Consider the following 40,856-nt stretch of genomic DNA (forward strand, 5'->3'; position numbering starts at 1 on the left):
TCCAGCACCGGGGCGAAACTCAGGTCCAAGCCCACCGCCAGCACCTCGGTGGCCATCAACCAGCCGCAATGCTCGGCCAGGGTCTCGGCATTGTCGTTGTCGGCGATGGCGCGCATCGCCGGCAGACGCAAAAAGCCCTGGCGCAGACGCTGCACCCGACCGCCTTCCTGATCCACCGCCAGCAGCAGATCCGGACGCAGGGCGCGGATGCTCTGGCACAGCTCGCGCACCTGGCGCGGCGATTCGATATTGCGGGCGAAGATGATCAGCCCGCCCACCTCGGGCTGGCGCAGCAGCTGGCGATCCTCGGCGGTCAGCCAGGTGCCGGCGATATCCAGCATCAAAGAGCCTTGCATGCGTGTCGTCACAAAAAATCCTTAGCGAAGATCCGCCCCGGCCCACTGCGGGCAGGGCGCCTCGTCGATCCTGACCGGGCAGTGCGGTGCTACCCGATCGAACAGGGCCAGCATGTCGGCGTTGCGCAGGCGCACGCAGCCATGCGAGAGCGGCACGCCCATGAGTTCGCTATCGGGCGTGCCATGCAGGTAAATATAGCGGCGAAAACTGTCCACCTGGCCAGAACGATTGCGTCCCGGCTCCAGGCCGCTGAGCCAGAGAATGCGGGTGAGAATCCAGTCGCGCCCGGGAAACTGCTCGTGCAGCGCCGGCGACCAGATCTCGCCGGTCCAGCGCCGGCCGCGCAACACCGCGCCCAGCGGCAGGCCGGCGCCGATCTTAGCCCGCACCTGGTGCAGGCCGCGCGGCGTACAGCCGGAACCGTTGCGCTCCCCCGCCCCGTTCAGCGCGGTGGAAACCGGCAGGCGCAGCACCAACTGCCCCGCACGGAAACCGTACAGAGCCTGATCAGCGATGGAGATATGCAGCAGATCGAGATCGAACATGGGCGGCTAGCTTAGCCGAAGGCCAACGCCGCGCCCACCCGCAGACGTCAAACCTTTGCCGGCGCGCTCGCGCTCTTGCTGCGTGGCTTGAGCTGCGCGGCGGCCAGCGCCGGGTCGTTGACCCCGGTCTCGGAGCGCATGCCGGCGGCGAGGAACGGTACCATCATGCGCATCACCTGCTCGATCGAGGTGTTGACGCCGAAATCGGTCTCGGCCATAGCGCGCAGCGCCTTGATTCCGGACATGCTGAAGGCCGCCGCGCCGAGCATGAAATGCACGCGCCAGAACAGCTCCAGCGGCGGGATGCGCGGCGCCGCCTCATGCACCAGCAGCATGTAACGGCGGAACACCTTGCCGTACACCTCTTCCAGGTACTTGCGCAGGTGGCCCTGGCTCTGGCTGAAGGCCAGGCCGAGCAGACGCATGAAGATCGACAGGTCGTTGCCGCTGCGCGGCTTGACCGCCAGCGCCTGCTCGACCAGCAGTTCGAGCAGTTCTTCGAGGCTGGCCGGGGTATCGGCCTTGGCCTGACGCCGATCCAGCTCCTTCTCCAGGCTGGCGCAGAAAGGCCCGAGGAAGCGCGAGAAGACCGCCTGGATCAGCGCCTTCTTCGAGCCGAAGTGATAGTTGACCGCCGCCAGATTGACCCCGGCCTTGCTGGTAATCAGACGCAACGAGGTTTCGGCGAAGCCTTTTTCCGCGAACAGCTGTTCCGCAGCATCGAGAATGCGTTCAACGGTTTCCGACTGAGCCATGAGCTATCACCTGACAAACACTTGTTTGAAACATACGTTTCAGCCCACTGCATTGTCAAGCCGCACGAGCCGTCTTTTGGCCAGCCGGTCACAGCTTACAACAAGCACAGACGCAGATTGCCCGTCGCAGGTTACAGGGCGGCCGGCGGGTAGGCGAAATTGTGCGTTGCCAAGCCGGCCTTACTGTATATAATCCCAGTCACTGTATAAAAAGACAGAGCGCCGCCATGCTGAAACTGACGCCACGCCAAGCCGAGATTCTCGCCTTCATCAAACGCTGCCTGGAAGACAACGGCTACCCGCCCACCCGCGCGGAAATCGCCCAGGAACTCGGTTTCAAATCGCCCAACGCCGCCGAGGAACACCTCAAGGCCCTGGCCCGCAAGGGCGCCATCGAAATGACTCCGGGCGCCTCGCGCGGCATCCGCATCCCCGGCTTCGAGCCGAGCAACGAGGACGAAGGCCTGCCGGTCATCGGCCGGGTCGCCGCCGGCGCGCCGATTCTCGCCCAGCAGCATGTCGAGGAATCCTGCCAGATCAACCCGGCCTTCTTCCAACCCAAGGCCGACTACCTGCTGCGCGTGCGCGGCATGAGCATGAAGGACATCGGCATCTTCGACGGCGACCTGCTGGCGGTGCACACCACCCGCGAGGCGCGCAACGGCCAGATCGTGGTGGCGCGGCTGGACGACGAAGTCACGGTCAAGCGCTTCAAGCGCGAAGGCAACAAGGTCTGGCTGATCGCCGAGAACCCCGAGTTCGCGCCGATCGAAGTGGATCTGGAACACCAGGATCTGGTCATCGAAGGTTTGAGCGTCGGCGTGATCCGTCGCTAGAGGAGGCTCTATGCAGTTCCCGCACCCACTCGATCGCCCGCAAATGGCGCTGTTCGATGCCTTTCTCGGCCAACCGACAGAAGTCCTGCTGGAGCCAGGACTCGCCGCCACGCTACTCGACGAGTCCGAAGCCTTCAGCGAACTGTCGCTGCGCGGCGCGGCCGGACACTGCCTGCACCTGCTGGCGCCGATCCTGCGCGAACTGAGCGAGAACCTCGATGCTCGCTGGCTGACCCTGGTGGCGCCGCCGGCCAGCCTGACCCAGTCCTGGCTGCGCGAAGCCGGTTTGAACCGCGAACGCATCCTGCTGTTGCAACCACGCCGCGGCCAGAGTGCCGTGGAGCTGGCCGAGGAGGCGCTCAAGCTGGGCCGCAGCCATACAGTGGTGAGCTGGCTGCACCCGCTCGAACGCGGCACGCGCCGCCGTCTGGCTCAAGCCGCCGAGATCGGCGCTGCGCAGAGCCTGAATATCAGCCTGGGCTAGATCGCAGGGCACCTTCCCTGCCGCCTCGCCCCCAGGCCATCGCGTGGCCCGGATGCCGCCCGGACCACGTCCGGCTACGGCTACAGCCAGCAAGGTATCCGACCAACGAAAACGGGGCTCCCCTGGAGCCCCGTTTTGCTTGCCGCGCCGCGGAAAATTCAGTGCAGCACCCGCGGCCCTTCGTCCTCGGCACTGTAGTCGCCCTCGGCCAGGCGTCCGGCCATCTGCACCCCGACATTGAGCATGGCCTTGGCCACCTCGACGTGCTGGCCCTGCAGGAAGGCCTTGGCATCGGCGGAGAAATCCAGGGTCACCAGGGCCTCCTCGTCTTCCGCACGACGCAGGGCGATACGCCCATCGGGCAGTTCGACGATTTCCAGAAAGGATGTAGGCATGGTTCAGGTTCTCCACGAAAGGCCGGCATTGTACCAGCCGACCAGGCATGACCCCAGCCCGCCGATCCAGATGACGACGGATGAGCTCCAGGCGGAGCCGGCGCGGCTCAGCACTCGCTGAGCGATTCGCGAAAGCGCAGCACCAGTTCCTTGAGCTGCTGACGCCAGGCCTCGAGGGTTTCCGGCGCCAGTTCGGCCGCCTCGTCCTCGACGCTGAGTGCGGTGATCAACGGCAAGCCAGGATCGACCTTGGCCTTCTTCTCGCCCTGCGGCGGCCGGAACAGCTCGGCATAGGCCGCCAGCAGCTGTGCCAGCCAGGTTTCCGGCTGCTGCGCCAGCTCCACCAGCTCGGCCAGTTCCGGGCTCGGCGCGCTGTCGAGCACCGCGCGGGTGAGCAGGAGCTCGACGCGCGGCTGGGCGGCATCGGCCATGCGGTAATAGCCCGCAATCTCGTGGCACAGCCCGAGCAGCCCGCCATAGAGGTGGAACAGGGCCGCCTCGCGCTCGGCCTGCACCAGCGCCTGGGTGTTGAACGCACCCTCCGCCTGCGCCTTGCGCCAGGCGTCCAGGGCCAGGCCGGCGAAGAAGATCTTCTGGTTGGTGCGGGTATAGAGCTCTTTGGCCATTGGGGCGATCTCCACTGCGGATCGAGCCATGATACGCGCGCCGGCCTCGACCGGCGCGCACCTCGTCAGGACAGGCTCAGCGCTTGTCTTCGACCTTCCACTTGCCGCCGTCGAAGAAGGCGCGCCAGCCGGTGGGCTTGCCGTCCACCTCGGACTGCACGTACTGCTCCTTGGTCTTGCGGCTGTAGCGGATCACCGCTGGACGGCCGTCCGGATCCTTGGCCGGAGCGGCCAGCAGGAAGTGGTACTTGGGATCGATCTCGCTCTTGTGCGGAATCAGCTCCAGCACCAGCGGCGCGCGGGTCTCGCGATTCTTGGGGAAACCGCTGGCGGCGAGGAACAGGCCGGAGGCACCGTCGCGCAGCACGTAGGTGTCGTCCACCTTCTCGCACTTGAGCTCGGGCATCTTCACCGGGTCCATCTTCGGCGGCGCCGCCTCGCCGTTCTTCAACAGCTTGCGGGTGTTCTTGCAGCTGGCGTTGGTGCAGCCGAAGAACTTGCCGAAACGGCCGGTCTTGAGCTGCATCTGGCTGCCGCACTTGTCGCACTCCAGGCTCGGCCCTTCGTAGCCCTTGATGCGGTACTGGCCCTGCTCGATCTCGTAGCCGGCGCAATCGGGGTTGTTGCCGCAGATATGCAGCTTGCGCGTCTCGTCCAGCAGGTAGGCGTCCATCGCCGTGCTGCAGATCGGGCAGCGGTGCTTGCCGAGCAGCACCAGGGATTCGGATTCGCCCTCGTCGTCCGCGGCGATTTCGTCGCCCGGCACCAGGTTGATGGTGGCCTTGCAGCGCTCCTTCGGCGGCAGGCTGTAGCCGGAGCAGCCGAGGAACACGCCGGTGGAGGCGGTGCGAATCATCATCGGCCGGCCGCATTCGCGGCAGGGGATGTCGGTGGTGGTCGGCTGGTTGGCGCGCATGCCGCCCTCGCCCGCCTCGGCCACTTCGAGCTTCTTCTTGAAGTCGCCATAGAACTCGTCGAGCAGGTGCTTCCACTCGCGCTCGCCCTGGGCCACGTCGTCGAGGTGCTCTTCCATGGCGGCGGTGAAACCGTAGTCCATCAGGTTGGCAAAGCTCTCGTCGAGACGCTCGGTGACGATATCGCCCATCTTCTCGGCATAGAAGCGGCGGTTATGCACCGTGACGTAGCCACGCTCCTGGATGGTGGAGATGATCGCCGCGTAGGTGGACGGGCGGCCGATGCCGCGCTTCTCCAGCTCCTTGACCAGGCTGGCTTCGGAGTAGCGCGCCGGCGGCTTGGTGAAGTGCTGGCTGGGGTCGAGCTGGATCAGCTTGAGGCCTTCGCCTTCCTTCATTTCCGGCAGCACGTCGTCCTCGCCCGGCTTGCTCTGCTGGGGCAGCACGCGGGTGTAACCATCGAACTTGAGGATGCGACCCTTGGCACGCAGCTCGAAGTCGCCGGCAGCCACGGTGACGCTGGTGGACAGGTACTCAGCCGGTGGCATCTGGCAGGCCACGAACTGGCGCCAGATCAGGTCGTACAGGCGCTCGGCGTCGCGTTCCATGCCGGACAGCTGGGTCGGGCGCAGGTTGACGTCGGACGGACGAATCGCTTCGTGCGCCTCCTGAGCGCCTTCCTTGCTCGAATAGAGGTTGGGCTTGCCCGGCAGGTACTTGTCGCCGTACTCGCTGCCGATAAAGCCCCTGACCATTTCAACGGCATCGTTCGACAGATTGGTCGAATCGGTACGCATATAGGTGATGTAGCCGGCCTCGTAGAGGCGCTGGGCCATCATCATGGTCTTCTTCACCCCGAAGCCGAGACGGTTGCTCGCCGCCTGCTGCAGGGTGGAGGTGATGAAGGGTGCCGACGGCTTGCTGCTGGTCGGGCGGTCTTCGCGCTTGACCACGCTGTAGCTGGAAGCCTTGAGCTTGTCCAGCGCGGCCATGGCCTGCGCTTCGTTGACCGGTTTGAAGGCAGTGCCGTTCTCGCGCACCACTTCGAAACGCACCTTGGCGTTCTTCGCCGTGCCGAGGTCGGCGTGCACTTCCCAGTATTCTTCCGGGACGAAGGCGCGGATTTCCTTCTCGCGCTCGACCACCAGCTTCACCGCCACCGACTGCACGCGGCCGGCAGACAGGCCGCGGGCAATCTTGGCCCACAGCAGCGGCGAGACCATGTAGCCCACCACGCGGTCGAGGAAGCGGCGCGCCTGCTGGGCGTTGACGCGATTGATGTCCAGCTCGCCGGGCTTGGAGAAGGCTTCCTGAATCGCCTTCTTGGTGATCTCGTTGAACACCACGCGCTTGTAGCGAGCGTCGTCGCCACCGATGGACTCGCGCAGGTGCCAGGCGATGGCCTCCCCTTCGCGGTCCAAGTCGGTTGCGAGATAGATGGTGTCGGCATCCTTGGCCAGGCGGCGCAGTTCCTCGATCACCTTTTCCTTGCCAGGCAGGATCTCGTACTTGGCCTTCCAACCGTGCTCGGGGTCGACGCCCATGCGCGCGAACAGCTGGCGCTTGGCCTTTTCCTTGGGCGACAGCGCAGGCGCTTCGCCGGCGGCCTTGCCGCGCTTGGCCGGCTCCTTGGTGGCGCTTGCCGAACCGCTGGTAGGCAGGTCACGGATATGGCCGATGCTCGACTTCACCACGTACTGGCTGCCCAGGTACTTGTTGATGGTCTTGGCCTTGGCCGGGGATTCCACGATGACCAGCGATTTGCCCATGGATCAGAAAATTCCTGAATTGCGAAATATAGAAGGCAGGGAGCCTTGAGGCCCCGCTATATATAGTGGCGACCGAGCGAAGGTCAAGCGCAGGGGCTGCGCACTCAGACTTGCGAAGTGCCGATAGGGCTGACTTCGGCCTGAATCAAAGCAAAGCGTGGAACGCGCTTGCCGTCCACCTCGACCTCTTCGCAGAACATGCTCAGCGGCCGCACCCACAGGCCGAATTCACCGTACAAGGCCTGGTACACCACCACTTCTTCCTCGTTCTCGGAATGGCGCGCCACACCGAATACGCGGTACTGCGGGCCCTTGTAGTGGCGATAGAGTCCTGGCTGCAACTGCATGAGAAGTTCCCGAAATAAAAGCCGTAAAAAGCAAAACCGGGGCACTGGGCCCCGGTTTCTGTCCGCTAGCGCTTAAACGCGCTCGAAGACGGTGGTGATGCCTTGGCCAAGGCCCACGCACATGGTGGAGACACCGAAGGTGCCGCCGTTCTGCTTCATGACGTTGAGCAGGGTACCGGAGATACGGGCACCGGAACAACCGAAGGGGTGACCCAGGGCGATGGCGCCGCCGTGCAGGTTGACCTTCTCTTCCATCTTGTCGAGCAGCTTGAGGTCCTTCAGCACCGGCAGGGCCTGGGCGGCGAAGGCTTCGTTGAGTTCGACGAAGTCGATGTCCGCCATGGTCAGGCCAGCGCGCTTGAGCGCCTTCTGGGTGGACGGCACCGGGCCGTAACCCATGATCGCCGGATCGACGCCGGCCACAGCCATGGCGCGTACCACGGCCATCGGCTGGATACCGAGGTCCTGAGCACGCTGGGCGCTCATGACGATCATGCAGGAAGCGCCGTCGGTGATCTGCGAGGAAGTACCCGCGGTCACGGTGCCGCCTTTCGGGTTGAACGCCGGTTTCAGCGCGGCCAGGCTCTCCAGGGTGGTTTCCGGACGAATGGTTTCGTCGAAGTCGTACACCTTGAGGAAGCCGTTCTCGTCGTAGCCCTGCATCGGGATGATTTCATCCTTGAACTTGCCTTCGACGGTGGCCTTGTGCGCTAGACGGTGCGAACGCTCACCGAAGGCATCCTGCTGCTCGCGGCTGATGCCGTGCATCTTGCCCAGCATTTCGGCGGTCAGGCCCATCATGCCCGAGGCCTTGGCGGCGTACAGCGACAGGTGCGGGTTCGGGTCGACGCCATGCATCATGCCGACGTGGCCCATGTGCTCCACGCCACCGACGACGAACACGTCGCCGTTGCCGGTCTGGATCGCCTGCACGGCGGTGTGCAGGGCGCTCATGGACGAACCGCACAGACGGCTGACGGTCTGGCCGGCGCTGGTGTGCGGGATCTGGGTCATCAGCGACGCCATGCGCGCGATGTTCCAGCCCTGCTCCAGGGTCTGGTTGACGCAGCCCCAGATCACGTCCTCGACTTCTGCCGGGTCCAGCTTGGTGTTGCGTGCCAGCACGCCGCTGATCAGGTGCGCCGACATGGTCTCGGCACGGGTGTTGCGGTGCATGCCGCCCTTGGAACGACCCATCGGGGTACGACCGAAGTCGACGATCACTGCATCTCTAGGATTCAGGCTCATAAATTCACTCTCGCTCTAGTCGTTGCGCGCTTAACCGAAGAACTTCTGGCCTTTGGCAGCCATTTCGCGAAGCTTGGCGGTCGGGTGGTACAGCGCGCCCAGGTCGGCGTACTTGTCGGCCAGGGCGACGAACTCGGCGACACCGATGGAATCGATGTAGCGCAGCGCACCGCCGCGGAAGGGAGGGAAGCCGATGCCGTAGATAAGGCCCATATCGGCCTCAGCTGCGGTGTCGACGATGCCGTCTTCCAGGCAACGAACGGTTTCCAGGCACAGCGGGATCATCATGAAGTTGATGATGTCCTCGTCGGTGACTTCACGCTCTTCGACCACGATGGACTTGAGCAGCTCGTAAGCAGCCGGGTCGGAGACCTTCTTCGGCTTGCCGCGCTTGTCGGTCTCGTAGGCGTAGAAGCCCTTGCCGTTCTTCTGGCCCAGGCGGTTGGCGTCGTACATCACGTCGACGGCGGTCTTGCCTTCCACGGCCATGCGGTCCGGGAAGCCTTCGGCCATCACGTCACGACCGTGGTGGCCGGTATCGATGCCGACCACGTCGGAGAGATAGGCCGGGCCCATGGGCCAGCCGAACTTCTCCATGACCTTGTCGATGCGCACGAAGTCGACACCGAAGCCCAGCAGCTTGGAGAAGCCGCCGAAGTACGGGAACAGCACGCGGTTGACCAAAAAGCCCGGGCAGTCGTTGACCACGATCGGGTTCTTGCCCATTTTCTTGGCGTAGGCAACGGTGGTGGCCACGGCCACTTCGCTGGACTTCTCGCCACGGATGACTTCCACCAGCGGCATCATGTGCACCGGGTTGAAGAAGTGCATGCCGACGAAGTTTTCCGGACGCTTGAGCGCCTGGGCCAGCAGGCTGATGGAGATGGTCGAGGTGTTGGAGGCCAGGATGGCGTCTTCACGCACCACGCCTTCCACCTCGGCCAGCACGATCTGCTTGACCTTGGGGTTCTCGACCACGGCTTCGACGACGATGTCGACGTTGCCGAAATCACCGTAGGACATGGTCGGACGGATGGCGTTGAGGGCTTCGGCCATCTTCGCCGGGGTCATGCGACCTTTCTCGACGCGCTTGCCGAGCAGCTTGGAAGCCTCGGTCAGGCCCATCTGGATACCCTCTTCGCGGATATCCTTCATCAGGATCGGGGTGCCCTTGGAGGCCGACTGGTAGGCGATGCCGCCGCCCATGATGCCGGCGCCGAGTACGGCAGCCAGTTTCACGTCGCGGGCGATTTCGTCGTGGTGCTTGGCCTTCTTCTTCAGCTCCTGATCGTTGAGGAACAGGCCGATCAGGCTCTCGGCGACCGAAGTCTTGGCCAGCTTGACGAAGCCGGCAGCCTCGACTTCCAGCGCCTTGTCGCGGCCGAAGTTGGCGGCCTTCTGGATGGTCTTGATCGCCTCGACCGGAGCCGGGTAATTCGGGCCGGCCTGGCCGGCGACGAAGCCCTTGGCGGTCTCGAAGCACATCATCTGCTCGATGGCGTTGAGCTTGAGCTTTTCCAGCTTGGGCTGACGCTTGGCCTTGTAGTCCAGCTCGCCGGAGATGGCGCGCTTGACCAGGTCCAGCGCGGCCTCCTTGAGTTTGGCGGGAGCGACGACGGCGTCGACGGCGCCTACCTTGAGGGCGTCGGCGGCGCGGTTTTCCTTACCGGAGGCGATCCACTCGACGGCATTGTCGGTACCGATCACGCGCGGCAGGCGCACGGTGCCGCCGAAGCCCGGGTAGATGCCCAGCTTGACTTCCGGCAGACCGATCTTGGCGGTCTCGCTCATCACGCGGTAGTCACCGGCCAGGCACATCTCGAAACCGCCGCCCAGGGCGATGCCGTTGATGGCGACCACGGTCGGCACGGCGAGGTCTTCGAAATCGCTGAAGATCTTGTTGGCTTCCAGGTTGCCAGCCACCAGCTCTGCGTCGGGCAGTTTGAAGTTGTCGACGAACTCGGTGATATCGGCACCGACGATGAACACGTCCTTGCCACTGGTGACAATCACGCCCTTGATCGAACCGTCGGCCTTGATCGCGTCGACGGAGGCGCGCAGCTCGTTGAGGGTAAGACGGTTGAATTTGTTGACGGACTCACCCTTGAGGTCGAAATTCAATTCGACGATGCCGCTCTCAAGAGCCTTAACCGTGATGGCTTTACCTTCGTAAATCATCAACTGATCTCCACGGTATGGAAGCTGAACAGTACACATCGGAGCCAACCGGCAGGCCAGCTCGCGGCAACGCCGCACGAGCATAGCCCCAATCGGTACGACACACCCGCCGACGCGATATTCGGGCTGCATATGGCGCGCCTAACAAGGCAAACGCTCAATTCATACGCCCGTTTGATTTGGGTGTGCACACCTTCGGGGAAAAGCCGGCGCTTGTCAATTGGCCTTCTTGCGCGGCGTGCGCATCCCCGGCGCAAACCCAGGCCCGCCGCGGCCTGGGCCAGGGCCGATAAACGCCATCGATAACGCACCATTGCGGCGCTTTAAGGCGCCCCGGCGGCCGACCGCCCGCGCCTAGCCAAATCCCCGCGCTGCAGGTACAGTCGTCTCACTTTCGGCTGGCACAGCGCCATCCGGCTGCAATACCACAACAAATCGAGCCCCCACGATGGGCCGCACGGAGTCCCCAATGTCGAGCCGCCGTTCGCTGGCATTTTCCCTGAGCGCCCTGCTCGTCTTCCTCTTCGCCTTCGTCTCGCCATCCCTGCTGGCCGCACCGGCCGACGATCTGCTGCGCCTGCACCAACTGCGCCTGGCCACGCAGAAGAGCCTCGGCGACTTCTATATGTACAACGGCATGGAGGGCGACCAGCGCTACGCACGGATGATCGGCGAGTCGCTACAGGAGGCCCAGGGCCACCTGGATGCCCTCGGCGAGATGCCCGGCGAGGGCGCCAAGGCCCTGCGCAGCCAGTGGCAGGGCGAATGGCAGGGCTACCGCGACGGCCTGCAGGCGCTGATGGAGGCCATGCGCAGCCAGGGCTACACCGACCTGCAGCCGGTCGCCGACCTGGCCGACAGCAACCAGCGGCTGATGGCCATTGCCCAGGAGCTGTACCAGAAAATCCAGCAGGAAAGCGGCTACAGCGTACCGCCCCTGACCCAGCAGAGCCGCGAGCAAAGCCTGCTGATGCAGGGCATCGCCCTGGACTACGCCTCGCGCAGCGCCTCGATCGGCGGCAGTTTCTTCGGCGGCGGCGAGGAGCGCGCCATCGACGAGTTGGTCGGCGAGTTCGCCAGCAAGCTCGACGGGCTCAATCGTGCCCAGCAAAACACCCCGGAGATCAGCGCAGCTCTCGGCAGTATCGGCACAAAATGGCGCTATATCGAGAAATCCCTGCTGAACTACAACGAGAACAGCGTGCCCTTTCTGGTCAGCAAGTATTCCGACAGCATCATCGAAGGCCTGGAAGGCGTAGCCGCCCAGTACGCCGCCAACCAGCAGTGATGCCACAGTTTTTCCGGCCTGCCTGGCCCGATTCAGGCCCGGTGCTCGCACCGGGCTTTTCTTTGTCCGCCCTCAGCCGGCACCCTGCCCGCCAGGCAAGGTCGTAACAATAAGCAGCCGCTTATCGGGCGCAATGGGGCCATACTTGCTGCAGAGCCATTCGTACCCTTAAGGAGGAGTTCACCATGCCCTACCAGCATATTCTGGTCGCCGTCGACCTGACCGAGGAATGCGACCCCGTGGTGGTTCGCGCACAGAAGCTGGCCAAGGCCAGCGGCGCCAAGATGTCCCTGGTGCATATCGTCGAGCCGATGGCCATGGCCTTCGGCGGGGACGTGCCGATGGACCTGTCGATGCTGCAGCAGCAGCAATTCGAGCAGGCGCGCGAACGCCTGAACAGCTTTACTGGCAAGTACCCGGAACTGACCGCAGATCAGCGCCATCTGGCCTACGGCCAGCCGCGCCAGGAAATTCATCGTCTGGCCGAGGAACAGGGCTGCGACCTGATCGTAGTCGGCAGCCACGGCCGCCACGGTTTGGCGCTGCTGCTCGGCTCCACCGCCAACGACGTGCTGCACGGCGCGCCTTGCGACGTGCTCGCAGTGCGCTTGAAGAAAGCCGAGAAAAGCGCCTGAAACGTGAGCATGAGGAGCGCTCAGCGCTCCTCATACCGAGATAGCGTCACTCGAACGACTCGCCGGCACTCATGACCAGCGGGCGGATCTTCTGCAACTGGGTCTCCAGCGACACCGTCATGCTCGACGACATGGAGAAGAAGGTGAGGAAGGCCTTGAGGTTGGAATCGCCGTCGCAGGTGTCGTGGATGCGCTGCCAGAACGCCTGATTGACCAGCTTGAGCTGCTGGAACAGGCGCACCAGGCCCTTGAGCTCCCAGTCCGCCAGGCGTCCCTCGCGCATGTTGAAGTACTGCCGCGCCAGGTACAGCGACACCGCGCGCAGGATGAACTCCTGGTTGCTGGCGAACGGCAGGTGGTTCTGCGCCATGGGCTTGAGCCGCGCCAGCACCGGGCAGGCGCTGGTGGCCATGATCACCCCGAGCAGCGCGCGCAGGCCCTCTTCCAGGCCGACCTGCTTGGTGTACTCGCGCTCCGGCGTACGCACCCACACGCTGGCCTTCTTGAACGCCGGCAGGCCGCGGAAATCCTCGATCACCCGGTGCAGGTCGACCGCCGCCGGGCAATGGCTGAACTGCTCGCGACTGAGCGGGCAGTTGCTGCACTGTTGGTGTCCCAACCGGGTCCAGGCCGGGGCCTGCTGCGCCTGGGCGGGGTCGTATTCGCGGTTCAGCTCGATCCGGTAGCTGAACTGATGATTGTCGTCGAGGGTGATGCGGTACTCGATGGCCATGTCTGTGCGTTCCTTCGTTCAGCCTTCCAGCTCTGCCCAGCGCTCGAGCAACTTGTCCAAGTCCTTCTGCAAGTCGTCGAGGCGCGCCAATACTTCCGTGGTGGCCTGCACCGGCTGCTGGTAGAAGCCCGGATCGGCGATCCGCTCCTGCAACCCGGCCATTTCCTGCTCCAGGGCATCGATCTGCCCGGGAATCGCTTCCAGCTCGCGCTGCAGCTTGTAGCTGAGTTTCTTCTTCGCCGGCTCGACGCTCTCCTGCACCGGGGCGACTGCCGCCGGGGCCGGCGCTTCGACTATGGCAGTGGCCAGTTCGGCTTTGCCGGACTTGCTTTCACCCACACCGAGCAGACGCGGCGAACCGCCCTGGCGCAGCCAGTCCTGGTAGCCGCCGACGTATTCGCGCACCTTGCCTTCGCCCTCGAACACCAGGGTGCTGGTGACCACGTTGTCGAGAAAAGCACGGTCGTGGCTGACCATCAGCACGGTGCCGGGGAAGTTAAGCAGCACTTCTTCGAGCAGTTCCAGGGTTTCCACGTCCAGGTCGTTGGTCGGTTCGTCCAGCACCAGCAGGTTGGCCGGCTTGCTGAACAGCTTGGCCAGCAACAGTCGTGCCCGTTCGCCGCCGGACAGCGCCTTGACTGGCGTGCGCGCGCGCTGCGGGCTGAACAGGAAGTCGCCCAGGTAGCTCAGCACGTGACGGCTCTGGCCGTCGATACTGATGAAATCGCGGCCTTCGGCGACGTTGTCGATCACGGTTTTTTCCGGCTCGAGCTGGTGACGCAATTGGTCGAAATACGCCACTTCCAGTTTGGTGCCGACTTCGATGCTGCCGCTGCTGGGCTGCAGGTCGCCGAGCAGCAGCTTGAGCAGCGTGGTCTTGCCGGTGCCGTTGGCGCCGAGCAGGCCGATGCGGTCGCCGCGCTGCAGCACCATGGAGAAATCCTTGACCAGGAAAGGGCCCCCGGCATGGGCGAAACTGACGTTTTCCGCCAGCATCACCTGCTTGCCGGACTTGTCCGCGGTTTCCAGGGCGATGTTCGCCTTGCCCTGACGTTCGCGGCGCTCGGCACGCTCGGCACGCATCGCCTTGAGTGCGCGCACGCGGCCCTCGTTGCGGGTGCGGCGGGCCTTGATGCCCTGGCGAATCCACACCTCTTCCTGGGCCAGGCGCTTGTCGAACAGGGCGTTGGCGGTTTCTTCGGCCGCCAGTTGCTGCTCCTTGTGCACCAGGAAGCTGGCGTAGTCGCCGTTCCAGTCGATAAGGCCGCCGCGGTCCAGTTCGAGGATGCGCGTGGCCAGGTTCTGCAGGAAGGAACGGTCGTGAGTGATGAACAGTACCGCGCCGCCGAAATCCTTCAGTGCCTCTTCCAGCCAGGCGATGGCGCCGATGTCCAGGTGGTTGGTCGGTTCGTCGAGCAGCAGCAGATCCGGCTCGGAAACCAGCGCCTGGGCCAGCAGCACACGCCGGCGCCAGCCACCGGAGAGTTCGGCCAGGGTCTTGTCGGCCGGCAGTTGCAGGCGGCTCAGGGTGCTGTCGACCAGTTGCTGCAGGCGCCAGCCGTCTTTGGCTTCCAGCTCCTGCTGCACGTGCATCAGTTGCTCGAGGTCGTCATCGCCGTGGATGTTCTGCGCCAGATGGTGATAGCGCGCCAGCAGCTCGCCGACCCCGGCCAGGCCCTCGGCCACCACGTCGAACACCGTGCGCTCGTCGGCGCGCGGCAGCTCCTGCGGCAGCTCGCCGATCTTCAGCCCCGGCGCCCGCCAGATTTCGCCGTCGTCGGCCATCTGCTCGCCCTTGACCAGCTTGAGCATGCTCGACTTGCCAGTGCCGTTGCGACCGATGATGCACACCCGCTCGCCCCGTGCGATCTGCCAGGACACCCCGTCGAGCAGGGGCATGGCGCCATAGGCGAGGGATACATCAGCGAACTTGAGCAGGGTCATGGGCTTCTCCAGAAACAGGCGGCGCATTCTACCCGAGTTGGCCGGCGCTCTGTTGCCACATATGTCCGCCGAGCGCGCCGGCATTCACCGCGCCCCGGCGAACGGCTAAGCTAGAGCCATGCAACGAACGGAACCCGTTGCCCCCTCACCTGCTTGCCCTGGAAATGCCATGCGCGGTCGTCTTCTTTCTGTAGTTTCCTGCCTGATCCTCACCACTGCCGGCCTGGCCAGCGCCGAAGCCGCCAACCTGACGCAGCAGCGCCAGTACTACGACGAGGCCAAGCGCGCCCTGGCCAAGGGCGACAGCGGTCCCTACCGCCGCTACCAGGCCGCGCTGCGCGACTACCCGCTGACGCCCCACCTGGCCTACGACGAGCTGACTCACCGGCTCAAGTCGGCGAGCAACGCCGAGATCGAGAAGTTCCTCGCCGAGCATGGCGACCTGCCCCAGGCCAGCTGGATGAAACTGCGCTGGCTGCGCTGGCTGGCCGAACGCGGCGACTGGCAGCCCTTCCTCGCCCACTACGACCCGGCGCTCAATTTCACCGAGCTGGACTGCCTCTATGGCCAATACCAGCTGAGCCACGGCCTGATCGCCGAAGGCAATGCCACCGCGGAGAAGCTGTGGCTGGTGGGCAAGTCGCAGCCCAATGCCTGCGATCCGCTGTTCGCACGTTGGGCGGCAACCGGCCAGCTCACCGAACAACGCCGCTGGCAACGCACCAAGCTGGCGGTGGAAGCCGGCAACTACGGCCTGGCCAACCACCTGAGCAAGAACATGCCAACCCTCGGCGCGCGCGCCAAGCTGCTGGTCGAGGTGGCGCAGAAGCCGCAGCTGCTCAAGCAGACCGCGCGTTTCGCCCCGGCCGACGCCGCCATGGCCGACGTGGTCGGCCTCGGCCTGCGCCGTCTGGCCCGGCAGAGCCCCGAGGACGCCCTGAGCCTGCTCGACAGCTACGCCCAGCGCATGAAGTTCTCCCAGGACGAACAGGTGGCCATCGCCCGGCAGATCGGCCTGACCCTGGCCAAGCGCTTCGACATGCGCGGCCTGCAGGTGATGGCCAAGTACGACCCGGAGCTGCGCGACAACACCGTCAGCGAGTGGCGCGCCCGTCTGCTGCTGCGTCACGGCCGCTGGGACGAGGCTCATCAGCTGACCCAGCGCATGCCGGCCGACCTGGCCAGCAGCAACCGCTGGCGCTACTGGAACGCGCGCAGCCTGCAGCTGGCACAACCGAACAGCCAGCAGCCGGCCGTGCTCTACCAGGCCCTGGCCAAGGAGCGCGACTTCTACGGCTTCATGGCCGCCGATCAGGTCAAGGCACCCTACCAGCTGAACAACAAGCCGCTGGCGCTCGATCCGAAGACGGTGCAGAAGGTGCGCAACACCGCCGGCATCCGCCGCGCCATGGAATTTCACGATCGCGGCCAGATCGTCGACGGCCGCCGCGAGTGGTACCACGTCAGTCGCCTGTTCAGCCGCGACGAGCTGGTGGCCCAGGCCCGCCTGGCCTACGAGATGCAGTGGTATTTCCCGGCCATCCGCACCATCAGCCAGGCGCAGTACTGGGACGACCTGGAGGTGCGCTTCCCCATGGCCCACCGCGACCAGCTAGTGCGCGAAGCCAAGCGCCGCGAGCTGCATTCGAGCTGGGTATTCGCCATCACCCGCCAGGAAAGCGCGTTCATGGCCGACGCCCGCTCCCACGTAGGCGCCATGGGCCTGATGCAACTGATGCCGGCCACCGCCAAGGAAACCGCGCGCAAGTTCGGCATCCCCCTGGCCTCGCCGCAGCAGGCGCTCAACCCGGACACCAATATCCAGCTCGGCGCGGCCTACCTGAGCCAGGTGTACGGCCAGTTCAACGGCAACCGCGTCCTCGCCTCGGCCGCCTACAACGCCGGTCCCGGCCGCGTGCGCCAGTGGCTGCGCGGCGCCGACCACCTGAGCTACGACGTCTGGGTGGAGAACATCCCGTTCGACGAAACCCGCCAGTACGTGCAGAACGTGCTGTCCTACTCGGTGATCTACGGTCAGAAGCTCGACGCGCCGCACCCGCTGGTGGCCTGGCACGAGCGCTATTTCGACGATCAGTGAAAGGCGATCCCCTCGGCCGGCCGCGCCGCGCGCAGCTGACCGAGGGTCTGCTGCGCATCGCGCGACCCTGCCGGCGTTACTCCAGCACCTCGACCGGCATACCGACCTGCAATTCGCCGACGCCGCGCGGCAGCAGGTTCTGCCCGAAGTACACCTGGCCATCGCGCTCGCGGTAGGTCTTCAGCGTGCTCAGCGGTTCGCGGTCCGCGCTGCGCTCGCCGGTCTGCGGGTCCACGGTGGTGAGGATGCAGCGCGAGCAGCCCTTGGCCACCTCGAACTCCACCGCGCCGATGCGGATGCGCTTCCACTCGTCCTCGGCATAGGCTTCGCTGCCGGTGACCACCAGGTTGGGGCGAAAACGCAGTATCGACAGCGGCCGGCCGACCCGCGCCGCCAGGTCGTCCAGCGACGCCTGGCCGATCAGCAGCAGCGGAAAACCGTCGGCGAAGGCCACCCGATCACCCGGCTGGGCGTAGGCGGTGTCGACCTGGCGCGTGCGCGTCTCCGGCACCTGCACCAGACGACAGGCACGGCCCAGCAGCGCGCTAAGCCAATCGGCGGCCGCATCGCCGGCATCCGGCACGCGCAGGCTGTCGCGCCAGACCGTCACGCCGCGCAGATCCTGCTCGGGGTCGGGCAGCGCCACGGCCAGATCGGCGCAACCCGGCGCGCTCAGGGTCAGGCCGCCGCGGGCGTCGTACAGGGCGCCGAGCTGGCTCATCTGCGGCAGCAGGCGCTGGGTGATAAAGCGCCCGCTCTCGGCTTCGACTACCATCCAGCGACGGTCGCCATGCAGGCCCAGGCCGTCCACGGCGCTGCGCTGCAGCACTTCGCCACGACCGGATTTGAGCGGATAGCGGTACAACCGCGAGAGACTCAACATGCGCCAGCTTCCTGTTTCGCAAAACGCCCTTATACGAGTTGCCGGCGGCGCTCACAAGTCCGCCGCCGCGATCCTCCTGGCGGTGATGCTGGGCGGCTGCAGCGGCAGCCCGCCGAGCGAGCTGGGGGTGCGCGACGGTCGCCTGGCGCCCTGCCCGGCCTCGCCCAACTGCGTCAACAGCCAGGCCAGCGACGAGCAACATGCCATAGCGCCGCTGGCGCTGCGCGGCAGCCCGGAGGAAACCCGAAGACGCCTGCTGCAGCTGTTGGCGGACGAGCCGCGGGTACGCCTGGTGGTGCAGGAGGACGACTATCTGCGCGCGGAATTCACCAGCCGGGTGCTGCGCTTCGTCGACGACGTGGAGTTTCTTATCGAGCCGCAGGCGGTGCAGGTGCGCTCCGCCTCGCGCCTGGGGCATTCGGATCTGGGGGTCAACCGCGAGCGGGTGGAGCATCTGCGCCAGCGCCTGGCGCAACAGCCCTAGGTTTCAGCTCGGTTCGTCCAGCGCCAGGCGCTGGCGGATCACGTCCACCAGCTTGTCCGGCTGGAACTTGGAGAGGAAGTTGTCGCAGCCGACCTTCTTCACCATGGCATCGTTGAAGCTGCCCGACAGCGAGGTGTGCAGCACCACATGGAGGTCGCGCAGGCGCGGGTCGTTGCGGATCTCGCTGGTCAGGCGGTAACCGTCCATTTCCGGCATTTCCGCGTCGGTGAAGATCATCAGCAGCTTGTCGGTCATCACCTCGCCGCTGTCGGCCCACTTCTTCAGCAGGTTCAGCGCCTTCAGGCCATCGCTGGCCATATGCATGCGGATGCCCAGCTGCGACAGGGTATCGCGCAGCTGGCTCAGAGCCACGCTGGAGTCGTCCACCAGCAGCACCTCGCGGCCGCGGGCCTTTTCCAGCAGCGGGTCGGCGAGTTTCTCGGCGGAAACCTTGGTGCTCATCGGCACGATCTCGGCCAGCACCTTCTCCACGTCGATGACCTCGACGATCTGCTCCTCGACCTTGGTGATGGCGGTCAGGTAGTGCTGGCGCCCGGCGCCCCCGGGCGGCGGCTGGATCGACTCCCAGTTGAGGTTGAGGATGCGGTCGACGCTGCCGACCAGAAAGGCCTGCACCGAGCGGTTGTACTCGGTGACGATGATGGTGCTGCGCTCGTCCGGCACCAGCGGACGCATGCCGATGGCCTGGGACAGGTCGATCACCGGCAGGGTCTGGCCGCGCAGGTTGACCACGCCGCAGACGAAGGGGTGGCGCTGCGGCATCAGGGTCAGCTTGGGCAGCTGCAGCACCTCCTGCACCTTGAACACGTTGATCGCGAACAGCTGGCGCCCGGCCAGGCGGAACATGAGGATTTCCAGGCGGTTCTCACCGACCAGCTGGGTGCGTTGATCTACTGAATCGAGGATGCCGGCCATTGCGCGCTCCTGAGGGGTTAAGGCGAGTCTAGCGTCAGGTTATCGGCCGCGCGCGCTGCCGCTGAAGCGCTGCTGGCGTAGCGCCATCATGCCTGAGCCGCCCTCAGCCGCCAAGCAAGGGCGAATCGGCCGGCAGGTGCAGGCGCAGCGCCGCGGCTTCCGCGCGAAAGCGCAGGCCGCGGCTCTCCAGCGGCTCGCCGTCGAGATTGAGGTCGAGCCCTTCGGCCGCCTCCACCTCCAGCCAGGGCACGCGGGCGCCGATGGCCACGCTCTGCAGGCCGTTGATGCCGCCGGACAGCAGCGTAGCGAGGGTGCCGACCACATCCTGCGCCGCCGGCACTATGCACACGTCGAGCAGGCCGTCGTCGGCCAGGGCATCGGGGCACAGCAGGTGGCCGCCGCCGGCCTGCCGGCCGTTGCCGATGCCCAGGGCGAGAAAGTCGCCCTCCCAGGCGAAACCCGGCGCCTGGAAACGACCGAAGGCCGAACGCACCTCGGAAAAGCGGCTGAGCCCGGTGAGGAAATAGGCGGCGCCGCCGAGCACCTTCTTCAATTCTTCCGAGGTATTGGCGGTGACGTTGGAGCCGAAACCGCCGGTGGCCATATTGAGGAAGGCGCGCTCGCCGGCCAGGCCCAGGTCCACCGGACGCGGCTCCTGCTCCAGCAGCGCCAGCGCTTCGGCCGGCGCCAGCGGCACGCCGGCGGCGCGGGCGAAGTCGTTGGCGGTGCCCAGCGGCAGTAGCGCCAGGCTGGCACCGCCACCGGCCCGGTGTAGAGCCTCGGCGACATCACGCAGGGTGCCGTCGCCGCCGCCGGCGATCAGGGTCGGGTAGCCGGCCGCCAGCCCCTCGGCGACCAGGCGCTCGCCATCGCCGCCCTCCCAGGTCAGGCGCACCGCCAGGTCCCAGCCCTGCTCGCGCAGATCGGCCACCGCCGCCCTCACCTCCTCGTTCAACGCCTGCTTGCCATGCAGGATCAACCAGGCCTTGCGCTCGCGCATCGCAGTCCTCCTTGAAAGGGATCGGCAACAGCCTACTGGCTGCTTACCCGACAAACACATCTAATAAATAGATATTTATACCGCAGTATTTGCGCTTTTAAATCGATCAATTCAAATAGATCATGCCGCCATCGACGTTGCACGGGACTAGGCCCGGGCACTACCGGAGGATTTGCCATGATCGAAGTACGCCCCTTTGCACAGCTCGGCGCCGCCCAGCACGGCTGGCTGAATGCCCGTCACCACTTCTCCTTCGCCGAGTACCACGACCCCGCACGGATGAACTGGGGCCGCCTGCGGGTGTGGAACGACGACGAGATCGCCCCGCAGTCGGGCTTCCCGCCGCACCCGCACCGCGACATGGAGATCATCACCTACGTGCGCCAGGGTGCGATCACCCATCAGGACAACCTGGGCAACCAGGGCCGTACCGAGGCCGGCGACGTGCAGGTGATGAGCGCCGGCACCGGCATCGCCCACAGCGAGTACAACCTGGAGGACGAGACCACCAAGATCTTCCAGATCTGGATCCAGCCGAACCAGGCCGGGCTGCCGCCGTTCTGGGGGGCCAAGCCGTTCCCCAAAGGCGACCGCTCCGGAGCCTTCGTCACCCTGGCCAGCGGCTACGAGGAAGATGCCGACGCCCTGCGCATCCGTACCGATGCGCGCCTGGTGGCGGCCACGATCAAGGCCGGAGAAAGCGCCGAGTACAGCCTGCAGCCGGGTCGCAAGGCCTATCTGGTGGGCGCCAGCGGCGCCTTCAGGGTCAACGGCGTGGCGGCCCAGGCACGTGACGGCGTGGCCATCGCCGATGAAACGCTGATCCGCGTCGAGGCCCAGGAAGACAGCGAGATCGTGCTGGTGGATGTCGCCTGATGCCAAACCAATCGCCCTCCGCTTAGGAGGGCGACTTGTTTCTGTGGGAGGGGCTTTAGCCGCGACCTGGGTATTGCTCGGTCGCGGCTAAAGCCCCTCCCACAATGTTCATCAACTTCAGCCTACGCCGGATAGCCGGTGATCTTGCGAATGCGTTGGTACAACGGTTTGAGCTGACGATACATGCGCTGGTAGACCTGCCCGTAGAGCTGATCGTAGGTGTGCTGCGCGGCCGGGTTGGGCTGGAATACCTGGCCGACGCGGGTCATGGCGGCGATGGCGCTCGGGTAATCCGGGTGCAGGCCCAGGCCCACTGCGCAATTGATCGCCGCGCCCAGGCCGCTGGTTTCGTACAGGTGCGGGCGCTCGGCCGGCAGGCCGAAGATATCGGCGGTCAGCTGCATGGCCGCATCGCTCTGCGAACCGCCGCCGGACACGCGCAGGCGCTCGATGCGGGTGCCGGCGCGTTTCTCGATGCGCTCCTTGCCCTGGCGCAGGGCGTAGGCCAATCCTTCCAGAATCGCCCGGTACAGGTGCGCGCGGGTGTGCACGTCGCCAAAGCCGATGATCGAGCCCTTGGCTTCCAGGCCCGGCTCGCGGATGCCCGGCGTCCAGTAGGGCTGCAGCATCAGGCCCATGGAGCCGGGCGGCACGGCGTTGACCAGCTCGTCGAACAGCGCCTCGGGCGGCACGCCGAGGGCCTCGGCACGCTGCATCTCGCGCAGGCCGAACTCGCGCTTGAACCAGCTGACCATCCAGAAGCCGCGGTAGATCATCACCTCGGTGTTGAAGTGATCCGGCAGCGCCGCCGGGTACGGCGGGATCAGCGGGATGGTTTCCAGGTAACGGCGGCGCGTGGTGTTGATGGTCGCAGTGGTGCCGTAGGACAGGCAGGCGGTGCCGGCGTCCAGCGCGCCGGATCCCAGCACTTCGCAGGCCTTGTCGGCGCCGGCGGCGATCAGCGGCAGGCCCTCGGGAATGCCGGTATGGCGGCTGGCGGAGGCGCTGATACTGCCCAGGCGCTCGCCCGGTTTGACCAGGTCCGGCAGTTGCTCGCGGCGCACGGCCAGCGCCTGCCATTTCCAGTCGCCCGGCGCGGCCCAGCGCAGGCGCTTGTAGTCGAACGGCAGGTAGGCCACGCAGCTGCTGGTGGAATCGACGAAGCGACCACACAGGCGCTGGGTGAGAAACCCGGACAGCAGCAGTACCTTGTGCGTGCGATCCGCAATGTCCGGCTGATGCTGGGCCACCCAATTGACCTCGGCCTGGGCGCGGAAGTGATCCACCGCCTCCTCGGCCAGCGCCAGCTTGAACAGCCAGCCCCAGGCCCCCTTGATCCGCCCCTGCACCTCGGCGCGGCGCTGGTCGAGCCAGAGCATCGCCGGGCGCAGCGGCGCGCCCTGCTCATCGACATGGATGATGCTGCCACGCTGGGTGGTCACCGCTACGCCCTTGATCAGGCGACGGTCGATATCCACCTGCTGCCACAGCAGGCGGCAGGCCTCGCCGAGGCTGGCCCAGTAGTATTCCGGGTCCTGCTCGGCCCAGCCGGGCTGGCTGGAGAAGTAGGGATCGAGCTCCACCTTGCCCTTGGCCAGCAGGTTGCCCTGGGTATCGAACAGCAGCGCACGCACGCTCTGGGTGCCGTTGTCGATGCTCAGCAGGTAGCTTGGTTCGCTCAAGGTGTAGTCCTTCTTGTTATTCGGTGAACTCACTCTCCCCTCTCCCATTCATGGGAGAGGGGCCGGGGGAGAGGGTGTTTTGTCTTACGCCTGGCAGCCTTCGGATGAACGCTTACCCTCTCCCCAACCCTCTCCCGCAAGCGGGAGAGGGGGCCAATCGGAGCAGGCGCACACTAGTCATCCCCCTGCGGCAGGCTATAGCAGCGCCGCCACAGCGCCAGGTAATCCGTTTCTTCCTGGTGCCAGCGCGCATCGCTCCAGCCCAGGCGCGGCTGGCACAGCGTGCGGATACGCGGCAGTTCGGCGCGCCCACCGCCCGCCAGCAGCAGGCCCAGGCGGGTGCGGCGCAGCAACAGGTCGTCCAGGTGCAGCACCAGCTCGCCCTCGGCGGCCCAGGCCAGTTCGGCCCAGAGGGTGTCGGTGGCGCCGACGCGGTCGCCGCCGATCTCGTCGATCAGACGCAACACCTCGCCCAGCTGGCGACCATGGCGACCGACCAGGCGGCGCTGCTGCGCCGGGCTCAGGCCGGGCATGGGCGGGATCGCCAGCGGACGAAACACCGCCGTGCCGCGATCCTCCACCGGCTTGCCGACGTAGGTCGCGCAGGCACGCAGCACCTCCAGTGCCAGCAGGCGGAAGGTGGTCAGCTTGCCGCCGGCCAGGGTCACGCTGCCCGGCTCGATCCACAGCGCATGCTCGCGCTTCTCGTCCGAGGGCTTGAGCCCCACGCTGCCATCGCCCACCACCGGGCGCACGCCGGCCCAGGTCGACAGCACATCGCCGCGCGTCACCTCGGCGGTCGGGAACTGCTGGGCGCAGGCGGCCAGCAGGTAGTCGACCTCCTCCATGCTGATGGCCGCCTCGGCATCCAGATCGCCGGCATGATCCAGATCGGTGGTGCCGATCACCGTCGCGCCCTCCCAGGGGAAGACGAACACCGGCCGGCCGTCGGCCGCATGCATAAAGCTGAAGGCATGTGCCACCGGCAGGCGCCAGCCCGGCAGCAGCAGATGGCTGCCGCGCAGCGGACGAATGCGGCCATTGCCCGGCTGGCGCAGGCGATCGGCCCAGGCACCGGTGGCCTGGGCCACGGCGCGGCTGCGCAGGCGGTAGCGGTTGCCCGTCTCGATATCTTCGGCCAGCACGCCGACTACCTGGCCCGCCTCGCGCAGCAGCTCGATTACGCGCATGCCGTTGAGTGCCTCGCCGCCTTCGCCACGCGCCTCGCCCAGCACACGCTGCACCAGGCGCGCGTCGTCGGTCACCGCATCGAAGAAGCGCGTGCCACCGAGCAGGCCGTCCTCGCGGATGCCCGGCGCCAGGTAGCGCAGCTGCTGCAGTGGGTAGAACAGATGATTGCGCTTGCCGGCCAGGGCGTCGTACAGGCTGAGCAGGCCACCGAAGGCCTTGGGCCCGGGGAAGCCGCCGCGGTAGTGCGGCATGACGAAGCTCAGCGGCTCGACCAGCCCCGGCGCCTCGCCGAGCAGGCGTTGGCGTTCGCGCACCGAGTCGCGGGTCAGCCCCAGCTGGCCCTTGGCGACGTAGCGCAGGCCGCCATGGACCATCTTCGACGAGCGGCTGGAGGTGCCCCAGGCGAAGTCGCGCTGCTCCAGCAACAGGCAGCGCCAGCCGCGCCGCGCCGCCTCACGGAGGATGCCGGCGCCGCAGATGCCGCCGCCGATCACCAGCAGATCCCAGTCGCGCGCGGCCAGTTCGGGCAGGGCGCGCTCGCGCCAGGCGGCGTTCCACTGCTGCATGTTCAATCCTGCAGCAGCACGCCGGGAGCCAGACGCTGCTCCGGGTCGAAATGCGTGGCCAGGCTGCGCAGCGTGGCCATGCCCAGCTCGCCCTTCTCCGCCGCCAGGTAAGGCGCGTGGTCGCGGCCGACGCCATGCTGATGGCTGATGGTGCCGCGGTTCGCGGCGATGGTGCGGCTGGCCGCCGCCTTCAGGCGCTGCCAGCGCGCCATGGCCGCGGCGTAATCGGCGCCGGGGCGGAACACGTAGCTGGTGTAGATGCTCGATCCTTCGCCGTAGACGTGCGACAGGTGGGTGAACACGTGCACCCGCTCGCCCTCGCCGGCCAGTTCGTCGCGCAGGCTGGCTTCCACCTGGTTCAGCAGCTTGTCGACGTTCGACCAGTCGGTGGCGGTTTCCAGGGTGTCCACCAGGTAGCCACGCTCCCACAGGCCGTGGCGCAGATAGGGGAAGCGGAAGCGGTTGTGCTCCCATTTCTTGCCCAGCAGGGTGCCGGTGAACACCCCGCCGAAGCCTTTCAGCAGGCGCCGCGCCTGCTTCAGCGAGGCGGCGTTCTGCAGGCGGTTGCCGGTGAGACCGAAGGTCAGCATGCATTTGCCGTCGCGCGCACCGCGCAGCGCCAGGTACTTTTCCAGCCAGGCGATCTGCCGCGGGTGGCCGGCCAGGGCCAGCTGGGTGCGGGTTTCTATGGCATTGGACAGGCGCAGCATGGACAGCGGCACGCGCGCCTGGGCCAGATTGCGGATGGCGCTCAGCGCCTGCTGCCAGCTGGGCAGGAACACGGCGTAGAAGCGCTCCTGCTCGGCCAGGCGGCTGATGCGCACGCGCACCTCGGAGATCACCCCGAAGCGCCCTTCCGAACCCAGTACCAGCTCGCGCAGATCCGGGCCCGCCGCCGACGCCGGGAAGGTGGGAATCTCCAATGTGCCGGCGAAGGTCTCCAGCTTGCCGCCGGCGAACAGCTGCTCGATACGCCCGTAGCGCAGCGACTGCTGACCGCTGGAGCGGCTGGCCACCCAGCCGCCGAGGGTCGACAGCTCCCAGGACTGCGGAAAGTGGCCCAGGGTGTAGCCGCGCGCGCGCAGCTGGCTCTCCACCTGCGGGCCGTTGGCGCCGGGGCCGAAGGTGGCGATCAGGCTGTCCTCGTCGATCTCCAGCAGGCGCGTCATGCGCTCCAGCGACAGGGTCAGCACCGGCCGCCCACCGGCCTGCGGGTTGATATGCCCGGCCACCGAGGTGCCGCCGCCGTAGGGGATCAGGGTGACGTCGTGCTGCTGCGCCCAGGCCAGCAGCTCGCGGATCTGCGCGGCGCTTTCCGGGCAGGCGACGCCGTCGGGAAACTGACCGAACTCGCCGGAGCGCATCGCCAGCCAATCCGGCAGGCTCTGGCCGCGGGCATGGCGCACGCGCACCTCGGCATCCTGGCTGACCAGCGGGTGCGGGGCCAGGCGCGAGGCCGGCACGCGGGCCAGCACCTCCTGCAGGCTGGCGTCGGCCAGACGCTGGCCGGGGCCGATCAGCTCGGCGAGAAAGGCCTCGCCATGGGCCGGCAGTTCCACCTCGGTGGCTTCGTCACCCCAACCGTTCCAACGTCGCATCGCATCCCCCATTCCGATCGGCACTTATGGCTGCCTATACTAGCCAGCCGCCGCCGGCCGTCACTGTCGGATCGGGCCAGGGCCTGTCGCCAATCAAGCCAGGCGCCGCGCCCGCTTCCCCCAGAACAAGAAGAAACCATGGAAAACCTCGGCTACACCTCGGTTCCCGCCCTGCTCAAGTACCTGCGCCAGGCCGAACAGCTCGGCCTGGATGTCGACCGTGCCCTGGCGGCCGCCGGCATCGAGGCGCAGGAGCTGGCCGACAACGGCAAACGCATCCCCAGCGAAGTGCACGAGCGCCTGCTGGCGCACCTGCTGGAGGTGTCCGGCGACCCGCTGTTCGGCCTGCACTCCGCGCGTTTCGTGCAGCCCGGTTCGTGGAGCGTGCTCGGCTATATCGCCATGAATTGCGCCACCCTGGGTGAGGCCATGGGCCGCATCGTGCCGTACGAGAAACTGGTCGGCGACATGGGCACCAGCCGTCTCGAAGCCGCCGAGGATCACGTGCGGCTGATCTGGAGCTGCCGCCACCAGGCGCCGCAGGTGCGCCGGCATATGGTGGAGAACGTGCTCGCCTCCTGGCTGCTGTACGCGCGCTGGATCGCCGACTCCGAGCATTCGCCGCGCGAGGTGTGGTTCGAACATGCGCAGCCGGCCGCCACCGAGCTCGGCGAGTACCAGAGCCTGTTCGGCTGCCCGGTATTGTTCGAACAACCCTGCAACGCCCTGCTGGTGCCGTTGGACTACCTGGCCGTGCCGCTGCGCCAGGCCGATGCCAACCTGCTGCGCACCCTGGAGGAACACGCCCTGGCGCTGATGGCCGGGCTGGACGACGACGAGCCGCTGCCGCGGCGGGTGAAGAACGCCCTGCGCCTGCTGCTCAAGGACGGCCTGCCGCGCAAGGAACGGGTGGCGGAGAGGTTCGACATGACCGTGCGCACCCTGCAGCGTCACCTGCAGCAGGCCGGCACCAGCTACCAGCAGATCCTCGACGAGCTGCGCCAGGAGCTGGCCGAGCACTACCTGCTGCGCAGCGACCTGGCGATCCAGGATATCGCCTGCTACCTGGGCTTCACCGAATCACGCTCGTTCCACCGCAGCTTCAAGGGCTGGACCGGGCAGACGCCGGGGGAGTTTCGCGAGGCCAGGCGCAAGGACGGCGGTGTGCTCTGAGCGCACATCCCATGGGAGGGGTTTTAGCCGCGCCAGGTAGTCGCCGCTAAAGCCCCTCCCGCAGGTGCCTCAATGATTGACCGTATGCGCCAGCATCACCGACAGCTGGCACAGCGGCCGGCCGCTCTCGGCGTGCCACTGGTTGAAGGCGGCCTGCACCGCGGCCAGCTCCTTCTGGCTGGTCGGTGCCTTGTCGACAATGCCCTGGGCCTTGAGCGCCGCGACCATGTCGTCGCTGGGGATGAAGGTATCCTTGCCGACCATGCGCAGAAAGCGCGGCGCCGACATGCCGCCGAGCTGGCTGCCGTGCTTCGCCAGATATTTCCACAGGCCGACGATATCGGTCACCGGCCAGTCGGCGATCAGGGCGCCGAAACTGCCTTTCTCGCGGCGCACGTCGAGGATGAACTGGGCATTGCGCGGCACGCTTTTCAGCTTGCCCAGGTGACGGATCAGCCGCGTATCCTGCATCAGGTTCTCCAGGCGTTCGCCGCCCATCAGCACCACCTTCTCCGGATCGAAGCCGAAGAACACCTCCTCGAACGCCGGCCACTTGGCGTCCACCAGGCTGTGCTTGAGGCCGGCGCGGAAGATGCGCAGGCTGATCAACGACAGGTAGCGGTCATCGCTCAGCGCGCGCAGCTCGGCGTCGCTGCGCGGCTGCGGCAGCAGCGCTTCCAGCGCCCGGGCCGAGCCGAAGCGGTTGAGGCAGTATTCGTGCAGCCATTTGTAGTCACGCATGGAGGGGTCGCGCCGTCAGTGGAACAAGCTGCAAAGGGTGCCCGCACAGCCCCCGGTGCGGCAAGTGCCATGTCTGCCGTAGCAGCGCGCTGGCGGGCGATCCAGCGCTCCCGCCGCATCGCCCGCCAGCAGCTGCCTACGCCGAGAGCGCCGCGCCCCGCAGCCGCTCGGCCGCCTGGCGCAAGGCGCTTTCGGTGCCGCTCCAGCCCAGGCAGCCGTCGGTGATCGACACGCCGTAGCGCAGCTCGCCGCTCAGCGCCTGACAGCCGTCTTCCAGGTGGCTCTCCAGCATCACCCCGCGCAGGCTGGCGTCGCCGGCCAGGCGCTGGTCGATCACGCTGGCCAGCACGGCCGGCTGGCGCAGCGGGTCCTTGCCGCTGTTGGCGTGGCTGCAGTCGACCATGATCCGCGGGGCGATACCCTGGCGCTGCAGCGCCTCGCGTGCCGCCGCCACGCTGGCGGCGTCGTAATTGGGCGCGCCGTGGCCGCCGCGCAACACCAGGTGGGTATCCGGGTTGCCGGCGGTGTGCAGCAGCGCCGGGTGACCGAGCTCGTCGATGCCGAAATGCTGGTGCGGGTGCGCCGCCGAGCGCATGGCGTCGCAGGCGATGGCGAGGCTGCCGTCGGTGCCGTTCTTGAAGCCCACCGGCAGATCCAGGCCGCTGACCATCTCGCGGTGTACCTGCGATTCGCTGGTGCGCGCACCGATGGCCGCCCAGCCGAGCAGGTCGTCGAAGTAGCCGGCCGCCAGTGGCTGCAGCAGCTCGCTGGCCAGCGGCAGGCCGCGGGCGAGGATATCCAGCATCAACTGGCGCGACAGGCGCAGGCCTTCGGCCATATCGCCGCTGCCGTCCAGCTGCGGGTCGTACAGCAGGCCCTTCCAGCCCACGGTGGTGCGCGGTTTTTCCACGTAGGCGCGCATCACCAGCAGCAGCTGGTCGTCCACCTGCGGCGCCAGTGCGGCCAGGCGCTCGGCATATTCGAGCGCAGAAGTGCGGTCATGCAGGGAACAGGGGCCGACCACCACCAGTAGGCGCGAATCGCGGCCATCGAGCACGGAGCGGATGGCGGCGCGGTCGGCGGCGATACGTTCGGCGAGGGCATTGGCCAGCGGCAGGCGCTGGCGCAGCACGGCGGGGCTGGGCAGCGGCTGGGCGCTGCGGCGGGCGATGGGGGTGACGCTGGAAACGAGTTGAGCGGAGACGGATGCATTCATGATCTGGCGGTTCCTTGGCCGGCGCGGTCGATGCCGCGGCGGCGCTAACTGAGTGTTCGTTGCAGGGGTGTCAGGGCGGCGGTGACGCTGCTAAATCGCCAGTCGTAGCGGTAGTTGCGGTAATAACGGTTCATCTGTGCATCCTCTAAGCGCTTGGCCGTTTTCGGCCGAAAAAACAAAACCCCCGGTCGGGTTGCCGACCGGGGGTTTGTGAAAACGTCTCTGGTGGCGACCCTGTTGTCTCAGGCCGCCTGTGGGGTATCAGGCGCGCCTGCGGCTAAACCAATACCCAAAGTAATACGCGGCAGCGACCACCGCCTGCGCACGGGCCAGCGCGGCGCGCGCGGCACCGGTGTGGAGCGAGGACAGGAGGTTGAGGCTGGACGACATGATGTTCTCCGAAGCGATGGCCGAACCTTACTCCAGGCCTTCGCGGCCTGGCAAGCGAGGCGTGGAGAAACAATGTCGCGGCTAAAGCCCCTCCCACAGGTCTGACCTACGCTGGGGCATCGGCGGGCAATCCGGGGCAGCGCCGTAGGGTGGATGTCGCTTTTTACATCCACCAGTTCCACCGGCCCGTACACGGTGGATCGATGAAGCGTGATCCACCCTACGCCAGACCACTCAATCTGTGGGAGGGCTTTGGCAGCGGAGCCTTACAGGCTCATCACATCGAGAAAACGCGGCGTGGCGCTGTCGTCGATCTTCAGGCTCTTGAAGTCGAACAGGTTGCGGTCGGCCAGTTGCGAGGGGTGCACGTTCTGCAGCGCGCGGAACATGATCTCGACCCGCCCCGGGCTCTTGCGCTCCCACTCCTGCAGCATCTCCTTGACCACCTGACGCTGCAGGTTCTCCTGCGAGCCGCAGAGGTTGCAGGGGATGATGGGGAACTGCTTAAGCTGGCTGTAGGCCTCGATATCGGCCTCGGCGCAGTAGGCCAGCGGGCGGATCACCACGTTGCGGCCGTCGTCGGAGAGCAGCTTGGGCGGCATGGCCTTGAGCGTGCCGCCGTAGAACATGTTGAGGAAGAAGGTTTCCAGGATATCGTCGCGGTGGTGCCCCAGCGCCATCTTGGTCGCGCCGATCTCGTCGGCGTAGGTGTACAGGGTGCCGCGGCGCAGGCGCGAGCACAGCGAGCAGGTGGTCTTGCCCTCGGGAATCTTCTCCTTGACCACCGAGTAGGTGTCCTTCTCGATGATGTGGTACTGCACACCGATGGATTCGAGGTAAGCCGGCAGCACGTGCTCGGGAAAGCCCGGCTGCTTCTGGTCCATGTTCACCGCGACGATCTCGAACTTGATCGGCGCCACCTTCTGCAGGTACAGCAGCACGTCGAGCATGGTGTAGCTGTCCTTGCCGCCGGACAGGCAGACCATCACCTTGTCGCCATCCTCGATCATGTTGAAGTCGGTGATGGCTTCGCCGGCCAGGCGGCGAATGCGCTTCTGCAGTTTGTTCTGGTTGACCGAAAGGGTGCCCATGGTGCGTCGGAATCCGGGGGTAGGAACGAAAGCGCGACATTTTACGCACAATGGCCCGCTCGCCCTACCCCACCGACGGCGAAATGCTAGGCTCGGCCGATGAACGACGACCTCGACCCCGCCCTGGACCTGGCCGACCAGGTGCTCGAACTGCTGCTCGCCGCGCCCGACGGGCTGGCCGAGTACCAGCTGATCCAGCAGCTCAAGCAGCGCCACAGCGGGCATATCCCCAACCTGCCGCTGACCGACAAGCTGGTGCTGTTTCGCACCCATTTCCTCCTGTTCAACGCCCTGTATCGCCTGCGCGAGCGGCTTTGGCAGGAGGGCCGCCACCAGCTGCAGATCGCCCCGCTGTGCATCCGCCTGCTGCCCTACCAGGCCGGCAGCGCGGCGCTCAGCGAGCGCGACGGGCTGCGCGACTACTACCTGGACATGAGCAACCTGCGCGATACCGACGAGCGCGATGTCGAGCGCCTGCTGGCCAGTTTCTGGACCCGCATGCAGGGCGGCGAGGAGAAACAGGCGGCGCTGGCGCTGTTCGAACTGGACGGCCCCGGCGCGGTCCTCGACCTGGCCAGCATCAAGCGGCGCTACCGCCAGCTGGTCAGCCAGCACCACCCGGATCGCGGCGGCAGCACCGAGCGGCTGCAGTCGATCAACAAGGCCATGGAAATTCTAGAGCGCTATTACAACTGACCGGCAGAGAGCAATTCGCTCTAAAGCCAGGCACCACGCGCCCTCCAGCCCCTGCCTATACTGCGACATACGGTCGCATAGGTTCGGCCTGGCACCCGGTGGCGCTGTACACGCGCGCCGGGCGTCCGCTGGGGGGCGATCGTCATAAAAAGAGGAGGTGTCTGGCATGATCCACCACGTTTGGGGGCTCTTCACCCATCCCGACCAAGAATGGCAAGAAATCCGTGGCGAGGAAGAAACCATCAGCCACATGTACCTGACTCATGTCCTGCTGCTCGCCGCCATCCCGGCGGTCTCGGCTTACATCGGCACCACCCAGGTGGGCTGGTCGATCGGCGACCGAGCGCCGGTGATGCTCACCGAGGGCAGCGCCCTGAGCATGACCATCATGTCCTACCTGGCGATGCTCGCCGGCGTCGCGGTGATGGGCGCCTTCATCCACTGGATGGCGCGCACCTACGACGCCAACCCGACCATGACCCAGTGCGTGGTGTTCGCGGCCTACACCGCCACCCCGCTGTTCATCGGCGGCCTGGCGGCGCTCTACCCGCACCTGTGGCTGGCGATGGTGGTCGGCACGGTGGCCATCTGTTACACGGTGTACCTGCTCTACGTCGGCATCCCGACCTTCATGAACATCCCCGAGGACGAGGGGTTCATGTTCTCCAGCTCGGTGCTGGCGGTAGGCCTGGTGGTGCTGGTGGCGATGATCGCCACCTCGGTGATCCTCTGGGGCCTGGGCGTCGGCCCGGTCTACACCAGCTGAGGGCAAGGGCGACTCGGCGAAACCACCTGCGGGTGGTTTCGTCGTTTATGGGCTGCCGCCAGGGCCATGATTGGGCATAATCGGCGCATGCCCGAACAGCTCCATGCCCGCGTCGAGGCCTGCTATCAGCTGGCCGAAACCTTCTTCAAGCAACGCTTCGCTCGCCCCGAGATCAGCTTCAAGCTGCGCGGGCAGAAGGCCGGCGTCGCCCATCTGACGGAAAACAAGCTGCGCTTCAACCTGCAGTTGTATCGCGACAACCGCGAGGACTTCCTGCAGCAGACCGTGGCCCACGAGGTGGCGCACCTGATCGCCCACCAGCTGTTCGGCCCGCGTATCCAGCCCCACGGCGAGGAATGGCAACTGATCATGCGCGGGGTCTACGAACTGCCGCCGCACCGCTGCCACAGCTACGACGTGCAGCGGCGCAAGGTCAGCCGCTTTATCTACCGCTGCAGCTGCCCCGACGGCGAATTCCCCTTCTCCGCCCAGCGCCATGCCCTGGTGGCCAAGGGCCGGCGCTACTACTGCCGACGCTGCAAGGTGACCCTGCAGTTCACCGGCCAGCAGCGGGTGGAATAGCCTGCGGCCAGGCCCCGGCAGCGCCCACAGGCACGTCCTACGTCAGGAACGTCCTGAATAAGCCATTTATCGCCACCCCCCCGCGAAGGGGCCCGGGGACGACGCAGCTTCTGGATTATTCCCCTGCGGGCCAGCGCAAGCGCTGTTCAGCGATAAAGCTGCTGTCCCGCCTGCGCGGGAACGACGGCTATCTCAGAGTTGCCTTAGTAAATCCCGATACCGCGCCAGATCGGCGGCGGAAAAACAGCAGAACAGCACGCGCTCGATCCTCGGCAGGTGGGCGACTTCCTCGCGTACCGTCGCCACCGCGATGCCGGCCGCCTGCTCGGCGGGATAACCGTAGATGCCGGTGCTGATCGAGGGAAAGGCGATGCTGCGCAGCTCGTGCTCGGCGGCCAGGCGCAGTGCGCTGCGATAGCAGCTGGCCAACAGCTGCGCCTCGCCACGCTCGCCGCCGTGCCAGACCGGCCCCACCGTATGGATCACGCAGCGCGCCGGCAACGCGAAGCCGGGCGTCAGCCGCGCCTCGCCGGTGGGACAACCGCCCAGCGGCCGACAGGCCTCCAGCAGCCGCGGCCCGGCGGCGCGGTGAATGGCGCCGTCCACCCCGCCGCCGCCGAGCAGCGAGCTGTTGGCGGCGTTGACTATGGCGTCGACCTCCAGGCCGGTGATATCGGCCTGGACGGCTTCGAGCATGGCGATCATGGCCGGGCCCTCCCGCTTCAGCATAGCCCCGTCAATCAGCCCAGCGCCTTGACCGCCCGCAGCGCGGCGATCTGCTCGGCGCTATAGCCCAGTTCGGCCAGGACTTCCTCGGTATGCGCGCCGACCGCCGCGCCGATATGCCGCGGCGCCGGCAAACCGCCCGAGAACTTCAGCGGGCAGGCCAGTTGCCGCTGCGCCGGCAGCCCATCGCGCGGCACCTCGGTGACCAGCCCGCGCGCCTTGATCTGCGGATGTTCCACCGCTTCGGACAGCGGCAGCATGGGCTCGACGCAGGCGTCCAGGGCGGCGAAGCGCTGGCACCACTCGGCGAAGTCGCGGCGCTCGAACTCGATCTCGATCTCGCGCTTGAGCGCGCGCTGATCCTCGGGCTTCGGCGACAACCCGCGCGCCGCCAGCTCCGGCCGACCGATGGCCTGGCAGAACTGCTGCATGAACAGCGGCTCCAGGCTGCCCACCGAGAACCAGCGGCCGTCGCGGGTGCGGTAGTAGTCGTAGAAGCTGCCGCCGTTGAGCGCCTGGTTCTCCATCTCCGGCTCCACCCCGGCGCCGAGGTAGCCGGCGCCGGCCATGGCGTGCAGGCTGAAGGCGCAGTCGGTCATGCTCACGTCCACCTGCTGGCCCAGGCCTGTGACCTGGCGCTGCACCACCGCGGCGAGCAGGCCGATCACCCCGTGCAGCGAGCCGCCGGCGATATCCGCCAGTTGCACCCCCAGCGGCAGCGGGCCGCTGTCGCGGCGACCGGTATAGCTGGCGAGGCCGGCCAGCGCCAGGTAGTTGATGTCGTGCCCGGCGCGGTCCTTGTACGGCCCGCTCTGGCCGTAGCCGGTGATCGACACGTAGATCAGCCGCGGGTTGATCGCCTTCAGCGCCTCGTAGCCGACGCCCAGCTTGTCCATCACCCCGGGGCGGAACTGCTCCAGCACGATGTCGTACTCGCCCACCAGCTTCTTCACCACCTCCAGCGCCTCGGGGCGCTTGAGGTCGAGGGCGATGGCGCGCTTGTTGCGGTTCAGGTAGGCGTGGCTGGTGGAGGTGCCGCCGTCGTGCGGCGGCAGCACGCGCACCAGGTCCATGCGCGTGGGCGACTCGACCCGCAGCACCTCGGCGCCCAGGTCGGCCAGCAGCAGCGAGGCGAAGGGCCCCGGCAACAGGGTGGAGAAGTCGAGGATTTTCAGTGAAGACAGTGGGCCGGACATGGCGACTCCCGATCAGATGATGTGGTGTCGGGCGAGAGGCCCCAGCCCCTCGCCCCAGCCCTCCCCCCAGAGGGGCGAGGGGTAGAACGGTGCAACCCCGGCCGGCGTGGCCAGCTTGGCCCGGAGGCCATCCGGGATTGCGCTAGCGGATTGCCTGCGGGCCAGGGATCAGGGCTCCCAGACGATGGCCTCGCTCGCCGACAGGCCGGCCAGCGCCCCGGCGTAGCGCGCCTCCAGCACGTTGCGGCGGATCTTCATGGTCGGCGTCATGCAGCCGTTGTCCACCGTCCAGGCCTCGCGCACCAGGATGAAATGACTGATGCGCTCGTGCGGCGCCAGGCGCTCGTTGAGTGCCTGCAGATGCGCCTGCAGCGCCTGGCCGACCACCTCCTGCGGCTGCTGGCGGGCCGCCGGCGACAGCTCGATCAGCGCCAGCGGCTGGTCCAGGTTGCTGCCCATCAGGCACACCTGCTCGACCCAGTGGCTCTTGGCGATCTCGCCTTCGATGGGCGCCGGCGCCACGTACTTGCCCTTGCTGGTCTTGAAGATGTCCTTGACCCGCCCGGTGATGCGCAGGTAGCCCGCCTCGTCCAGCTGGCCGCGGTCGCCGGTGTGCAGCCAGCCATCCTTGAGCGTCTCGGCGGTCTTCTCCGGCTCGCGGTAATAGCCCTGCATCAGGGTCTCGCTGCGCAACAGGATCTCGCCGCTGGCGTCGATGCGCAATTGCAGGTGCGGCATGGGCCGGCCCACCGTGCCGAAGCGCACCTGCCCCGGCCGGTTGAAGCAGCCGTAGGCGAAGTGCTCGGTCATGCCGTAGCCCTCGCAAATGGTCATGCCCAGGCGCCGGTACCAGTCCAGCAGCCCGGTGGAAATCGCCGCCGCGCCAGACACCAGGATGCGCGCACGATCCAGCCCCAGCCCCGCGCGCACCTTGCGCGCCACCAGGCGGCCGAGCAGCGGGATGCGCAGCAGCCGTTCGAGCTTGTGCGCCGGCAGCTGCTCCAGCACGCCCTGCTGAAAACGCGTCCACAGCCTGGGCACCGAGAAGAACACGGTTGGCCGCACCCGCCGCAGGTCGCTGGCGAAGGTCTCCAGCGACTCGACGAAGGCCACCGGCGCGCCGCAATAGAGGCTGTTGAACTCCACCAGAAAGCGCTCGGCGGCGTGCGACAGCGGCAGGTAGGAGAAGAACTGATCCTGCGGCGTCATGCCCATCTCCGCCGTGGCATGCGCCGCGGAAAAGGCCATGGCATGGGCCGAGAGCATCACCCCCTTGGGCTGCCCGGTGGTGCCCGAGGTATAGAGGATCGACAGCAGCTCGTCGCCGCGCTGCTGGCGGCTACCCGCCAGGGGCTCGTGGGCGGCCAGCAGCTCGTGCCAGCGGTGCTCGGCCGGCATGCTCGGATAGGGCATGGCGATGCGCGTGATATGCGGGCCGATGCCGGCGGCCAGCTTGTCCGGCTCGTCCAGCTTGCCCACCAGGATCAGCTTGCAGCCGGCGTGCTGCAGCACATAGGCGATCTGCTCGGGCGCCTGCAGCGGATAGAGCGGCACGCTGACCAGCCCGGCGTGCTGGATCGCCAGGTCGCTGATAAACCATTCGGCGCAGTTCTTCGCCAGCAGCGCGACCCGCTCGCCGGGCAAGCAGCCCAGCGCCAGCAGCGCGCTGGCCAGGCGGCGCGCCTGCTCGTCGACCTGACGCCAGGTGAAATCGTGCCAGACGCCGGCCACCGGCTGGCGCAGCCAGACCGCGTCGGGTTGCCGATCCAGCCAGTGGTTGAAGCGTTGCAGCGGCAGTTGCAGGGTCATGGCGTGCTCTTCTTGTTACTGATCGCCAGCAATCTGGCTCCTGCAGGGCCTGGCGAGTCCCTGGTGACGCTGGGCAAACTGCGCGTTGCCCTACGAACTACAGCTTCATCCCGCGGCTGATGATCTCCTTCATGATCTCCGAGGTGCCGGCGAAGATGCGCTGGATGCGCGCGTTCGCGTACATCTTGCAGATCGGGTATTCCCACATGTAGCCCCAGCCGCCGTGCAGCTGCACGCCCTCGTCGACCACCTTGCACAGCAGCTCGGTGGTGAACAGTTTGGCCTCTGCGGCGACTTCTGCACTGAGCTTCTTCTGGTTGTGATCCATCACGCAGCGGTCGGTGAACACCTGGGCCACGTCGATCTGGGTGCGCATCTCGGCCAGCTTGAAGCGAGTGTTCTGGAAATGCGCCACCGGGCGGCCGAAGGCCTGGCGCTCCTTGACGTAGTCGATGGTGGTCTGCAGCGCCGCCTCGGCGCCGGCCACCGCGCCGCAGGCGTTGGTCAGGCGCTCCTGGGCGAGCATGTTCATCAGGTAGAAGAAGCCGCCCTTGGCATCGCCCAAGAGGTTCTCCTTGGGCACCTTGACGTCGTTGAAGAACAGCTCGGCGGTGTCCTGGCTGTGCATGCCGAGCTTCTTCAGCTTCTTGCCGCGCTCGAAACCTTGCATGCCGCGCTCCACCAGAAACAGGCCCATGGCGTGCTTGTTGGCCGGGTCGGTCTTGGCCGCGACTATCACCAGGTCGGCCAGGTAGCCGTTGGAGATGAACACCTTGGAGCCGTTGAGCAGCCAGTGGTCGCCCTTGTCCAGCGCGGTGGTGCGCATGCCGGCCAGGTCGGAGCCGGCGGCCGGCTCGGTCATGGCCACGGCGAGGATGGTCTCGCCGCGGACGATGCCTGGCAGCCAGCGCGCCTTCTGCTCCGCGCTGCCGTACTCGGCGATATAGGGGCCGCACAGCGCCGAGTGCAGCGGGATCATGAAGCCCGGCTCGTTGATCCGCGCCAGCTCCTCGCACATGATCTGCTCGTAGCGGAAATCCTTGAGCCCGGCGCCGCCGTACTCCTCGTCCGCCCAGGGCAGCAGAAAGCCCATCTCGCCGGCCTTGGCCCACACGCTGCGGTCGACCACCCCGGCGGCCTCCCACTCCTCCTGATGCGGCACCACCTCCTTATCGAGAAATGCCGCGAAGGCGTCGCGGAACAGATTGTGCTCGGTGTCGAAATGGTTGCGCTGCATGGGGCGGTTCCTCCGCTGATTGTGCTGCCAGCGAGGTTAGGCGCCGCCCCCGTCCCCCTCAATGACCCATGCGCTCAGCCTCGATTGACCCAATCGCTCGGCTGGCTTGCCCTGCACCACAGCCGCTGCCTACCATCGGCACCCCGATCACGGAAGCCCGACATGCGCGAACGCACCATCGCCAGCCATTTCGTCCGCGCCGCCCTGCGCGGCGCGCAGCGTCGGGGCCTGGCCTGCGAGCCGCTGCTGCGCCAGGCCGGCATCCAGCCGGCGGTGCTCATCGAGCCGCGCGCGCGCATCGCCCCCGAGCAGTTCGCCCGGCTGATGCAGCTGCTGTGGGAAGCGCTGGACGACGAGTACCTGGGCTTCGGCCGCCAACCGAGCAAACGCGGCACCTTCGCCATGATGGGCCACGCCATCATCCACTGCCGCACGCTGGAAAAAGCGCTGAGCCGCGGCGCGCTGTTCTACGGCCTGTTCCCCGATGCGCCGAGCATCCGCCTGCAGCGCGAAGGCGACTGGGCGCGGCTGAGTGTGGACGACAGCAGCCTGTGGGACCCCGACCACTTCCTGGTGGAAAGCCTGCTGGTCATCTGGCACCGCCTCGGCAGCTGGCTGATCGGCCAGCGCATCCGCCTGGAGGAAGCCACCTTCGCCTACCCCCAGCCGGAGCACGCCGCCGAGTACGAACTGCTGTTCCCCTGCACCCGGCGCTTCTGCGCAGGCACCACCAGCCTGCTGTTCCACGCCCGCTACCTGGCCATGCCGCTGCTGCAGGACGAACGCACGCTCAAGCAGTTCCTCGAACACTCCCCCGCCGACCTGCTGGCCCGCCCCGACGGCGGCGACAGCCTGACCAGCCAGATCCGCCGCCTGCTCGGCCGCGACTGCCAGCAATGGCCGGACCTGGAACGGGTCGCCCAGCAGCTGCATATCAGCCCGCAGACCCTGCGCCGCCACCTGCGCGAGGAAGGCACCAGCTTCCAGGAACTCAAGGATCACCTGCGCCGCGACCTCGCCATCTACCACCTCGGCCGCGACGAGCTGACCATCCAGGACATCGCCGAACAGCTCGGCTTCTCCGAACCCTCGGCCTTCCACCGCGCGTTCAAGAAATGGACCGGGCTGACGCCGGGGGCCTATCGCGCGCAGGAGGGGTAAGACGCGCTGGCGCTGTGCATGGACAGAACCGGCAGTCATGCACTAGCTTCTGGCTCAAGCCTGCTGGCATTACGCCAGAGGCGACCAGCTTGCCGTTATCCCTGTCGCGTTGCTCCCTGAGTGCTGTCGCGTTTGCCGCGAGCATCTTTAGGCCAGACAAGGACTTACAGGACGACAAGGAAGGTTATGCGACAGCTGTCGTGGGTAAACGCGACGGCTATGTCGTCTAATTAATAGTTAGAGGTAAATCAACATGTTCGGCTTAGGCGGGAGAAAAAAGTACAACGGCATTGTTGATACGAAGCTCAATAATGAATATCAAATAGAAACACGCAACAATAAAAACTTCCCAGGGATGCTGGCTTATCTTGAGCTAATTGATAACGCTTGGAACTCAAAAATGTCTGCAGACGAAGGCGCACTTTACATTGCAACCCTTTATTACTGCGGAATTCTTAAGCACGGACTCCGAGACACAGCCAACCAACTGTACTCCAGAATACAATCAATTTCACGCTTTGGAATTAACAGCGGCACAATATCTCAAGAAAGATGGATGAAATTTTCCGCAGCAATTGCCAAAGCAAAAATTGAAGCCGCCGTTTCTCCACCCGCAATTAAAGAGACTGAAGCCTCACCAGAAATAAACATAGAATACGCAGCAGCACAGCTTAAAAAAGAATTCGACATTTCTCTTGATGCCATTCCAGACCGTACGCCTGTCGACGAACTTTTCGGAGACATGAGCCGCCAAGCAATTCTTAGCCAGAGCGCACAAGTTGCTCTGCTTTATCGGCTTGTTGCAATGAATTACCTTGCTGCATGTAAACTCATGCGTGACGATGGGCATAAAATAACAGCAGGACAACTAACTTGGCTGAACGACCTTCTAGACCGCTCGATTGACTGGTCTGAAAAATCATCTGACCACATCAAATTTGAACAGATCACTAGCCAGCTAAACGATAACATCGTTAGTTTTCTGGAGTCCTTCGGAATATACCGAGGGTAATACCTCTAACAACTGGTTCAAACCGTTCGCTTCGCTCACTGGGACGGGCTAAAGCCCGCCCCTTAACCAAACGTTATGCACAGCTGGAGTAAATCATGGATCAACTCGAAATCCGCGAAGGTGCACGTAGGCAACATCGAGGTCTTGCCATGTTTTGCGTTCTTTATTGCTGGCATCACAACAAAAAGGCCGTATTCGTAAGAAAAGAGCTTCTATTACACTATCTCGGCCTTGAAAGAATGAAAGGCACTCGTTACGAGTGGATTACTGAAGATGTGGCAGCATATTTCCCATACATATTCAAACGAACCACCAATAATAAAGAGCTAATTGTTTTCTCAAAAATCCCAGAAAATGAATTATTAGAAAACAAAAATGAAGCAATCAGATTCTCACCTAAAATTCTCGGGCTATCTAGCTACAGCCTTATATCTCTCGATGAACACGGCGAAAAGGCGTACAAATTAATTGATGACTCAATGCCATTCTTGGCCGAAATAAAAAATCTTCATGAGTTTGCTATAACCAATGCTTTGTCTCTTTTATCTAGCGGCATAATTTCACCAAACAAAGCACTTGAGAGCGATGCATAACAATTGGTATATGGACTCTCCCCACAAGCAGTGAGTAAAGCTTTGCTTTTGCACCTGTCGTCAGCGCGGTTGCATTCGTATATCCGGCCTTGAGTCGGG

At 65.8% G+C, this 40,856-nt stretch carries 39 protein-coding genes (1 of these 39 only partly in view); 14 read left to right on the forward strand and 25 right to left on the reverse strand.

Going from position 1 to position 40,856, the window contains the following annotated elements:
- The 3 genes in view from nagZ to ACIGFL_RS13295 are tightly spaced (at most 47 nt apart) and all read right to left on the reverse strand, a layout consistent with a single transcriptional unit that may run on beyond the window.
- Nucleotides 1–356, reverse strand: partial view of a beta-N-acetylhexosaminidase gene (gene nagZ / locus ACIGFL_RS13285; RefSeq protein WP_122107257.1) — the 5' end (the start) only. It extends 643 nt beyond the left edge of the window; 356 of the gene's 999 nt are visible here — the first part of the coding sequence; the start codon lies at nucleotides 354–356; its stop codon lies beyond the left edge, outside the window.
- A 21-nt stretch (nucleotides 357–377) separates the two neighbouring features.
- Nucleotides 378–902, reverse strand: coding sequence for a L,D-transpeptidase family protein (locus ACIGFL_RS13290; RefSeq protein ID WP_397497480.1), 525 nt, complete (start codon nucleotides 900–902; stop codon nucleotides 378–380).
- Nucleotides 903–949: 47 nt separating this feature from the next.
- Nucleotides 950–1,657 (reverse strand): TetR/AcrR family transcriptional regulator, encoded by a 708-nt coding sequence (locus ACIGFL_RS13295; RefSeq protein ID WP_021444493.1) that lies wholly within the window; start codon nucleotides 1,655–1,657, stop codon nucleotides 950–952.
- A 227-nt stretch (nucleotides 1,658–1,884) separates the two neighbouring features.
- Between ACIGFL_RS13295 and lexA the strand changes: the two genes are divergently transcribed.
- Nucleotides 1,885–2,493, forward strand: coding sequence for a transcriptional repressor LexA (gene lexA, locus ACIGFL_RS13300; RefSeq protein ID WP_122107259.1), 609 nt, complete (start codon nucleotides 1,885–1,887; stop codon nucleotides 2,491–2,493).
- Between the two features lie 10 nt (nucleotides 2,494–2,503).
- Nucleotides 2,504–2,977, forward strand: coding sequence for an SOS-induced cell division inhibitor SulA (gene sulA / locus ACIGFL_RS13305; RefSeq protein ID WP_397497481.1), 474 nt, complete (start codon nucleotides 2,504–2,506; stop codon nucleotides 2,975–2,977).
- 158 nt (nucleotides 2,978–3,135) lie between these two features.
- On the opposite strand, the gene ACIGFL_RS13310 is transcribed toward sulA, so the two are convergent.
- From ACIGFL_RS13310 to fadB, 6 genes are all read right to left on the reverse strand, one after another.
- On the reverse strand, nucleotides 3,136–3,372 hold the full coding sequence (locus ACIGFL_RS13310) for a hypothetical protein (protein ID WP_021444491.1): 237 nt from the start codon (nucleotides 3,370–3,372) through the stop codon (nucleotides 3,136–3,138).
- A gap of 107 nt (nucleotides 3,373–3,479) precedes the next feature.
- Nucleotides 3,480–3,998, reverse strand: a complete 519-nt coding sequence (locus ACIGFL_RS13315; protein ID WP_397497482.1) for a DUF6586 family protein — start codon at nucleotides 3,996–3,998, stop codon at nucleotides 3,480–3,482.
- A 76-nt stretch (nucleotides 3,999–4,074) separates the two neighbouring features.
- The gene (gene topA / locus ACIGFL_RS13320; RefSeq protein WP_397497483.1) at nucleotides 4,075–6,681 is read right to left on the reverse strand and encodes a type I DNA topoisomerase; all 2,607 of its coding nucleotides are present in this window, start codon (nucleotides 6,679–6,681) and stop codon (nucleotides 4,075–4,077) included.
- Between the two features lie 104 nt (nucleotides 6,682–6,785).
- Nucleotides 6,786–7,028, reverse strand: coding sequence for a DUF1653 domain-containing protein (locus ACIGFL_RS13325; protein ID WP_021444487.1), 243 nt, complete (start codon nucleotides 7,026–7,028; stop codon nucleotides 6,786–6,788).
- A 72-nt stretch (nucleotides 7,029–7,100) separates the two neighbouring features.
- Entirely contained in the window at nucleotides 7,101–8,276 is a 1,176-nt protein-coding gene (gene fadA, locus ACIGFL_RS13330; protein ID WP_397497484.1) for an acetyl-CoA C-acyltransferase FadA, read from the reverse strand.
- 30 nt (nucleotides 8,277–8,306) lie between these two features.
- Nucleotides 8,307–10,454 carry a fatty acid oxidation complex subunit alpha FadB gene (gene fadB, locus ACIGFL_RS13335; RefSeq protein WP_021444485.1) on the reverse strand — a complete coding sequence of 716 codons (2,148 nt, stop codon included), beginning with the start codon at nucleotides 10,452–10,454 and terminating at the stop codon, nucleotides 8,307–8,309.
- 469 nt (nucleotides 10,455–10,923) lie between these two features.
- Here fadB and ACIGFL_RS13340 point away from each other — a divergent pair, with 469 nt between their 5' ends.
- Together ACIGFL_RS13340 and ACIGFL_RS13345 are read left to right on the forward strand one after the other, a co-directional pair.
- The gene (locus ACIGFL_RS13340) at nucleotides 10,924–11,742 is read left to right on the forward strand and encodes a hypothetical protein (protein ID WP_397497485.1); all 819 of its coding nucleotides are present in this window, start codon (nucleotides 10,924–10,926) and stop codon (nucleotides 11,740–11,742) included.
- 185 nt (nucleotides 11,743–11,927) lie between these two features.
- Nucleotides 11,928–12,377, forward strand: coding sequence for a universal stress protein (locus tag ACIGFL_RS13345; protein ID WP_021444483.1), 450 nt, complete (start codon nucleotides 11,928–11,930; stop codon nucleotides 12,375–12,377).
- Nucleotides 12,378–12,423: 46 nt separating this feature from the next.
- Here ACIGFL_RS13345 and ACIGFL_RS13350 read toward each other — a convergent pair whose 3' ends face one another.
- Both ACIGFL_RS13350 and ACIGFL_RS13355 read right to left on the reverse strand, forming a co-directional pair.
- The gene (locus ACIGFL_RS13350; RefSeq protein ID WP_021444482.1) at nucleotides 12,424–13,110 is read right to left on the reverse strand and encodes a DUF6901 family protein; all 687 of its coding nucleotides are present in this window, start codon (nucleotides 13,108–13,110) and stop codon (nucleotides 12,424–12,426) included.
- A gap of 18 nt (nucleotides 13,111–13,128) precedes the next feature.
- Entirely contained in the window at nucleotides 13,129–15,054 is a 1,926-nt protein-coding gene (locus tag ACIGFL_RS13355; protein ID WP_397497486.1) for an ATP-binding cassette domain-containing protein, read from the reverse strand.
- A 169-nt stretch (nucleotides 15,055–15,223) separates the two neighbouring features.
- On the opposite strand from ACIGFL_RS13355, the gene ACIGFL_RS13360 reads away from it, so the two are divergent.
- A complete protein-coding gene (locus ACIGFL_RS13360; RefSeq protein ID WP_397497487.1) occupies nucleotides 15,224–17,152 on the forward strand; it encodes a transglycosylase SLT domain-containing protein in 1,929 nt (642 codons plus the stop codon).
- Between the two features lie 76 nt (nucleotides 17,153–17,228).
- Here ACIGFL_RS13360 and ACIGFL_RS13365 read toward each other — a convergent pair whose 3' ends face one another.
- Nucleotides 17,229–18,035, reverse strand: a complete 807-nt coding sequence (locus tag ACIGFL_RS13365; RefSeq protein ID WP_397497488.1) for an MOSC domain-containing protein — start codon at nucleotides 18,033–18,035, stop codon at nucleotides 17,229–17,231.
- On the opposite strand from ACIGFL_RS13365, the gene ACIGFL_RS13370 reads away from it, so the two are divergent.
- The gene (locus ACIGFL_RS13370) at nucleotides 18,034–18,519 is read left to right on the forward strand and encodes a DUF1499 domain-containing protein (protein WP_397497489.1); all 486 of its coding nucleotides are present in this window, start codon (nucleotides 18,034–18,036) and stop codon (nucleotides 18,517–18,519) included. The genes ACIGFL_RS13365 and ACIGFL_RS13370 overlap by 2 nt on opposite strands.
- A 3-nt stretch (nucleotides 18,520–18,522) precedes the next feature.
- On the opposite strand, the gene ACIGFL_RS13375 is transcribed toward ACIGFL_RS13370, so the two are convergent.
- Together ACIGFL_RS13375 and yegS are read right to left on the reverse strand one after the other, a co-directional pair.
- On the reverse strand, nucleotides 18,523–19,455 hold the full coding sequence (locus ACIGFL_RS13375; protein ID WP_021444477.1) for a chemotaxis protein CheV: 933 nt from the start codon (nucleotides 19,453–19,455) through the stop codon (nucleotides 18,523–18,525).
- A 103-nt stretch (nucleotides 19,456–19,558) separates the two neighbouring features.
- The gene (yegS, locus tag ACIGFL_RS13380; RefSeq protein ID WP_397497490.1) at nucleotides 19,559–20,455 is read right to left on the reverse strand and encodes a lipid kinase YegS; all 897 of its coding nucleotides are present in this window, start codon (nucleotides 20,453–20,455) and stop codon (nucleotides 19,559–19,561) included.
- 177 nt (nucleotides 20,456–20,632) lie between these two features.
- Between yegS and ACIGFL_RS13385 the strand changes: the two genes are divergently transcribed.
- Nucleotides 20,633–21,331, forward strand: coding sequence for a pirin family protein (locus ACIGFL_RS13385; RefSeq protein WP_397497491.1), 699 nt, complete (start codon nucleotides 20,633–20,635; stop codon nucleotides 21,329–21,331).
- Between the two features lie 122 nt (nucleotides 21,332–21,453).
- Here ACIGFL_RS13385 and ACIGFL_RS13390 read toward each other — a convergent pair whose 3' ends face one another.
- The 3 genes from ACIGFL_RS13390 to ACIGFL_RS13400 all read right to left on the reverse strand — a co-directional run bounded on the left by ACIGFL_RS13390 (nucleotide 21,454) and on the right by ACIGFL_RS13400 (nucleotide 26,368).
- Entirely contained in the window at nucleotides 21,454–23,061 is a 1,608-nt protein-coding gene (locus tag ACIGFL_RS13390; RefSeq protein WP_397497492.1) for an FGGY-family carbohydrate kinase, read from the reverse strand.
- A gap of 125 nt (nucleotides 23,062–23,186) precedes the next feature.
- Nucleotides 23,187–24,770 (reverse strand): glycerol-3-phosphate dehydrogenase/oxidase, encoded by a 1,584-nt coding sequence (locus ACIGFL_RS13395; RefSeq protein ID WP_397497493.1) that lies wholly within the window; start codon nucleotides 24,768–24,770, stop codon nucleotides 23,187–23,189.
- Between the two features lie 2 nt (nucleotides 24,771–24,772).
- A complete protein-coding gene (locus ACIGFL_RS13400; RefSeq protein ID WP_397497494.1) occupies nucleotides 24,773–26,368 on the reverse strand; it encodes an FAD-binding oxidoreductase in 1,596 nt (531 codons plus the stop codon).
- A 138-nt stretch (nucleotides 26,369–26,506) separates the two neighbouring features.
- Between ACIGFL_RS13400 and ACIGFL_RS13405 the strand changes: the two genes are divergently transcribed.
- On the forward strand, nucleotides 26,507–27,541 hold the full coding sequence (locus ACIGFL_RS13405; RefSeq protein WP_397497495.1) for an AraC family transcriptional regulator: 1,035 nt from the start codon (nucleotides 26,507–26,509) through the stop codon (nucleotides 27,539–27,541).
- Between the two features lie 69 nt (nucleotides 27,542–27,610).
- Here ACIGFL_RS13405 and ACIGFL_RS13410 read toward each other — a convergent pair whose 3' ends face one another.
- The 4 genes from ACIGFL_RS13410 to ttcA all read right to left on the reverse strand — a co-directional run bounded on the left by ACIGFL_RS13410 (nucleotide 27,611) and on the right by ttcA (nucleotide 30,979).
- Nucleotides 27,611–28,282, reverse strand: coding sequence for a DNA-3-methyladenine glycosylase I (locus tag ACIGFL_RS13410; protein ID WP_397497496.1), 672 nt, complete (start codon nucleotides 28,280–28,282; stop codon nucleotides 27,611–27,613).
- 136 nt (nucleotides 28,283–28,418) lie between these two features.
- Nucleotides 28,419–29,498 carry a 3-deoxy-7-phosphoheptulonate synthase gene (locus tag ACIGFL_RS13415; protein WP_397497497.1) on the reverse strand — a complete coding sequence of 360 codons (1,080 nt, stop codon included), beginning with the start codon at nucleotides 29,496–29,498 and terminating at the stop codon, nucleotides 28,419–28,421.
- A 261-nt stretch (nucleotides 29,499–29,759) separates the two neighbouring features.
- On the reverse strand, nucleotides 29,760–29,888 hold the full coding sequence (locus ACIGFL_RS13420; protein ID WP_397497498.1) for a hypothetical protein: 129 nt from the start codon (nucleotides 29,886–29,888) through the stop codon (nucleotides 29,760–29,762).
- 266 nt (nucleotides 29,889–30,154) lie between these two features.
- On the reverse strand, nucleotides 30,155–30,979 hold the full coding sequence (ttcA, locus tag ACIGFL_RS13425) for a tRNA 2-thiocytidine(32) synthetase TtcA (protein WP_024308826.1): 825 nt from the start codon (nucleotides 30,977–30,979) through the stop codon (nucleotides 30,155–30,157).
- A gap of 99 nt (nucleotides 30,980–31,078) precedes the next feature.
- Here ttcA and ACIGFL_RS13430 point away from each other — a divergent pair, with 99 nt between their 5' ends.
- The 3 genes from ACIGFL_RS13430 (at nucleotide 31,079) to ACIGFL_RS13440 (ending at nucleotide 33,023) form a co-directional block, all read left to right on the forward strand.
- Entirely contained in the window at nucleotides 31,079–31,675 is a 597-nt protein-coding gene (locus ACIGFL_RS13430; RefSeq protein ID WP_021444085.1) for a DNA-J related domain-containing protein, read from the forward strand.
- Nucleotides 31,676–31,841: 166 nt separating this feature from the next.
- Nucleotides 31,842–32,441 (forward strand): Yip1 family protein, encoded by a 600-nt coding sequence (locus tag ACIGFL_RS13435; protein WP_021444086.1) that lies wholly within the window; start codon nucleotides 31,842–31,844, stop codon nucleotides 32,439–32,441.
- An 87-nt stretch (nucleotides 32,442–32,528) separates the two neighbouring features.
- Entirely contained in the window at nucleotides 32,529–33,023 is a 495-nt protein-coding gene (locus tag ACIGFL_RS13440) for a SprT family zinc-dependent metalloprotease (protein ID WP_021444087.1), read from the forward strand.
- A 192-nt stretch (nucleotides 33,024–33,215) separates the two neighbouring features.
- On the opposite strand, the gene ACIGFL_RS13445 is transcribed toward ACIGFL_RS13440, so the two are convergent.
- From ACIGFL_RS13445 to ACIGFL_RS13460, 4 genes are all read right to left on the reverse strand, one after another.
- Nucleotides 33,216–33,728, reverse strand: coding sequence for an O-acetyl-ADP-ribose deacetylase (locus ACIGFL_RS13445; RefSeq protein WP_397497499.1), 513 nt, complete (start codon nucleotides 33,726–33,728; stop codon nucleotides 33,216–33,218).
- 35 nt (nucleotides 33,729–33,763) lie between these two features.
- Nucleotides 33,764–34,945, reverse strand: coding sequence for a CaiB/BaiF CoA transferase family protein (locus ACIGFL_RS13450; RefSeq protein WP_397497500.1), 1,182 nt, complete (start codon nucleotides 34,943–34,945; stop codon nucleotides 33,764–33,766).
- A gap of 168 nt (nucleotides 34,946–35,113) precedes the next feature.
- The gene (locus tag ACIGFL_RS13455; protein ID WP_397497501.1) at nucleotides 35,114–36,754 is read right to left on the reverse strand and encodes an AMP-binding protein; all 1,641 of its coding nucleotides are present in this window, start codon (nucleotides 36,752–36,754) and stop codon (nucleotides 35,114–35,116) included.
- A 97-nt stretch (nucleotides 36,755–36,851) separates the two neighbouring features.
- A complete protein-coding gene (locus ACIGFL_RS13460) occupies nucleotides 36,852–37,991 on the reverse strand; it encodes an acyl-CoA dehydrogenase family protein (protein WP_122107278.1) in 1,140 nt (379 codons plus the stop codon).
- Between the two features lie 162 nt (nucleotides 37,992–38,153).
- On the opposite strand from ACIGFL_RS13460, the gene ACIGFL_RS13465 reads away from it, so the two are divergent.
- From ACIGFL_RS13465 to ACIGFL_RS13475, 3 genes are all read left to right on the forward strand, one after another.
- On the forward strand, nucleotides 38,154–39,152 hold the full coding sequence (locus ACIGFL_RS13465) for an AraC family transcriptional regulator (protein ID WP_397497502.1): 999 nt from the start codon (nucleotides 38,154–38,156) through the stop codon (nucleotides 39,150–39,152).
- Between the two features lie 253 nt (nucleotides 39,153–39,405).
- Nucleotides 39,406–40,164, forward strand: coding sequence for a hypothetical protein (locus ACIGFL_RS13470; protein ID WP_397497503.1), 759 nt, complete (start codon nucleotides 39,406–39,408; stop codon nucleotides 40,162–40,164).
- 95 nt (nucleotides 40,165–40,259) lie between these two features.
- Nucleotides 40,260–40,757: a hypothetical protein gene (locus ACIGFL_RS13475; RefSeq protein WP_397497504.1), complete on the forward strand. Its 498-nt coding sequence runs from the start codon at nucleotides 40,260–40,262 to the stop codon at nucleotides 40,755–40,757.
- Nucleotides 40,758–40,856 lie beyond the last annotated feature (99 nt).

It is taken from the genome of Pseudomonas sp. NPDC077649 (assembly GCF_044542855.1).
In the GTDB taxonomy this organism is placed as follows: domain Bacteria; phylum Pseudomonadota; class Gammaproteobacteria; order Pseudomonadales; family Pseudomonadaceae; genus Aquipseudomonas.

Excerpts from the sequence above, each read along its gene's own strand:
- ACIGFL_RS13460 (WP_122107278.1), bottom strand. The coding sequence starts at position 37,991 with ATGCAGCGCAACCATTTCGACACCGAGCACAATCTGTTCCGCGACGCC.
- ACIGFL_RS13470 (WP_397497503.1), top strand. The coding sequence starts at position 39,406 with ATGTTCGGCTTAGGCGGGAGAAAAAAGTACAACGGCATTGTTGATACG.
- ACIGFL_RS13295 (WP_021444493.1), bottom strand. The coding sequence starts at position 1,657 with ATGGCTCAGTCGGAAACCGTTGAACGCATTCTCGATGCTGCGGAACAG.
- ACIGFL_RS13390 (WP_397497492.1), bottom strand. The coding sequence starts at position 23,061 with ATGGGAGAGGGGAGAGTGAGTTCACCGAATAACAAGAAGGACTACACC.
- ACIGFL_RS13290 (WP_397497480.1), bottom strand. The coding sequence starts at position 902 with ATGTTCGATCTCGATCTGCTGCATATCTCCATCGCTGATCAGGCTCTG.
- ACIGFL_RS13365 (WP_397497488.1), bottom strand. The coding sequence starts at position 18,035 with ATGTTGAGTCTCTCGCGGTTGTACCGCTATCCGCTCAAATCCGGTCGT.
- ACIGFL_RS13450 (WP_397497500.1), bottom strand. The coding sequence starts at position 34,945 with ATGTCCGGCCCACTGTCTTCACTGAAAATCCTCGACTTCTCCACCCTG.
- fadA (WP_397497484.1), bottom strand. The coding sequence starts at position 8,276 with ATGAGCCTGAATCCTAGAGATGCAGTGATCGTCGACTTCGGTCGTACC.
- ACIGFL_RS13345 (WP_021444483.1), top strand. The coding sequence starts at position 11,928 with ATGCCCTACCAGCATATTCTGGTCGCCGTCGACCTGACCGAGGAATGC.
- ACIGFL_RS13430 (WP_021444085.1), top strand. The coding sequence starts at position 31,079 with ATGAACGACGACCTCGACCCCGCCCTGGACCTGGCCGACCAGGTGCTC.
- ACIGFL_RS13325 (WP_021444487.1), bottom strand. The coding sequence starts at position 7,028 with ATGCAGTTGCAGCCAGGACTCTATCGCCACTACAAGGGCCCGCAGTAC.
- ACIGFL_RS13350 (WP_021444482.1), bottom strand. The coding sequence starts at position 13,110 with ATGGCCATCGAGTACCGCATCACCCTCGACGACAATCATCAGTTCAGC.
- ACIGFL_RS13360 (WP_397497487.1), top strand. The coding sequence starts at position 15,224 with ATGCGCGGTCGTCTTCTTTCTGTAGTTTCCTGCCTGATCCTCACCACT.
- ACIGFL_RS13420 (WP_397497498.1), bottom strand. The coding sequence starts at position 29,888 with ATGTCGTCCAGCCTCAACCTCCTGTCCTCGCTCCACACCGGTGCCGCG.
- ACIGFL_RS13410 (WP_397497496.1), bottom strand. The coding sequence starts at position 28,282 with ATGCGTGACTACAAATGGCTGCACGAATACTGCCTCAACCGCTTCGGC.
- ACIGFL_RS13455 (WP_397497501.1), bottom strand. The coding sequence starts at position 36,754 with ATGACCCTGCAACTGCCGCTGCAACGCTTCAACCACTGGCTGGATCGG.
- ACIGFL_RS13465 (WP_397497502.1), top strand. The coding sequence starts at position 38,154 with ATGCGCGAACGCACCATCGCCAGCCATTTCGTCCGCGCCGCCCTGCGC.
- ACIGFL_RS13445 (WP_397497499.1), bottom strand. The coding sequence starts at position 33,728 with ATGATCGCCATGCTCGAAGCCGTCCAGGCCGATATCACCGGCCTGGAG.
- ACIGFL_RS13385 (WP_397497491.1), top strand. The coding sequence starts at position 20,633 with ATGATCGAAGTACGCCCCTTTGCACAGCTCGGCGCCGCCCAGCACGGC.
- fadB (WP_021444485.1), bottom strand. The coding sequence starts at position 10,454 with ATGATTTACGAAGGTAAAGCCATCACGGTTAAGGCTCTTGAGAGCGGC.
- topA (WP_397497483.1), bottom strand. The coding sequence starts at position 6,681 with ATGGGCAAATCGCTGGTCATCGTGGAATCCCCGGCCAAGGCCAAGACC.
- lexA (WP_122107259.1), top strand. The coding sequence starts at position 1,885 with ATGCTGAAACTGACGCCACGCCAAGCCGAGATTCTCGCCTTCATCAAA.
- ACIGFL_RS13435 (WP_021444086.1), top strand. The coding sequence starts at position 31,842 with ATGATCCACCACGTTTGGGGGCTCTTCACCCATCCCGACCAAGAATGG.
- ACIGFL_RS13375 (WP_021444477.1), bottom strand. The coding sequence starts at position 19,455 with ATGGCCGGCATCCTCGATTCAGTAGATCAACGCACCCAGCTGGTCGGT.
- ACIGFL_RS13405 (WP_397497495.1), top strand. The coding sequence starts at position 26,507 with ATGGAAAACCTCGGCTACACCTCGGTTCCCGCCCTGCTCAAGTACCTG.
- ACIGFL_RS13355 (WP_397497486.1), bottom strand. The coding sequence starts at position 15,054 with ATGACCCTGCTCAAGTTCGCTGATGTATCCCTCGCCTATGGCGCCATG.
- ACIGFL_RS13400 (WP_397497494.1), bottom strand. The coding sequence starts at position 26,368 with ATGCGACGTTGGAACGGTTGGGGTGACGAAGCCACCGAGGTGGAACTG.
- ACIGFL_RS13340 (WP_397497485.1), top strand. The coding sequence starts at position 10,924 with ATGTCGAGCCGCCGTTCGCTGGCATTTTCCCTGAGCGCCCTGCTCGTC.
- ACIGFL_RS13475 (WP_397497504.1), top strand. The coding sequence starts at position 40,260 with ATGGATCAACTCGAAATCCGCGAAGGTGCACGTAGGCAACATCGAGGT.
- sulA (WP_397497481.1), top strand. The coding sequence starts at position 2,504 with ATGCAGTTCCCGCACCCACTCGATCGCCCGCAAATGGCGCTGTTCGAT.
- ACIGFL_RS13310 (WP_021444491.1), bottom strand. The coding sequence starts at position 3,372 with ATGCCTACATCCTTTCTGGAAATCGTCGAACTGCCCGATGGGCGTATC.
- yegS (WP_397497490.1), bottom strand. The coding sequence starts at position 20,455 with ATGCGCGAGCGCAAGGCCTGGTTGATCCTGCATGGCAAGCAGGCGTTG.
- ttcA (WP_024308826.1), bottom strand. The coding sequence starts at position 30,979 with ATGGGCACCCTTTCGGTCAACCAGAACAAACTGCAGAAGCGCATTCGC.
- ACIGFL_RS13395 (WP_397497493.1), bottom strand. The coding sequence starts at position 24,770 with ATGCAGCAGTGGAACGCCGCCTGGCGCGAGCGCGCCCTGCCCGAACTG.
- ACIGFL_RS13440 (WP_021444087.1), top strand. The coding sequence starts at position 32,529 with ATGCCCGAACAGCTCCATGCCCGCGTCGAGGCCTGCTATCAGCTGGCC.
- ACIGFL_RS13315 (WP_397497482.1), bottom strand. The coding sequence starts at position 3,998 with ATGGCCAAAGAGCTCTATACCCGCACCAACCAGAAGATCTTCTTCGCC.
- ACIGFL_RS13415 (WP_397497497.1), bottom strand. The coding sequence starts at position 29,498 with ATGAATGCATCCGTCTCCGCTCAACTCGTTTCCAGCGTCACCCCCATC.
- ACIGFL_RS13370 (WP_397497489.1), top strand. The coding sequence starts at position 18,034 with ATGCGCCAGCTTCCTGTTTCGCAAAACGCCCTTATACGAGTTGCCGGC.